Source organism: Clostridium sp. JNZ X4-2 (assembly GCF_054889485.1).
In genome coordinates, this window is sequence record NZ_CM142685.1 from 115344 (window position 1) to 171651 (window position 56308).

A 56308-nucleotide genomic window follows, 5' to 3' on the forward strand; every position below is an offset into this window, starting at 1 on the left:
TGTGAAGAGGAACATCCTATTGTACTGGAAAGTATGGAATTCCCAGATCCGGTTATAGATGTTGCAATAGAGCCTAAGACAAAGGCCGGTCAAGAAAAGATGGGTATAGCACTTGCAAAACTTGCAGAAGAAGATCCAACATTTAAGACTTATACAGATCAGGAAACAGGACAGACAATTATAGCTGGAATGGGAGAACTCCATTTGGAGATAATTGTGGATAGACTGCAGAGAGAATTTAAGGTGGATTGTAATGTAGGTAAACCACAAGTAGCTTATAAAGAAACTATTAGAAAAACAGTTAAAGCAGAAGGTAAATTTATTAGACAGTCCGGTGGACATGGTCAATATGGTCACTGCTGGATAGAAATGTCACCTTCACAAGAGGGTTATATCTTCGAAAATGCTATTGTGGGAGGAACCATTCCAAAAGAATATATTTCTCCAATTGACAATGGAATACAGGAAGCTGCAGAAAGTGGTGTAATTGCAGGATATCCTGTTATAAACTTTAAGGTTAAATTATATGATGGATCCTATCATGATGTGGATTCTTCAGAAATGGCATTTAAGATTGCTGCATCCATGGCATTTAAAAATGCTATGAATAAGGCGGACCCAGTTTTGCTTGAGCCAATGATGAGAGTTGAAGTTACAGTACCAGAGGAATATATGGGAGATGTAATGGGAGATATAAATTCCAGAAGAGGAAGAATTGATGGAATGACCCCTAGGTCAGGAGCTGAAATTATAAAATCTTTTGTTCCACTTTCTGAGATGTTTGGATATGCAACGGTGCTTAGATCTAGAACGCAGGGCAGAGGAGTTTATACTATGACATTTGATCATTATGAAGAAGTACCAAAAAGTATTCAAGAGAAAATTACAGGAGAAAGAAATAGCTAATTTTAATTAATATATTAGTTTGTTTGAGGAGGAAGAAGCAATGTCAAAAGAGAAATTTGAAAGAACAAAACCGCACGTAAATATAGGGACGATAGGACACGTAGACCATGGTAAGACTACATTGACAGCAGCAATAACGATGGTTTTATCAAAAGAAGGAAAGGCATCTGCAACAAAATATGATGAGATAGATAAAGCACCGGAAGAAAAAGAAAGAGGAATAACCATAAATACAGCACATGTTGAATATGAGACAGACAAGAGACATTATGCACATGTGGACTGTCCAGGGCATGCAGATTATGTAAAGAACATGATAACAGGTGCAGCACAGATGGATGGAGCAATATTGGTAGTAAGTGCAGCAGATGGGCCTATGCCGCAGACAAGAGAACATATACTACTGGCAAGCAGAGTAGGAGTACAATATATAGTAGTATTTTTAAATAAGGCAGATCAGGTAGATGATCCGGAATTATTGGAATTAGTAGAGATGGAAGTAAGGGAATTGTTAAGTGAATATGGTTTCCCGGGAGACGAAGTTCCAATAATAGTGGGAAGTGCATTAAAGGCACTGGAAAATCCGGATGATCCGGAAGCTACAAAATGCATACATGAATTAATGGATGCAGTAGACAATTATATACCTACACCAGACAGACCAACAGACAAACCATTTTTAATGCCGATAGAAGATGTATTTACGATTACAGGAAGAGGAACAGTAGCAACAGGAAGAGTAGAAAGTGGAGTATTAAAAATAGGAGACGAACTAGAGATAGTAGGATTAAAGGAAGAGAGCAAGAAGACAGTATGTACAGGGGTGGAAATGTTCAGAAAGCTTCTTGATCAGGCAATGGCAGGAGATAATATAGGAGCACTTTTAAGAGGCATACAGAGAGACGAAGTAGAGAGAGGCCAGGTACTTGCAAAACCGGGGACAGTACATCCTCACAAGAAATTTGTAGGTCAGGTTTATGTGCTTAAGAAAGAAGAAGGCGGAAGGCATACACCGTTTTTTAATGGATACAGGCCACAATTTTATTTTAGAACAACAGACGTAACAGGCTCCATTGCACTGCCAGAAGGTGTAGAGATGGTAATGCCGGGAGATCATATAGATATGAATGTAGAACTTATAACACCGGTAGCAATGCATGAGGGATTGAGATTTGCAATAAGAGAAGGCGGAAGAACAGTTGGTTCCGGTGTTGTAACTAAAATAGTTCAGTAATCAGCATAAAATGTTATAAATTCCGTATGAAGAAGGAAAGAGTATACTCTTCCCTTCTTCATAAATTTAATATAAATTTTATACTTGTCAGAAATAAAAATTTAGTGTATAATTAAGAGGTTGTGATGTTATAACAGCGATGAGGCAGGAGGTTGCCGGGCTTCCGGGTAATTCTTGACTGAGTATATCGTGGTCTTGAACCAGGTGACGGTGCTTTTGTAAAGGAGTGTTTTGTGCAATTATATGAAACGCCAGGAACAGTTTACAGAATGTATCCGCTGTTGTACGTAAGAAGCATAGCGTGCATGAAAAGGAGGGAATAATAATGGCAAAACAAAAAATAAGAATAAGATTGAAGGCTTTTGATCATACCATATTGGATCAATCATCTGAGAGGATAGTAGAAACTGCTAAATCCACAGGAGCAAAGGTAGCTGGGCCAGTACCACTGCCTACCGAAAAAGATGTAGTTACAATTTTAAGAGCTCCGCATAAATACAAGGATTCAAGAGAGCAATTTGAGATAAGAACCCATAAAAGACTTATAGATATAATAAGCCCATCGCCTAAGACTGTTGATGCATTGATGAGGCTAGATTTACCAGCAGGTGTTGATATTGAAATAAAGCTATAATTAAGATTTATTACTGACTATTATGACCGTTTATGCGATCCGCTAATATGTTTAGGAGGTGCATGTAAATGAAAAAAGCTATATTGGGTAGAAAATTAGGTATGACCCAAATATTTGATGAAAAAGGAAAAGTAATTCCAGTTACAGTTATTGAAGCAGGTCCTTGTGTAGTTATACAAAAGAAAGCAGTAGAAAAAGATGGATATGATGCTATACAGGTTGGATTTGGCGATATAAGAGAGAAACTTGTTAATAGGCCATTAAAAGGGCATTTCACCAAATCAGGTGTTTCTTTAAAAAGATTCATAAAAGAATTTAAATTTGAAAATGCAAGTGAATATGAAGCAGGACAAGAAATAAAGGCGGATATATTTGCTGAAGGTGATAAAGTTGATGTGTCAGGAGTTTCAAAAGGTAAGGGATTCCAGGGAACTATAAGAAGATGGAATGCTCAAAGAGGACCAATGTCTCATGGTTCAAAATTTCATAGAGCTGTTGGTTCCATGGGAGCTTCATCAGATCCATCCAGAACTTTTAAGAATATGAAAATGCCAGGACATATGGGTAATAAAAACACTACAGTATTGAATTTGCAAATTGCAAAGGTGATTCCTGAAAAAAATATTATTTTAATAAAAGGCGGAGTACCAGGACCTAACAAGAGTTTTGTAACAATACGAAACACTGTTAAGGCTTAATTTTAGTAGAAAGGAGGATGCAGAATGCCTAAAGTAGGATTATTTAATAAAGAAGGTATAAAAGTTGGAGATTTTGAGTTGTCAGATAATGTATTTGGAGCTAAAATAAATCAATATGCTGTTCATCAAGTAGTGGTAGCATTGCTTGCAAACAAGAGACAGGGAACACAATCAGCAAAGACTAGAGCTGAGGTTTCCGGAGGTGGAATTAAACCTTGGAGACAGAAGGGAACCGGCAGGGCAAGGCAGGGTTCTATAAGAGCACCACAGTGGATTCACGGTGGTATAGTTTTTGCAGTAAAACCAAGGAGTTATAGAATTTCAGTTCCTAAATCAGCTCGAAGGGTAGCTATGAAATCTGCTCTATCCAGCAAGGTTGAAGAAAATGAAATAATAATTCTGGATAATTTAGAGGTGGATGCTCCAAAAACAAAGGAAATAGTAAAATTGCTGAATGTTTTTGATGCAAAGAAAACATTAATTGTTACAGCTGAATCAAATCAGAATGTATACAGGTCAGCGAGAAACATACCAGGGGTATCAGTTATTCCTGCTAATAATTTGAATGTTTATGATTTACTGAAGTTTGAAAAACTTATAATAACCAAGGATGCTGTATCAAAGATTGAGGAGGTGTATGCATAATGAAATATACTAATTATGATATTATAAAAAGGCCTGTTATAACAGAAAAAAGTATGGGTTATATGAATAATAAAAAATACACCTTTATAGTTGATATACGTGCTAATAAATCAATGATAAAAAAGGCCGTAGAAGATGTATTTGGAGTAACTGTGCAAGTTGTAAATACAGCAAGATATGTGGGAAAACAAAAAAGAGTTGGAGTTCATATAGGAAAAAGACCTGATTATAAAAAAGCTATAGTTAAACTTACGGAAGACAGCAAAACTATAGAATTTTTTGAAGGAATGCAGCAATAAATAAAGCAGTTATTGGAGAAATCCAGATAAGCGAAAAAAGGAGGGAATACCGTTATGGCAATTAAAAAATTTAAACCTACTACACCTTCAAGAAGACATATGACAGTAAATGCATTTGAAGAAATAACTACAGATGTACCAGAAAAATCACTTCTCATAGCTTTAAAAAGAAGCGGTGGTAGAAATGCTCACGGTAAAATATCAGTTCGTCATATAGGTGGCGGAGCAAAACAAAAATATAGATTAATAGATTTTAAAAGAAATAAGGATGGAATACCAGCGAAGGTATCCACTATAGAATATGATCCTAATAGATCGGCTTTTATAGCTCTTGTAGTTTATGTAGATGGTGAAAAAAGATACATAATAGCTCCAGTGGGTTTAAAGGTTGGAGATGTAATAGTATCAGGACCGGATGCAGATATAAAGACAGGAAATTGCCTTCCACTTTCAAATATACCTGTTGGTACAATAATTCACAATGTAGAATTACAAATGGGAAAGGGAGCACAGCTTGTAAGATCAGCAGGAGCTTCTGCTCAACTTATGGCTAAAGAAGGTCAATATGCTACATTGAGACTTCCAAGCGGCGAGATGAGACATATAAGGATAGAATGTAGAGCTACTATTGGAACAGTTTCCAATCTGACTCATGAAATAGTTAATATAGGTAAGGCAGGAAGAAAGAGACACATGGGAATAAGACCAACGGTTAGAGGTTCCGTAATGAACCCTAATGATCATCCACATGGTGGTGGTGAAGGAAAAGCACCAGTAGGACACCCAGGACCACTTACTCCATGGGGGAAACCTGCTCTTGGATTCAAAACCAGAAAACATAATAAGTATTCAGATAAACTTATATTAAAAAGAAGAAATAGTAAATAGTCTGGAGAGAATGCATATTCTCTTCACTGGGTTAATTAGAAAAGTTAAAAGTATTATTGATTGAAATATAAAATAGTTTTATTCAGATAGATTTTATGAAGGGAGGCTAAAAAGTGAGTAGATCAGTTAAAAAAGGACCTTTTGTCCAGGAATCACTTTTAAAGAAAATAAATGAATTGAATAAAAATGGTGAGAAGAAAGTTATAAAGACATGGTCGAGAAGTTCAACCATATTTCCTCAAATGATAGGTCATACTATAGCAGTACATGATGGCAGAAAACATGTTCCTGTATATATATCGGAAGATATGGTAGGACATAAATTAGGGGAATTTGCATTAACCAGAACATACCGAGGACACTCCGCTGATAAAGCTGATAAGACTGAAAAGACAACTCGTGTTGCTCAATAGGTTAGGAAAGGAGGTAGTGTATAAATGGAAGCTAAGGCTATAGCTAAATATGTAAGAATGTCATCGATGAAAGTAGGAATCGTACTTGATTTGGTTAGAGGGAAAAAAGTAAATGAGGCTTTTGCCATATTAAAATATACTCCAAAAGACGGGGCTGTAGTGGTTAATAAACTTTTAAAATCAGCAGTTGCAAATGCAGAAAATAATTTGGACTTAGATAAAGATAATTTATATATTTCAGAGGCATATGCTTGTGAAGGACCAACATTAAAGAGATTTCAACCACATGCTCAGGGAAGAGCATTTAGAATAAATAAAAGAAGTAGTCACATAACTTTAATAGTTAAGGAAAGAGAGTAAAAAGGAGGGAAATAGATGGGACAGAAAGTACATCCACATGGCTTAAGAGTTGGTGTAATTAAAGACTGGGATGCTAAATGGTATGCAGATAAGAAAGATTTTGCAGATAATCTAGTTGAAGATAATAAAATTAGAACATTTGTAAAGAAAAAAACTGCTATAGCTGGAGTTTCGAAAATTCAGATTGAAAGAGCAGCTAAAAGAGTTAAATTAAATATATTTACAGCTAAGCCTGGTATGATAATAGGAAAAGGCGGTCAGGGAATTGACGCTTTAAAATCCCAGCTTCAAAAAATAGTTATAGGAAAAACTATATTAATAAATATAGTTGAAGTAAAGGTAGCAGAAGCGGATGCCCAGCTTATGGCAGAAAATATAGCCCTACAGCTTGTAAAGAGGATATCTTTTAGGAGAGCTATGAAACAAACTCTGCAAAGGGCGATGAAGTCTGGTGTCAAAGGAGTTAAAACTACATGCGCAGGAAGACTTGGAGGAGCTGAAATAGCAAGATCCGAATCTTATCATGAGGGGACAATTCCACTTCAGACATTAAGAGCCGATATAGACTATGGATTTGCAGAAGCAGATACAACATATGGAAAAATTGGTGTAAAGGTATGGGTATACAAAGGAGAAATACTCCCAGCTAAAAAACCTGTTGAAGATAAGGAAAAAGCTAAAGCATAGGGAAGGAGGAATAGGATATGTTAATGCCTAAAAGGGTTAAGCATCGTAAAGTACAGCGTGGCAGAATGAAAGGCAAAGCAACAAGAGGTAATTTCATAGCATATGGAGATTACGCTATACAGGCTACAGAGTGTGCATGGATAACCGCTAGCCAGATAGAAGCAGCCAGAATAGCTATAAATAGATATATAAAAAGGGGAGGAAAACTTTGGATAAAGATTTTCCCGGATAAGCCAGTTACGGAAAAACCTGCTGAAACACGTATGGGATCTGGTAAAGGAGCACCAGAATATTGGGTAGCAGTTGTTAAACCAGGTAGAATATTGTTTGAACTATCAGGTGTGTCTGAATCAATAGCAAGAGAAGCAATGAGACTTGCATCACACAAATTGCCTATAAAAACTAAATTCGTCACAAGAAAAGATTTTGAAGAAGTGGGTGGTGAAAGCAATGAAGGCTAGAGAATTGCAGGAATTGAGACAAAGCAGCCCTCAAGATTTACAAGCGAAAGTACAGGATCTTAAATCTGAATTATTTAATTTAAGATTTCAATTGGCTACAGGTCAGTTGGAAAATCCAATGAGAATAAAGGAAGTTAAAAAATCTATAGCCCAAATTAAAACCATTCTTAGAGAAGAAGAACTAAGGTCGTTTGAACAATAGGCTGAAAGGAGGTTTATTCTGTGGAAAGAGGATATAGAAAGACAAGAATCGGAAGAGTTGTTTCCGATAAGATGGATAAAACTATAGTGGTTGCAGTTGAAACGAAAGTTCGTCATCCACTGTATGGAAAGACGGTTAATAGAACCAGCAAATTTAAAGCTCATGATGAAAAAAATGAGGCAAAAAATGATGATAGAGTATTAATAATGGAAACAAGACCTTTATCTAAGGATAAGAGATGGAGACTTGTAGAAATAGTAGAAAAGGCTAAATAGTATAATAGCTGAAAGGAGGGTATTTTCGATGATTCAGCAACAAACATTGTTGAAAGTTGCAGATAATTCTGGTGCTAAAGAAATTATGTGTATAAGAGTTTTAGGTGGATCCAGTAGAAAATGGGGAAATATCGGTGATACGATAGTTGCTAGTGTTAAAAGTGCAACACCAGGCGGTGTTGTTAAAAAGGGAGAAGTTGTAAAAGCCGTTATTGTTAGAACCGTAAGAGGTCTTAGAAGAACAGACGGTTCATATATAAAATTTGATGAAAATGCTGCTGTTATAATAAAAGATGATAAGCAGCCAAGAGGAACTCGTATCTTCGGACCAGTTGCGAGAGAGCTAAGAGATAAGGATTTTAGTAGAATATTATCATTAGCGCCTGAAGTTCTATAGATAAGGAGGTGGCTATAATGGCAAAGATACATGTTAGGAAAAAGGATACAGTGATGGTGATATCAGGTAAGGACAAGGGGAAAACAGGTGAAGTTTTAGCGGTAATGCCTAAAGCAGGAAAAATTATTGTTAAAGATGTTAATATGATTTCAAAACACCAAAAACCCAATAAGCAGAATATGGAGGGCGGCATAATTCATAAGGAAGCTCCCATATATAGTTCGAAAGTAATGTTATATTGTGATAAGTGTAAAAATATAACCAGAATAAGTCATAAGATATTGGAAGATGGAACAAAGGTAAGAGTATGTAAAAAGTGCGGAGAAACATTCTAATCTTTGAAAGGAGGGCAAAAACATGAGTTCGAGATTACAGGAAAAGTATAGAAAAGAAGTAGTTCCTGCTTTAATGGAGAAGTTTAAATATACTAATATAATGCAAGCACCAAAGCTTGAAAAAATAGTTATAAATATGGGTGTAGGAGAAGCTAAAGACAATCCAAAGGTTTTGGAATCGGCAGTAAGTGATCTTACCATAATTACAGGACAAAAGCCAGTATTAACTAGGGCCAAGAAATCTATAGCAAATTTTAAGATAAGAGAGAATATGCCTATAGGATGTAAAGTCACTTTGAGAAAACAATATATGTACGAATTTGCAGATAAATTAATGAATGTTGCATTGCCAAGAGTTAGAGATTTTTCAGGAGTTCCGGATAAATCTTTTGATGGTAGAGGAAATTATTCAATGGGAATTAAAGAACAGTTAATATTCCCTGAGATAGAATATGATAAAATAGATAAGGTAAGAGGCATGGATATAATTTTTGTTACTACAGCTAATACCGATGAAGAAGCAAGAGAATTGCTTAAATTTCTTGGAATGCCATTTGCTCAAAAATAAGGAGGGAAAAACGTGGCACGTAAAGCTTTAATAGAAAAGTGGAAGAAAGAACCTAAGTATGCAACTAGAGCTTATACAAGATGCAGAATATGTGGTAGGCCTCATGCTGTACTTAAAAAATATGGTATATGTCGTATATGTTTTAGGCAGCTAGCATATAAAGGCGAAATACCTGGATGTAGAAAAGCAAGCTGGTAAAAAATGTTAGTTATTGATGAAAGGAGGCACAACAAATGGTAATGACTGATCCTATAGCAGATTTACTTACACGTATAAGAAATGCAAATATTGTTAGGCATGAGATGGTAGAAGTACCTTCTTCAACTATTAAAAAGGCAATATTGAATATAATGCTTCAAGAAGGATATATAAAGAATATAGAGGAATATGCAGATGGTTCCGTTAATATGATAAGATTTTCAATGAAATATGGTAAAGATAAAGAGAGAGTTATAACTGGACTTAAAAGGATATCCAAACCAGGATTGAGAGTTTATTGCAGAAAAGAAGAAATACCTAAGGTATTAAACGGTCTTGGAATCGCAGTAGTATCCACTTCCCAAGGTATTGTTACTGATAAGGAAGCAAGAAAATTAGGTGTGGGCGGAGAAGTACTTTGCTACATATGGTAGTAACTTTAAATGAAGGATAAAACTTATGCGGAATATAAAAGAGTAGCATTAATAGTTGTTACTAACCGATGAGTGATACAGGAGGTGTAATGATGTCGAGAATAGGAAGGCTTCCTATAGCTGTTCCAAGTGGTGTCACCGTTACAGTAACACCAGATAACGTTGTTACTGTAAAAGGACCTAAGGGCCAGCTTGTTAAAGCTATGAGAAAAGATATACATATTACTATTGAAGACAATACAGTAATATGTAAAAGAGATAATGATGAAAAACAGATAAAATCTCTGCATGGACTTACCAGGGCATTAATAAATAATATGGTTATTGGTGTAACTGAAGGATATGCAAAAACATTGGAATTAGTAGGTGTTGGATATAGGGCTCAATTACAGGGTAAAAAATTAGTCTTAAATTTAGGATATTCTCATCCGGTTGAAATACAATCAGTTGAAGGAATAACCTTTGAAACACCTGCTGCTACAAAAATTGTAGTAAAAGGTATTGACAAGGAATTAGTAGGATATGTTTCGGCAAATATAAGATCATGGAGAAAACCTGAACCTTATAAAGGTAAAGGAATTAAATATGACGATGAAATTATAAGACGCAAGGAAGGCAAAACTGGTAAGAAGTAGTAGAAAGGAGTGAACTTTATGTTTAAAAAAGATGATAGAAAAAAGCTAAGAACGAAACGTCATCTTAGAGTTCGTAAGAAGATTTTTGGAACAGCTGAAAAACCAAGGCTTTCGGTATATAGAAGTGATAAGAACATATATGCTCAAATAATAGATGATATAAAGGGAGCAACTCTGGTGTCTGCTTCAAGCTTGGATAAGGAATTTCAAGGCATAGGAAGCAACAGGGAAGCAGCAAAAACTGTGGGAGAAATTATAGCCAAGAAAGCTATTGAAAAGGGAATTAAAGAAGTGGTTTTTGATAGAGGTGGATATATATATCATGGAAGAGTACAAAATCTAGCTGAGGGAGCAAGAGAAGCTGGATTGGAATTTTAAAAGAGGAGGAAAGTAAATGAGAATCGATCCTAGCACTTTAAATCTTAAAGAAAAAGTTGTATTTATAAATAGAGTTGCTAAGGTTGTTAAAGGTGGTAGAAACTTTAGATTTAGTGCCCTAGTTGTAGTAGGCGATGAAAACGGCCATGTGGGAGTAGGAACAGGAAAATCTATAGAAATACCCGAAGCAATCAGAAAAGGAATAGAAGATGCAAAGAAAAATTTGATTGATGTTCCAATTTTCGGTACAACAGTACCACATGATATAACAGGTCAATTTGGAACAGGAAAAGTATTTATAATGACGGCACCTGAAGGTACTGGAATTATAGCAGGCGGACCTTCTAGAGCAGTACTTGAACTTGCAGGATTAAAGGATGTTAGAGCAAAATCAGTTGGTTCTAATAACCCAAGAAATATGGTAAATGCTACTATTGATGGTTTATCACGACTAAAGACAGCAGAACATATAGCTAGTCTTAGAGGTAAAACTGTCGAAGAGATTTTAGGTTAGGAGGGAATGACCTTGGCTAAACTTAAAATAACTTTAAAGAAAAGTTTAATAGGAAGAAAAAAAGATCACATTGCTACTGTTAATGCTCTTGGATTAAAGAAAATAGGCAAAGCTGTAGAGCAAGAGGATACTCCTCAGTTAAGAGGCATGATCAAAAAAGTTAGCTATCTTTTAGATGTAGAGGAAGCGTAATACAGAGGAGGTGTAAGTATAAATGAAACTTCATGAATTAAAGCCAGCAGAAGGATCAAGAAAATCACGTAAGAGGATTGGAAGAGGTACTGGTTCAGGTTTTGGGAGAAATTCTGGAAAAGGTGAAAACGGACAGAAGTCCAGATCTGGTGGTGGAGTAAGAATAGGATTTGAAGGCGGGCAAATGCCGCTTTATAGAAGAATTCCGAAAAGAGGATTCACTAATATATTTGCAAAAGAGTATTTTGAGTTAAATGTTGAGAAACTTAACATATTTGAAGACGGCACAGAAGTTACACCGGAATTGCTTTTAGAAAAAAGAATTATAAAAAAATCTAAAAACGGATTGAAGATACTTGGAAATGGCGAATTACAGAAGAAGCTCATAGTAAAAGCAGCCAAATTTACAAAAACTGCGGCAGCAAAAATAGAAACGGCTGGAGGAAAAGTAGAGGTGATATAAGGTGCTATCAACCTTACGTAATGCTTGGAAGGTTCCTGAATTAAGAAAAAGGTTGCTATTTACTATATTTATGGTAATAATATTTAGACTAGGTAACTTTATTCCCGTTCCGGGAATTAATACCGCTAAGTTAACTGAGTTAACTACCAATGGATCGTTGTTTGGGTTTTATGATCTCCTGGCAGGAGGTGCATTTAGCAGGTTTAGTATATTTGCTATGGGAGTTATCCCCTTTATCAATTCCTCTATTATATTTCAGCTGCTTACAGTGGCAATTCCTCGTTTAGAGCAATTATCTAAAGAAGGGGAAGAAGGAAGAAAGAAGATACAGGAATATACAAGGTATGCTTCAATACCACTGGGGGTAATTCAAAGTTTTAGTATATATGCTATAATAAGTAGAGCTGGTGCGCTTGTAGATCCATCTGATAAAATAAGCATATTTATGATAATATTTACTGTAACTGTAGCATCAACCTTTCTTATGTGGCTTGGTGATAAAATCACACAACATGGTATTGGAAATGGAATTTCACTTATAATATTTGTAAATATTATTTCAAGGTTCCCATCTGCTGTATCCAGCGTATTCAATCTTCAACAGGTTGGAACAGTTAATTTTGTGGAATTGATAGGACTTGGAGCAGTAATAATCGTACTGTTTATAGCAGTTGTACTGATGAGTTTATCTGAAAGAAGAATTCCCATACAATATGCAGGTAAGACTAATGGTGGCAGAATGTATAAGGGACAGTCAACTCATATTCCCATTAATGTAAACGGAGCAGCTGTTATTGGAATTATCTTTGCCATATCAGTTATGCAGTTTCCAGCTACAATAGGTCAGTTTTGGCCTGATTCGGCTTTTAATAAATTTATAACAATAAGCGCATTCAGTCCATTTAAAGAAAGTAATTGGGAATATTCAGTACTGTACTTCTTACTGACAATTTTTTTTACTTGGTTTTATACGGAAGTCACTCTTAAGCCTGAAGAAATGGCTGAGAATATGAATAAATCATCTGGATTTATACCAGGAATAAGACCAGGAGAGCCAACAACCATATTTATAGAAAGGGTCTTAGCTAGAGTATCAGTTTTAGGAGGAGCTTTTGCTGGTATAGTGGCAATATCACCTATAATAGCTGAAACTTATACTAATTTTAAAGGTATATATTTTGGCGGAACAGGATTGCTTATCATAGTAAATGTTGCTATTGAGACTATAAGACAGATAGAATCACAATTAGTAATGCGTCATTATCGCGGGTTTTTGAATTAGTAAATTGTTTTGGAGATGATGCAATTTGAAAATAATCTTATTAGGCCCTCCGGGAGCAGGAAAAGGAACTCAAGCTAAATTTATTAGTGAGAAATACCTTATACCACATATATCCACTGGAGATATATTTAGAAAAAATATTTCAGAAAGAACTTCTCTTGGAATTGAGGCTAAAAAGTATTTAGATGAAGGAAAATTAGTACCTGATGAAGTTACTATAAATATAATGAAAAATAGGTTAGGTATGGATGATTGTAAAGATGGATTTCTATTAGACGGATTTCCACGGACGGTAACTCAAGCTAAAGCTTTAGATTTATTTTTAGGCGGTATAGAACAAAAGATAGATAAAGTTCTTCTTATAGATGTTCCAAAAGAGTTGATCTTTGACAGGATGACAGGGAGAAGAGTTTGTCCATCTTGTGGTGCCAGTTATCACATAAAATTTAATCCACCTAAAATTGAGGGAAAATGTGATGTATGTAACAGCGATATTATGCAGAGAAAAGATGATACCCAATCTACTGTTAAAAATAGATTGGATATATATGATAAACAAACTGAACCCCTGATTGACTACTATAAGAATCAAGGTGTACTTTCAATAGTAAATGGTGCTGGTGAGATAAATGAGGTTTTTCAAAATGTGAAAAATATTTTGGGAGATAATCATAAGTGATATTGATTTAGAAATTTATATTATTTAGTTTATGGGATACCACGTTGGAACTTGATAAAATATAGAATAACTATTAAAGAGTTGGATAGAATTTCAAAAGTCAGGAATGAATTCTAAGATTATTAAAGGGAATAGTGTGTTAGTTATATAACCGGTTATGAGTATGGAAATCTGCGTTATGTAAAAGCAATATGGAATAATTGGATTATTGTTACTGCAGTTATGAGTCTGAAAGCTCATTATTAAATTTATATGTTATCTTAAATATGCTTTTAATAATTGATTTAAACATGATGTTGACTAATGTGAATTAAAAGAGTATAATACTGTGTTTATAATATATTAAGATTAGTATTAAATGATATTTTTGCAGTCAGCAATAACAAGGAGGTTTGATTACCTTATGTCAAAAGATGACGTTATTGAAATGCAGGGTACTGTTTTAGAAGCGCTACCTAATGCAATGTTTGAAGTAGAATTGGAAAGCGGACATAAAATATTGGCACATATATCGGGTAAATTGAGAATGAATTTTATAAGAATACTTCCAGGTGATAAAGTTACAGTGGAACTTTCTCCCTATGATTTAACTCGGGGAAGAATAACCTGGAGAGCAAAGTAATTAAGAGGAGGGTTAGCTATGAAAGTAAGGCCATCAGTTAAGCCTATGTGTGAAAAATGCAAGATCATAAAGCGAAAGGGAAGAGTAATGGTTATCTGTGAAAACCCTAAGCATAAACAAAAGCAAGGATAAATTAGCTAAAAGTGAGATTAAGTATAAAGTATATGTTATAGATAAAAATATATGTTAAGTTAATATTTTTATAATGTAAATTTTACGCTAATCATGTTTTAAGGTGCGGCTGCAACAGAATATACATATATTCTGTTGGCTTTAAAACTTTATATAATAAATATAAATAAATTAATCCTTATCCATTAGATACTCAGGAGGTGTAAATTTTAATGGCAAGAATAGCAGGTATTGACCTACCAAAAGAAAAAAGAGTTGAAATAGGTCTCACTTATATATATGGCATAGGTTTGCCAACTTCTCAAAAAATCCTAAAGGAAGTTAGTGTAAATCCAGATACTCGAGTTAAAGATCTAACAGAAGAAGAAGTTAATTCACTAAGAAATTATATTAAAAATTTAAGAATTGAAGGCGATTTAAGAAGAGAAGTTGCCCTTAATATAAAGAGATTAATAGAGATAGGTTCATATAGAGGAATAAGGCATAGAAAAGGTCTGCCAGTTAGAGGACAAAAAACCAAGACCAATGCAAGAACGAGAAAAGGTCCAAAGAAAATGGTAGGAGCTAAGAGAAAAATAGTGAAATAATAAGGAGGTAGGGAAATGGCAGCTGGAAAAGTTAAGAAGACAACTAGAAGAAAAAAAGAAAGAAAAAATATTGAACATGGCTGTGCACATATAAGATCAACTTTTAATAATTCAATAGTTACCATCACGGATGCTGTGGGGAATACTTTATCTTGGGCCAGTGCAGGTGGTTTAGGATTCAAGGGTTCCAGGAAAAGCACACCATTTGCCGCACAAATGGCAGCTGAGACATCTGCTAAGGCAGCTATGGAGCATGGATTAAGAAGCATTGAAGTGTATGTTAAGGGACCGGGCGCAGGTAGAGAAGCAGCAATAAGATCACTTCAAGCAGCTGGACTTGAAGTTACTTTGATTAAAGATGTTACTCCAATACCACATAATGGTTGCAGGCCACCAAAGAGAAGAAGAGTTTAGTAACGGGAGGTGTAAATTTTAATGGCAAGATATACTGGGTCAGTATGCAGACTTTGTAGAAGAGAAGGTTTAAAACTATTCCTCAAAGGGGATAGATGTTATACAGATAAATGTGCATTTTCAAGAAGAGGATATGCACCAGGACAGCACGGTCAGGGAAGAAAGAAAGTATCTAACTATGGCTTACAATTAAGAGAGAAACAAAAGGCTAAGAGAATATACGGAATATTAGAAGGACAATTTAGAAAGTACTATGAAAAGGCTGATAGAAAAAAGGGTATAACAGGTGAAAACCTATTGGTTTTACTTGAAACAAGGCTTGATAACATAGTTTACAAATTAGGATATGGTCAATCAAGAGCAGAGGCTAGACAATTAGTAACTCACGGTCATTTCTTAGTTAATGGTAAAAAGGTAGATATACCTTCTTTCAAAGTGTCAGTTAATGATACGATAACTGTGTGTGATAGAAGCAAAGCATCAGAAAAGTTTAAGACTTTTGCAGAAAATCCTAAAACTTTACCAGTTTGGTTAGAGGGAGATATAGAAAATTTTCAGGGAAAAGTTATCAGAGAACCATCAAGGGATGAGATAGATGTTCCTGTTAATGAGACACTAATAGTAGAGTTATACAGTAGGTAATTAATATAGAATCAGTTGCCCTCAAGGATACATTATTAGATAAATAGAAGGAGGGTTATATTCATGTTAGAAATAGAAAAACCCAAAATTGAATGTGTTGAAACCAGTGAAGATGGCAGCTATGGAAAGTTTGTAGTGGAACCATTGGAGAGGGGTTATGGTATTACTCTTGGGAATGCACTTAGAAGAATTCTTCTTTCTTCACTTCCAGGAGTGGCTGCTAATTATGTAAAGATAGATGGTGTGCTTCATGAATTTTCAACTGTACGTGGAGTAAAAGAAGACGTGACAGAGTTAATTCTAAATATAAAGGAATTGGCTTTAAAGATGAATGGAGAGGGCCCTAAAACTATATATATAGATGCCCAGGGACCAGGAGAAGTTGTAGCAGGAGACATAAAGACAGATGGCGATGTTGAAATAGTTAATGGAGATTTACATATAGCTACTCTGGATGAAGATGCTAAGCTCTATATGGAAATTACCGTAAATAATGGCAGGGGATATGTTTCACAGGCAAAAAATAAATCTGAAAATATGCCAATAGGTACAATCCCTGTGGATTCAATATATACACCTATTAAAAGGGTTAATTTTGCTGTAGAAAATACAAGGGTTGGCCAGATAACTGATTATGATAAATTATCATTAGAAGTGTGGACGAATGGAACCATATTGCCGGATGAGGCTGTAAGTTTATCGGCTAAAATTCTCATAGAACATTTTAAGCTATTTATGACTTTGACTGATCATGCTAATAATGTAGAAATAATGGTTGAAAAAGAAGAAGATAAGAAAGAAAAAGTTCTTGAAATGACAATAGAAGAACTGGAACTTTCCGTAAGAAGTTATAATTGTTTAAAGAGAGCTGGTATAAATACGGTACAGGAATTAACTGAGAGAACAATGGATGATATGATGAAAGTTAGAAATTTAGGTAAAAAGTCTTTAGAGGAAGTTGAACAAAAGCTTGATGCCTTGGGATTATCATTGAAACAAAATGAAGATTAAGAAGTATGGGAAAAAAGATCCAACAGGCTTATTTAATAACAACAGTAAGGAGGAATATAAATGGCACGATACCGTAAGTTAGGTCGACCATCTGATCAAAGAAGAGCTATGCTTAGAAATCTTGTTACTAGTTTTTTGAAGCACGGAAAGATACAGACAACGGATACAAGGGCAAAGGAAACAAGAAATATAGCAGAAAAGATGATAACTCTTGCCAAAAGAGGAGATCTTCATGCTAGGAGACAGGTACTTTCTTTTGTAACTGAAGAAGAAGTTGTAAAAAATTTATTTGCAGATATAGCTCCTAAGTATGCTGAAAGAAATGGTGGATACACTAGAATGTATAAAATAGGTCCAAGAAGAGGCGATGGAGCCGAAGTGGTTATACTAGAGTTAGTATAAGACAGAGGGATTAAGTAAGCTAGCTTAATCCCTGTTTTTCTATAAGATACTGGTTGAGTTTTATGGTTCATCCAATTAATGAGGTGTTTCTATGGAAAAAAAGATGATATTATGTGAAAATGTAAAATACAAGTATGAGGATAATGATAGAGAAAACTCCAAGTTTGCCATAGATGATGTTAACTTCCAAGTAGAAAAAGGTGAATTTCTTGTTATCTTAGGCAGAAATGGTTCAGGAAAGTCCACTATGGCAAAACATATGAATGCACTATTAAACCCAACTAGTGGCAAAGTATATGTAGAAGGTCTGGATACGTCAGATGAAAAAAATATTTGGAGTATTAGAAATAAGGCGGGAATGGTTTTTCAAAACCCGGATAATCAAATAGTTGCTACTATTGTAGAAGAAGATGTTGCTTTTGGACCGGAAAATTTAGGTGTACCTCCTGAGGAAATAAGATTAAGAGTTGATGAATGCTTAAAAAGAGTACATATGTATGAATATAGAAAACATGCACCTCATTTACTTTCAGGGGGTCAGAAACAAAGAGTGGCCATAGCGGGAGTACTTGCAATGAGACCAGATTGTATAATATTTGATGAATCTACTGCAATGTTGGATCCCTCGGGTAGACAGGAAGTATTAAAAACCATAAAAGATATAAATGGCAAATATGGTATGACTGTAATTTTAATCACCCATTATATGGAGGAAGCAGTGAATGCTGATAGGATAATTGTTATGGATAAAGGAAAAATTATTATGAAGGGTTCTCCTAGGAATATATTTAGTCAAGTAGCCAAAATGAAGGATATTGGACTGGATGTACCACAGATGACTGAATTAGCTTATGAACTTAGAAATAGTGGAGTAAATATTAGATCTGATATATTAACTATAGATGAGATGGTGAGTGAATTATGTCAATTAAAATAGAGAATTTGACTCATGTCTATATGAAGGGTTCACCTTTCGAAAAAAAGGCATTGGACAATGTAAGTATTGAAATCAAAGAGGGAGAATTTGTTGCCCTTATAGGACACACAGGTTCTGGGAAATCCACACTTATACAACATATAAATGGACTTTTAAAACCGAGTTCGGGGAAGATTATAATAGATGATGTAGATATTACTGAGAAGAAGATTAATTTGAACTTTATCAGAAAAAAAGTAGGACTTGTATTTCAATATCCAGAATATCAATTGTTTGAGGAAACTGTAGAAAAAGATATTGCCTTTGGTCCAAAAAATTTAGGCTTAAGCAATGGTGACATAAATAAAAGAGTAGAAAGAGCCATGAATATGGTAGGCCTGGAATATGAAGAATATAAGGATAAATCCCCTTTTGAATTAAGTGGTGGACAAAAGAGAAGAGTAGCCATAGCAGGGGTAGTTGCCATGGAGCCTAGGGTGCTTATATTGGATGAGCCTACTGCAGGACTTGATCCTAAAGGCAGAGATGATATCCTGGGAGAAATAAAGGATTTGCATAATGAATACAACATGACTATAATACTTGTATCCCATAGCATGGAAGATGTAGCTAAACTTGCAGATAGAATAATAGTAATGAATCGGGGAAAATGTATACTGGATGGATCACCAACAAAAGTTTTTAATGAGGTTGACACTTTAGAAAGTGTAGGACTTGCAGTGCCGCAAGTGACTTATATGGTAAAAAAACTCAGGCAAAAAGGAATAAATATATCAAAAGATGTATTTACCGTGGAGCAGGCAAAAGAGGAATTACTTAAAATACTCAATAAAGGTTAGGAGAGCTAGTAAATGATTAAAGATATTACAATAGGACAATATATACCCGGAGATTCTTTTGTTCATAAGTTGGATCCAAGAGTTAAGATATTGATATCTTTAATATACATTGTGGATTTGTTTATAGTAAACAGCTTTAAAGGGTATATAATTATAGTATTATTTACTATAATTTCAATACTTATATCTAAGGTACAGATTGTATATATATATAAGGGACTTAAGCCAATATTGATTTTAGTGCTTATAACTGCAGTATTAAATATGTTTATGACAGGCGGGGTTAATCCACCATTATTTAGGTGGAAGTTCCTGGCTATATATAAAGAAGGATTGATTATGGCTGCATTTATGACTCTTAGACTTGTATTTTTAATTATAGGGACATCACTTTTAACATTGACTACATCTCCCATTGAATTGACCGATGGCATAGAAAAACTTTTAAATCCAATGAAAAAAATAGGTGTACCTGCCCATGAGCTTGCTATGATGATGACTATTGCCCTTAGATTTATACCAACTTTAATGGATGAAACAGATAAGATAATGAAGGCCCAAATGGCAAGAGGGGCAGATTTCCAATCTGGAAATATTATTCAGAGAGCTAAAAGCCTTGTACCAATTTTAGTTCCACTTTTTATAAGTTCCTTTAGGAGGGCGGATGAATTGGCTATGGCCATGGAAGCTAGGTGCTATAGAGGAGGAGAAGGCAGGACTAGAATGAAACAGCTTAGATTAACTAATAGAGATTTTATAGCGTCGGCATGTACTTTAGCACTGGTATTTATTTCGGTGTTAGGTAGAGTGTGGTGGAGTTAATGAAGAATATTAAATTGATAATAGAATACGATGGTACCAGTTATTCCGGGTGGCAGAGGCAAAAAAATGCTGTTACAATTCAAGAAAAGATAGAAGATGCGATTAAAAGGATCACGGGCGACTTTTCAGAGGTTACAGGAGCCAGCAGAACTGATGCAGGAGTTCATGCCAGAGGATTTGTATGTAATTTTTTTACCAACAGTAAAATACCTGCACCAAACTTTAAAATGGCATTAAACGGGGTACTGCCAGAAGATATAGTTGTACTAAGCTCTGAAAGGGTGGATAATAGTTTTCATTCTAGATTTCATAGTATAGGTAAAAAATATATTTATACCATAATAACAGGTGATAATAGACCGGTTATAGGAAGACAGTATGTGTATTATTTTAGAATGAAACTGGATATAGAAAAAATCCGGACAGCATGTAAATATTTTGAGGGAATACATGACTTTTCTGCCTTTAAGAAAAAGGGAAGTTCGGCCAGATCTTCTATCAGAACCATAAGAGAGATGACAGTTACAGAGCAGGGAAAGTTGATTAAATTTAATGTAGTTGGAGATGGATTTTTGTATAATATGGTGAGGATAATGGTAGGTACCCTTTTGGAGGTAGGATTAGGGAAATTCAGACCGGAATATATAAAAGATATTTTAAAATCAAAGGATAGATCAAAGGCAGGCAAGCCTGTACCAGCAGTAGGTCTTTGTCTTGAAAAGGTATTTTATTGATTGACACGCCAGGATCATTGTATTATAATATAAATGTTTGTATTTTGATTATAAAGGATCCACTAGCCCCGGATCTTTCTATAGAGAATCGTTGTTAGGATTCGAAAAATTTTTAGTAGTGAAATTAGAAAATAGCCAATTAGGAGAGGAGTTGAAAACCGTTAGTTTTTAACGGGAAAGCCATGAAATCATATATAGCAAAACCTCAGGAAATTGAAAGAAAATGGTATGTTGTTGATGCTGCAGGAAAACCACTTGGAAGAGTGGCAAGTCAAGTTGCATCAATATTAAGAGGTAAGAACAAACCTATATTTACACCGAATGTAGATACAGGAGATTTTGTAATAATAATAAATGCTGAAAAGGTAGCTTTAACTGGAAAGAAATTAGATCAAAAAATGTTGAGACATCATTCATTATATCCGGGTGGACTGAAAGAAACCCCTTATAGGGATGCTTTGGCAAAGAAACCTGAATTTGTATTTCAGGAGGCTGTGAGAAGAATGCTTCCAAAAGGAGTGTTAGGGAAACAGATGCTGAGAAAACTAAAAGTATACAGAGGTTGTGAGCATAATCATCAGGCTCAAAAACCAGAAGTATTAGAATTAAGATATTAGGCGAAGACTGAAGGGAGGATAAAAAATGGCTAAAGTTCAATATTGTGGAACAGGCAGAAGAAAAAAATCAACAGCAAGAGTTAGGCTGGTACCTGGAGAAGGTAAAGTAATTGTAAATAAAAGAAATATAGAAGATTATTTTGGATTGGAAACTTTAAGAGTTATAGTTAATCAACCATTTGCACTGACTTCAACTGCTGGAAAGTTTGATGTACTGGTAAATGTTCATGGAGGAGGATTTACTGGTCAGGCTGGAGCTATACGACATGGTATATCAAGAGCCCTTTTAAAGGCAGATGAAAATCTGAGATTGGAACTTAAAAAAGCTGGATTATTAACTAGAGATCCTCGAATGAAGGAAAGAAAAAAGTATGGTCTTAAAAAAGCCAGAAGAGCTCCACAATTTTCAAAGAGATAATAAAATTGTATTTAAGCTTCTACGTATAAAGGTATTTTTACTTTTGTATGCAGAAGCTATTTTAGTTTTACATAAATTTTATTAATATTTTTTAAAGATATAGGTAAAAATATATAGTAAATCTCTAGAATATTATAGGGAGTGATATAAGTTATTATGAAGTGGAGAAAAATTAGATTTACTATATTATTAATATTATTGTTTACATTTGGTATAAATAACTTTTATCTAACCAGAGTACTGGGTGATAATGATGCTATTAAATATCAAAATAAAAATATAATATTGATAGATCCTGGACATGGAGGCATGGACAGTGGAGCTGTGTCAAAGGATGGAGTGATGGAAAAGGAAATAAATTTAAAGATAAGCAATAAGTTAAAGGATAAATTACTAAAAAGGGGATATAGGGTAGTTATGACCAGAGAACAGGATAAAGGACTTTATACTGAAAAGGGAAGAATAAGAAAGAAAAAAGTTGAGGATCTAAATAACAGATGTAAATTGAAAAAAGATACAGAATGTAATATGTTTATAAGCATACATTTAAACATGTTTCCCCAATCCAAATATTATGGAGCACAGGTGTGGTATTCAAAAAATGAAAACAGTAAAAAATTGGCTGGTATTCTTCAAGGTAATTTAATCAGTGATTTGGATAAGAATAATAATAGAAAGGAGAAAGCCGCATTAAATTCATATAAAGTGCTTAGATGCAATGACAGTATACCTTCTGTATTAGTAGAATGTGGTTTTTTATCTAATATAGAAGAGAAAAACAAATTGATAAAAGATGGATATCAAGATAAGATAGCAGAGTCCATAGCCAAATCTGTTGATGATTATTACATTCCTAATTAACATAAATTTAAATTAAAAAGAACAGATATTAATATCTGTTCTTTTTAATTTATCACTTGTTGAAATTCAATAAAGTTAAAGTAAATACCAACAATTTTCAGAAAATTTCAAATTGACATAAAGTGATCAATTGATTTTTATACTGTATTATGATATTCTTTAGATAAAAGTAATGGATTAATCCATTAATCCATTAATCTGACGATTTTGAGGTGATTACAATAGACATTAAAATAGATAAAGATAGTGGAGTGCCATTATATTTGCAAATCAAAAATAAAATAATGGATTTGGTAAATGGCAATAGGTTAAAAGTAGGAGAAAAAATGCCCACTGAGAGGGAGCTGTCTGAAGAGCTTAAGGTAAGCAGAAATACTATAAGTACAGCTTACAATGAATTAGAACAAGATGGGATTTTGAAATCCTATCAAGGAAGAGGAACTTTTGTAGCAGAAGAAGCTAATCCCTGGAAGGTTCAAAATATAAAGCAAAAGATAATGAAGTTTATAGATCTTGGATTTGAAGAAGCAGTAGAAGCGGGAATGGATGCTGATGAATTTCTGGAGGTTGTTATCCAAAGGGTAAGAGAAAAAAAAGAGTTAATGAGTAAAATAACAGCTGTATATGTGGAGTGTAATATTGAGCAGGCTAGAATGTTCAGCAAACAGATTATGGAAGGCACAAATATCAATGTAATTCCATTTACTATTGATGATATAAGAAATATAAGTGATGCCACCAAACAAATTATAGAAAAAAGTCAGGTTATAATAGCAACCTTTAATCATGTTAATGAAGTAGTTAAATTGACTAGAAGATTTCAAAAAGAAATAATAGGAGTGGCAATAAATGTGGATTTGGAAACTATAGTCAAGATTGCAAGATATCCTGAAGATACTAAGTTTGCGTTTATATGTATTTCAAATGAGTTTATGTTTAAAGCAAGAGGAGCATTAGAAAAAGCGGGACTTGGGAATATAAACATACAATTTACCAATTCTACAAATGAACATGAAGTTATAAAAATTATAAATAATGTAGATGTACTAATCGTATCACCGGGAAGATACAGAGATGTACAATTACATAATACGGATAATAAGTGTATAATGAAATTTTTGTATAATCTTGATGATAATTCAGTTAAAGCACTAAAGTCAAAAATAATTGATCTTAAATATCAAAAATGAGAATCATTTAGTATCCATATGTTTAAAAGGGAGCTTAAAAAATTAAATTTATTTATAATTTAGAACTTGTATAGATTCAAAGGAAAAAGTATAATAAAGAGTATGTGGAAATTTTAAATTCTAATAAGGGAAAGGAGATAATAAGAATTAATAATTCTTATTATTAAATTATGAGTAGTGATTTAACCGAAAATAATTTTATAACTGAATATGACATATTTAAAAAGCATAAGGATAGCAATGAGAGCATAGATAAATTAGACAGTAAAATGAAGGGCAGACTGATAAAATCCATTTATATGGAATGTATCTCTAAAAACTACAATGGTATAGATTCCATTATAAGTAAAGAATATACTATGGAGGATATTGCAAGGGATAGAGAAGAGAGAATGAGCAGACAGGAATGGCTTATAAGGGATTATTTATCACCTCTTATTTCAATAAGAGTAAATTATCCGGGACTGAATAAAAATAATTGTGTAAGTTTTATTATAATGAAAGTATTTTCTGCTTTAGTCATTGATAAATTTAAAGACAAGATAATGTATAAGGATCTTCAGGTTGCAGCCGAGGGACCTGTACTGACCTTGATTATAAATGAAGATGTTTATAAAATAAAGAAACTGGCCATTAATGTAGAAGATAATCATTTTCTGGGAAGATTTGTGGATATAGACGTGTTTGGCAATAATGGAGTTGAATTAAGCAGGAGAGAACTTGGATTGGAGTCAAGAAAGTGTTATATATGCGGACAGGAAGCATATAATTGTTCAGGCAGCGGTAAATATGATATTGATGAAATAAAAGAATATATAGAAAATAAATTAGAAGAGTACTTGAAAAATAAATTAAGTTAAGATATAAGTGATAAGCATTTCATATGGTAAAGCCATTTGAAATGCTTATTGTGGGTATTTTGGGAGGAAAGTTGAATGGCTTTAAAAAATAAAAAGAGCATAAGTTCAATGCTGTTTGGAAGATGTCCTTTAAAAGCTAAAATAGTGGTATTTTGTATTCTATGTATTTTTGCTGTAATTCTAGTGGCAAAAAATTCATATTGGAATAGGAAAAATAAAATTACTGTAGAAAATCCACATAAAAGTATAGCCCAAAACTCTGTAATAAGCAAAAATAATGCTCATATAACCCAAGATAAAAAAAATAATAAAAGATTTGAAGAGGAGTACAAAGAAGCACAAAAGTCTTTTAGTAATAAACAGTATTCTAAAGCTATAGATAAAGCTGATGAAATCATAAATCAAAATAATAAATTCTATAAAGCTTATAATATAAAGGGAATTGCATTATGTTATAGTAATAATTATGAAGAGGGAATGAAAAACATAGATAAGGCTCTTCAGCTTAATCCGAATTTTGGATATGCGCGATTTAACAAGGCACTTGCATATGAACTTTATGGAAGGTATGATGATGCACTGAATTGGTATGATAAAGATTTAGAGGTGGAAAAATATATTTGGAGCTATTATGGAAAGGCAAGTATATATGGAAGACGGGGAGATGTTTCAAATACAGTTAAATTTCTTAAGACAGCTATAGATATGTCTCCGGATATTAAGAGTATAGCTGGAGAGGAAAAGGATTTTGATCCGGTAAAGAACTCTAGGGAATTTCAAGACCTAATAAAATAAAATGATCTTAGGAGGGAAACAAATGAAAAAAGGTATATCGGCTTCTAAGGGTTATGCAATAGGTAATGTACTCATGAAAAGGGAAGGCAAGGTAAGTGTGGAAAAAAGGTGTATAGAAGATATACAAGAAGAAGAAAAAAGATTTCAGGAGGCTTTGGATTTATCCAAGAAACAGCTTCAGAAAATAAAGAGAAGATCTGAAAAAGAAATAGGAAAAGATAAAGCAGAGGTCTTTGAAAGCCACATTATGCTTTTAGATGATGAGGAATTTGCAGGTGCTGTAAAAGTAAAGATAAAAACAGAACATATAAATGCAGAAGCAGCCCTTCATGATATAGTAGATTCTTATGTAAAGATTTTTGATAATATGGAAGATGAATATATGAGAGAGAGAGGTGCTGATGTAAAAGATGTTGGGAATAGAATATTTTCTAATCTTACGGGGCAGGGATCTTTCTTAGACAAAATTGAAGATGATAAAGTGGTAATAGTGGCCCATGACTTGACACCGTCAGATACTGCACAATTGGATAAGAACAAGGTAGCAGCTTTTGTTACAGATATTGGCGGCAGGACTTCACATAGTGCTATTATGGCTAGAACTCTTGAAATACCGGCAGTAGTTGGAACCAATGACATAACAGAGTCTGTTAAAGATGGGGATTTTATAATTGTGGATGGAATTGAAGGAATGGTCATAATAAACCCGGATGAGAGTACCATAAAGCAATATGAAATTAAAATAAAAGCATATAATGAGGAAATGGAAAAACTTAAAGAACTAATAAATGTAGAAACTACTACGAAGTCAGGAAAAAGGGTGGAGGTCTTTGCCAATATAGGAAAACCTCAGGATGTGGAACAAGTCTTGAAAAATGGTGCTCAGGGTATAGGACTTTTCAGAACTGAATTCTTGTATATGGATAGAGAAGATATGCCGGGAGAAGAAGAGCAGTTTCAGGCCTATAGGAATGTAGTGGAGAAAATGGGAGGGAAACCTGTTGTTATAAGGACATTGGATATAGGTGGAGATAAAAAGTTATCCTATCTGCCTCTGCCAGAGGAAATGAATCCTTTCCTGGGATATAGAGCTATAAGACTTTGCCTTCATCGGGATGATATATTCAAACCTCAGTTAAGAGCAATGCTCAGGGCATCTGTCTTTGGAAATTTAAAAATAATGTTTCCAATGATAAGTTCTGTAGAGGAATTTTTACAGGCCAAGAAAGTATTAAAGCAGTGTATGAATGAGCTCGAAAAAGAGGAAAAGAAGTTTAACAAAAATTTGGAAACTGGAATCATGGTGGAAATACCAGCAGCTGCACTGGAGGCTGAAGAACTGGCTAAACATGTAGATTTCTTTAGTATAGGAACCAATGATTTAATACAGTACACACTTGCAGCGGACAGGATGAATGAAAAAGTATCATATTTATACAATCCAATGCATCCTGCTATATTAAAACTTATAAAAAATACTATAGATGCTGCCCATAAGAATGGGAAATTGTGTGCAATGTGCGGCGAAATGGCAGGAGATGAAAATTCCATTCCTATTCTGGTGGAGTATGGATTGGATGAATTTTCAATGAGTGCCTCCTCCATATTGAAAGCAAAGCAAATCATAATGAAAAATTAACATTGAGAAATTATATTAAAAACTACTGGTAGATTTACTATATCGGTAGTTTTTAGTGTATATTTATTATGGTATAATTTAATTAAATACCCAGTAAAGTTACGAGCTTCCACATTTACATAATTTGGCACATGATAAATTGCTTTGTATAAGGAGGAACTTTATATGAAAAGTAAAAAAATCAGCTATTTTTTAGTATGCATGGTATGGGTTATCCTAGCTTTAGGTATTACGGCGTGTTCCAGCAATAAGGAAAGTTCTGATTCTACAAAAAACAGTTCTCAGTATAATTCCACTGATACTAAGAAGATAAGCTCTAATAGTACAAGTAATAAAAAAGGAAAAGTTGAAAATCCAAAAGATAGTGCAGAAAAACATGTGCCCGCAGCTAAGGATTCAGGAGGATTAAGCTTCTTAAAAAAAGAATTAACCAGTGATACTCAGGTAAGCTTTAGTACTCCATGGAAAAGTTCTGAAGATGGAACCTATAGTGCTTGTATAGAGGGAAAAGGCAGTGAAGCTTTAGAAGAAGGACAGGGAAGGATAATAGTAAAAAGTGGACAAAAGGTATATAGTTTTGAAATTGAAAACAATACTGAAATATCTCCCAAATATTTAGAATGGGTTGACAATGAAAATATACTGGTGGTTATAGGAGGCTCTCAGGGTACAGTAGCAAAGGGAGGGGACTTGTATATGTTAAATGTCAATAAGGATGAAGCTGCACTTTTGATAAAGACACCAAGTAAGAAGCAGCAAATAATGTCTGCACAAAAAAATGAAAATGACATAAACTTGAAAGTAGATGTATATGATGATGATATGTACAATAAATCTCATGTGGAGGATTGGATTATCCACTCTTTTAATACAAATTTAAATGGTAAAATAGAAGTGAAAAATTCTGATGGGAAAGTGGTATATGAAATAAATGAATAGATCTCAAAAAATATATAATAAAGCTCTAAATAAATATAATGACGGATATATAAAAAAATCAATGGAGTTATGTGATGAAAGCATATCTATAAATATAAAGAACAGAGCGGCTATTAACTTGAAGGGTCTTTTACTATATTTAAAAGGCAATTTACAGGGTGCACGAGAACTTTGGAATATGAACCATGAAGTTAATAATGATGAGGTGGCCGAAAAGTATCTTGAAGGGTCAAAAAAAGATGATGTAAGATTTAATTTATATAAGGAAGCTTTGACATTAATCAGAGAATTGAAGATAAATGAAGCATTGGTATTGCTGGAAAGATGTGCTGAAAGTGATTTTAATTATATTGAAGTAAATAATTATAGTGCCTTGTGCTATATAAAGAAGGGTAATTATAATAAGGCATTGGAAAAGATAAATAATGTTTTTGAAGTGGATTTACATAATGCCAAAGCCAAAAAAAATATGAGATTTCTTAAAGATGTAAATGTAATAAAGAAAGGGTCGAATGTAAAAAGAGCCACATTTGTTTCTCTAGCTGTAATATTTGCCATAGCATTAATAATTGGAGTTTATAAGGGGATCATAAATCATAAAAATGATTTTGTTAATAAGAACCAGGCGGTAAAAGTAGTAAAGCATAAAAATAATGGTAATTTGGATAATAATAAGGATGTCTTTAATGAAAAGGATATGAAAAAGTACATACAAAATAAAGATTATGATTCTATGTATCTGCAGGTTAATAAATGGAAGGATAAAAAGTTGAATTCATATGATGGGGAAGTTTTATCAAGGGCTTCACAAGTCTTATATGGAGAAGGATGTTTGTATTTCTATAATTTAGGCAGTAAATATTTAAATAGTGGTGATTATAGTAATGCTATTTCTTATTTTAATAAAGCCTATGAATTTGGTTCTAAAAGCGATTTATATCCCCATATAATTTATTTTCTCGCAAATTCTATTGATTTGTCAGGAGATTTGAAAAGTGCCGCAAAATATTATTCTCAATATGATGAAAATTTTTCTGATGGAAATTATGAAGAAACGGTTTTATACAGGCTTGCTATTATATATAAGGGTATGGATGTGAGCACATCTAAAAATTATGCTGAAAAGCTAGTAAATAAATATCCTGTATCCATTTATAACAATTCTATAATAAATAGTATAATAAACAGCTAAATTTTAAAGACTAAAAAGTAGCTGCTAGACAAATAATAAAATTGTTATCTAAAGATGTAGCACTGCTATTTTCAGCATTAAAAGCAGGAATATTACAGTGACTAATCATCAGATAAAATATAATTAAGGGAAATACCCTTAAAAATTATTAAGGAGGGAAAGTAATGGTAGAAGAAATAAAGGATTCAGATTTTTCTAATTCAATTGAAAGCTCATCTACTCCTGTAGTTGTTGATTTTTGGGCTTCTTGGTGCGGACCTTGTAAAATGTTATCCCCTGTAATAGAAGAGGTTTCAGATGAATTACAGGGAAAGGCAAAATTCTTCAAGCTGAATGTAGATGAAAATCCGGTTACAGCAGCACAGTTTAAGATTGCAAGTATCCCAACTGTTATGGTATTTAAAGATGGAAATATGGTAGATAAATTTATTGGATTTAGACCAAAGGATACTATAAAGGATGTTTTGGAAAAACATATTTAATTGCGAACAGTTATTGGGAATTAAAGTATATTAAAATGACAAATTGACTTTGTTAATTTGTCATTTTAATTATATTGTTATATATGAAAATAAATTAGGAGGTGGATTCAAGTGAATTCCAGATATGATATTGCCATAGTAGGAAGTGGACCGGCAGGACTTTCCGCAGCAATCAATGCCAGGATAAGAAATAAAAGCATCCTTGTATTCGGAAAAACAGAGCTTAGTGCTAAATTAGTAAGGGCTCCCAAAATCAATAATTATCTTGGCCTGCCAGATATAACAGGATTGCAGCTAAAGGGAAGATTTGAAAATCATATAAAATCCATGGGTATAAATATAACTTTTGAGAAAATAAATGAAATATATGCTATGGGTGAATATTTTGGACTTATGGTGAATGAAAAGATGTATGAAGCAAAAACCATTGTATTAGCCACGGGTATTGAGTATACTAAAGCTCTGAAAGGTGAAGAGGAACTTTTGGGCAAGGGAGTAGGATATTGCGCCACCTGTGATGCCCCTTTGTATAAGGGAAAAGCTGTTGCTATCATAGGATACAATAAAGAAGCTGAAAGAGAAGCTAATTATGTAAATGAATTGGCTGAAAAGGTATATTATATACCTATGTACAGAGATGAGCTGGATTTGAATAAAAATGTAGAGGTAGTAAAAGATAGTATCCTTGAAATATACGGAAAAGAAAAAGTTGAAAAGGTTATTTTAAAGCATGGAGAAATAAGTACAGATGGAGTATTTGTATTAAAGGACAGTATCTCACCGGCTCAACTGGTACCGGGAATTGTAATGGAGGATAATCATGTAAAGGTTGATGTAAATATGAATACCAATATACCGGGATGCTTTGCAGCAGGAGATTGTGTTGGAAAGCCATATCAGTATATGAAGGCTGCAGGTCAGGGACAGGTAGCTGCATTAAATGCTGTTTTATACCTTGACAAACAACAAGTTAATTAAAAAGAGGCTGTTGCACTAATCTTTTTAGTGCAACAGCCCTTTTTTAGTTGACTACAAAAAACACATGGTTTCCTATAGATTTAACATTTTTTTTATCTATATTTTTCATCCATTGGGAAGTGGCTATTCTCGGGTTATAGAAGAAAATAGACTTACCTGTGGGATCTACTCCTTTTAATGCTTGAAGAACTGCGCTATAGCTTTCCTCATTTGGAGTTACATCTATAACTCCATTTTTCACACAGGAAAAAGCTCCTCTTTGTGTTACTACTCCTTTTACTGTTTTTGGGAATTCAGGATATTGCAATCTGTTCAATATTACAGAAGCTACTGCCACCTTACCTTCAAAGGGTTCACAATTACTTTCAGCATAAACTACTTTGGCCATTAAATCTACGTCATTTTGTGTTATGTATATTTTTTGGTTAGAGTAGTTAAATACCTGAACAACCTCTTCCTGTTCATTAAACAAAGTGGAATTGGTGCTGTTAAGAGTGTGTGAACTTACATTTTGAGAAGGTATAAATAGCATCAAAAAGAAAATAATAAAATAAATAATTTTTTTCAAATTGAATCATCTCCTTATTACCGACGGGGTTAGCTGACGGGTTCGGTAAAGGCATAACCTACGTATAAATACGATTCACCCCAATGTTACTGGTTTCCCCGTGTTTTTAGTAAAACTTAGGTCAATGATATTGTACCCATTTAACAAAATAAAATACATTCTATTAAAATTTTTTAAAATCATTTAAAGTACTGATATAAACAATGTTAAATAGTGTATAATTATTAGTAGATACTTTTTATAGGACGGTGAAACGGGTGGAATTATTGCAAATGATGGTTAATTCAGTGAGAAATATAAGCATATCATCTGTTATGGATATATTAGTGGTGTCGTATATACTTTACAAAGGATATATGCTTATAAAAGAAACCAGAGCTGAGCAGCTTTTAAAGGGAATTATACTTATAATATTTCTTATACCAATAAGCAGTTTTTTTCACTTGGTAATGCTTAATTGGATACTTACCAAGACCTTAACTATAGGTGTTCTCTCTTTTGTTATTATATTTCAGCCTGAAATTCGTCGGGCGCTTGAGCATCTGGGGAGAACTGCCTTTAATGATAAACACATATTACAGGATGAAGAAGTAATGGAAAAGGTGGTAACTGAAATTGTAAATTCCGTAGATAATTTATCTAAAAGTAAAACAGGAGCTCTTATTGTAATTGAACAGATTACAGGGCTTGGAGATATAATAAATACGGGTACTAAAGTAGACGCCATAGTATCAGCTGCCCTTTTAGAAAATATATTTGTAGTAAATACGCCGCTGCATGATGGGGCAACTATAATAAGGAATGACAGAATAGTGTCAGCAGGTTGTTTTTTACCTCTTACGAACAACAATGATTTAAATAAAAAGTTGGGTACAAGGCATAGAGCTGCAATTGGAATATCAGAAAATTCCGATGCCTTAATTGTAGTAGTCTCGGAAGAAACGGGGACTATTTCCTTTGCTGTAAATGGAAAACTTATAAGAAATTACACTAAGGATAGACTAAAAAAGATCCTTGTTACTATAATGAAAAAAAGATCCCAAAAAAAGTCTACATGGAGAGAGAGGGTGATTGAGTGGAAGGAAAAAATAAAAAAAGCCAAATCTTAATAAAGGTATGTTGTGTAATTGCAGCATTCATTTTATGGTTATATATATTTAATGTTCAAAATCCTATAACAGAGAGAAAGATTGTGGTGCCTGTAACTATAGTCAATAAAGATGTACTTGCTCAATCAAAACTTGTTCAGGTAGGCAGCGATCAATTTAATATATCTCTTCTTATAAAGGGAAATGCTTCTGATGTATACTCGGTAAAGCCAAGTGATTTTAAGCTGAACTCGGATTTAAGTTCTTATGTCATGAAAAAAGGGGAAAACAATATACCGGTGACTGTAAAAAAGAGTCCTGATAATATAAGCATAGAAAATAACGAGAACTTGTGGATAAAGATACAACTTGATGAATTGAAGAAAAAAAGTGTACCTATAAGGGTAACTATAATAGGAAAACCCAAGGCGGGATATTATGCCCTGGATCCAGTCTTGAAGGTGGAAAAGGCAGAAATAAGCGGTTCTCAGGATATGGTAAATGAAGTAAGATATGCTGCAGCCGTATATGATGTAAGATATGCTCAGAATGATATAAATACAACAGTGTCACTTCAGCCTCAGGATGTATCCGGGAATATAATAAAAAATGTTAAAATAAATCCTGCTGGTGTTAAGATTAAAGTGCCTGTTGGAAAAATAAAAACTGTTCCGGTGAATATTAAAATTCAAGGCAATTCTGCAGGTGAGGCTATAACTAGTTCAATAACTGCAGTGCCAGACAAGATAGACATATCAGGGGATGAAAGTGTAATAAAGAATATAAGTGGAATAGACACGGAACCTATTGAGCTAAGTAAAATGGGAGATGCAGGCAATGCCCAGGCGAAATTAATAGTTCCAAAGGGAGTAAAATTAATAAATAGTAATGGGATAGTACAATTAAAAATAAGTTCCGGTACAGTTAAAACTGATAGTGAATCTCAAAAACAGTTAAATCTTAATGTACAGATTAGAAATTTAAATAACAGTTATACGGCGAAATTGAGCAGCAGCAGTGTGTCAATAGTAGTTTCAGGATCTGACAGTATTGTAAATAATTTAAATGCGGATAGTATAGTATGCTTTGTAGATACCAGTTCAATGTCTGAGGGAGTTCAGTCAGCTAATGTGGTTGTATCCCTGCCTCAAGGCATATCATTAGTATCACAAAGCCCACAGAATATAAATGTAGATATAAGGCAGAAAACAGCGGAGGATCAAAATGGCAATTAGGATAAATAATTTGATTATAAATATAGATGAAGACTGTGCAGAATTAAAAAATAAAGCTGCCAAAAAACTTAGGATAAGTGAAGGCGACATTGAAAGATTTAGAATACTGAGGAAATCTATAGACGCTAGAAGAAAAAACAATATAAGATTTAACTGTTCTGTAGAAGTGAGCTGTCGTGGAGAAAAAAAAATGGCATTGAAGTTAAGTGACAAAGATGTAAAAATAGAAGAAAAAATTGCAGAAGAAGAGGCGGCAGTTCCGGGAAAAAAGAAGATGAGTTCCAGACCTGTAGTTGTTGGCATGGGTCCTGCAGGTATGTTTGCAGGACTTTTCCTGGCAGAAAGAGGATACAGACCCATCATAATAGAAAGAGGAGAAAGAATTGAAGACAGGACAAAAACTGTAAATCAATTTTGGAATACTGGAAAGTTGGATTTGGAGTCCAATGTACAATTTGGAGAAGGCGGTGCAGGAACCTTTTCCGACGGGAAATTAACCACTAGGATAAAGGATAAAAGGTGCGATTTTATTTTAGATACATTTTCAAAATATGGTGCTCCAGATGAAATTACATATGATGGCAAGCCTCATATAGGAACGGATAACTTGAAACTTGTAGTTAGGAATATAAGAAATAAAATATTAGAATCAGGTGGAGAAATATTATTTAAAAGTAAACTGGAGGATTTGGTAATAGAAAATAAAAGGCTAAAAGCGGTAATTGTAAATGGAAGTGAAATACACTGTGATAATTTAATACTGGCTATAGGGCACAGTTCCAGGGATACCTATGAAATGCTTTCTAGAAGAGAAGTATTCATGGAATCTAAGGCTTTTGCAATAGGGGTCAGGGTGGAACATTCACAACATATGATAGATGTGAACCAATATGGAAAATTTGCAGGACATCCTAAACTAGGACCTGCAGACTATAAGCTTACACATAAAAGTAAAAGTGGAAGAGGAATCTACAGCTTTTGTATGTGTCCCGGAGGAAAAGTTGTAGCAGCAGCCTCAGAGGAAAGGGCACTTGTGACTAATGGAATGAGTTATTATAACAGGGATCTGGACAATGCAAATTCTGCCGTAGTGGTAACTGTGGCAGAAAGGGATTTTCAAGGTAATTCCCCTTTAAAGGGTATGGAATTTCAAAGATATTATGAAAGGCTGGCATATAAGCTGGGTGGAGGAAATTATACTGCTCCAGTACAATTGATTAGGGATTTTTTAAGAGAAAGAGTATCCACTGCATTTGGAAAAGTAAGACCCACTTATATGCCGGGATGTGAATTTAGGGATTTAAGGCAGTGTCTTCCTGCAGAAGTGGTCAGTGCATTGCAGGAGGGATTTGTCCACTTTGAAAAGAAAATAGGAGGATATGCAGAAGGTGATGGGATAATAACAGGTATTGAAACCAGGACTTCTGCACCAGTTAGAATAATGAGAAATAGTAATTTGGAAAGTATATCTGTGGAGGGATTATATCCCTGTGGAGAAGGTGCAGGATATGCAGGAGGTATAATATCTGCGGCAGTAGACGGTTTAAAAACAGCAGAAAACATAATTAAAAATTACAGGCCCTTATAATTAATATTGTTAAAGGCTTTCTTTTTAAAATATATTTGGTAAAATATGATTATCGGGAAATATATTTTATGGAGGTATTTTATATGGATAATATTATACTGGCAATTAATCCTGGATCTACGTCAACGAAAATAGCATTATTTGAAAATGAAGAATGTAGAATTTCAGATAATATATTGCATGATGTGAATAAAATAAAAGGTTTTCAGAGCATATATGCTCAAAAAGAAATGCGTACGGAAGTTGTATTAAACTGGCTTAAATCCAATAACATAGCACTAAGCAGCTTATCTGCCGTAGTGGGCAGGGGGGGATTGTTAAGATCCATGCCTGGTGGAACTTATAGGGTTACACAAAAAATGCTGGAGGATTTAAAGATAGGTTATCAGGCACAACATGCCTCCAACTTAGGTGGAATCATTGCAAATATAATAGCCAAGAAAGCTGGGGTACAGGCATTCATAGTGGATCCGGTAGCAGTAGATGAAATAGATGATATTGCGAGAATATCTGGTATGCCTAAGATTGCAAGAAGATCTCTTGTTCATGCATTAAATACCAAGGCTGTTTGTAGAAAAATATGTGATAAATACAATAAGGATTTTAACAGCAGTTCCTTTGTAGTTGCTCATATAGGCGGTGGAATTTCTGTATCACCCATTGAAAATGGCAGAATAATTGATACAAATAATGCAAATGAAGAAGGGCCTTTTTCACCGGAGAGAACAGGAACTTTGCCCTGCGGAGATTTAATAGAATTAGCTTTTAGTGGGAATTACACTTATGAGGAACTGAGAAAAAAGATTGTAGGCGGAGGGGGACTTGTAGCGTACTTAGGGACAAATGATGGTAAAAAAGTAGCTGATAGAATTGAAAATGGAGATAAAAAAGCAAAATTTATACTTCAGGCAATGGCATATCAGATTGCTAAGGAAATAGGGGCCATGTCTGTAGAACTCAGTGGAAAGGCTGATGCGGTAATACTGACTGGAGGAATGGCTTATAGCAAGATTCTTACAGATGTTATAAAAAAAATGGTAGGTTTTATTGCTCCTGTTGAAATAATCCCGGGGGAACTTGAAATGCTGGCTTTAGTACAGGGAGCATTAAGAGTACTTCAAGGAAAGGAAAGGGTGAAAATTTACGATGAGGAGGCATCGTTTTCATAGTAAACTAAATATCATTGACAGTGCAAGCTGCTTATGCCAGCATGGTATTCCCTCTTTATGAAGCTTGGGGATAAGCAATGGCAGCCATGAGGGAATAAACTAATAGGATTTTAAGGAGGGTAAATATGCTTTGCAGAATTTTAGTAATTGCTCCTGGTTCCACATCCACTAAAATATGTGTTTATGAAAATAAAAAAGAAATAATGAGGGAAACTGTAATGTATTCGTCAACTCAAATAAGTAAATATGACAGGATTTATGATCAGTTTCAATTTAGGAATGAAGATATATTAAATACATTGAAGAAAAAAGCTGTGAATTTAAATACCTTAAATGCAGTAGTTGGAAGAGGAGGGCTTTTAAAACTTGAGGGAAGTGAAATTTATAGGGTGAATAAAGCAATGATAGAGGATTTAAAAGCTGGAATAGAGGGTGAACATGCTTCAAATTTAGGCGGCATAATAGCAGATAGTATAGCAGCACCCTTAAATATACCTGCATTTATAGTGAATTCAGTTACTATAGATGAATTGGAGGATATAGCAAGAATATCAGGTATGCCTGAGATAACCAGAAAGAGCAAATTTCATGGGTTGAATCAAAAAGTAGTGGCAAAAAAGTATGCCATGAGCATAGGTAAAAATTATATAGATTTGAATTTAATAGTTGCTCATATGGGAGGGGGAGTTTCAGTAGGTGCACATAAAAAAGGCAGAGTGATTGATGTAAATAATGCGCTGGACGGAGATGGACCATTTGCACCGGAGAGAGCAGGTGGAGTTCCTGTAGGTGATTTAGTTAAACTATGTTATAGCGGGCAGTACAGTTATAACAAGATAAAAAAGATGATAAGTGGAGAAGGTGGACTTGCAGGTTACTTGGGCACAAATGATTTTAGAGAATTAGAGATGAAAGCCAACACAGGTGATGAAAAAGCTAAGGTAATATTAGATGCTTTTATACTCCAGGTATCTAAAGAAATAGGAAAATGTGCAGCAGTTCTTTGTGGAAAAGTTGATGCTATAATTTTAACAGGCGGTATAGCCTGCAGCGGGGAAGCAGTAAAAAAGATAAAGAAAAAGGTGTCTTTTATTTCACCTGTAATCAGCTATCCCGGAGGATATGAGTTAATGGCTCTGGCACAAGCTGGCTTAAGAGCCTTAAAGGGAGAAAAAGTTTTGGAATATGAATAATTAGATATAATAAATTAATCATTAGAAATTTAAGACATTTGAGATATTTGTGATATAATATATATAGAAGATAGAAGTCATATAAATTCTAAAGTAATTGTAATTATGCATATTTAAAGTAATGATTAAATAAGTTAAGTATTTTATCATAAAAAATAACCCTTAAGTATTTTTTAGACAACATAGGTTAGGTAGTTGTGAACTGTATGTGAAATCGTTTACTAATAATATGAAATTAAATATCAGGTCTTTTTAAGATGAGGTGATAGTATGAGCAGAATTAGAATATTTACAGGCCATTTTGGAAGTGGCAAAACTGAAATAGCTATTAATTATGCAATAAATATTGCAGACAAAAATCAAAAAGCAGCAATAGTTGATTTAGATATAGTAAATCCTTATTTTTGTACAAGAAGTTTGAAAAGACAATTAGAAAAAAAAGGAGTAAAAGTCATATCCTCAGATCCAAATTTATTAAATGCGGAATTAATGGTGGTGCCTGCTGAAGTGCTTTCAGTGTTTAATGATAAAACTTATCAGGTGATTTTTGATGTAGGCGGAGATGCTCAGGGAGCTGTGGCTCTTGGACAATTCAATGAATATTTTAAAAGTGAGCCTTATGATATGTACTATGTAGTTAATAATGAAAGACCTTTAACATCAAATAATGAAGATACTGAAGAATATATAAAATTTATAGAAGCTTCTTCTAGATTAAAAGTAACTCATCTTATTTCAAATAGTAATTTATCTTATGAAACCACTGTTTCAGACGTGTTAAAAGGGGACAGGATGGTTAAAAAATTATCACAAAAGTTGAAAATACCCCATTCATATACTGTTTGCAGGGCAGATTTAGCAGATGAAATTCAAGCCAAAGCAAGTGGAAAAATATTTCCTATAGATATTTACATGAAGGCACCTTGGCAGTGAAATATGTTGGTTTGATATATTTTTAAGTAATTAATATGCTAGAAATAAAATTTATATAAAGTTAAAAGTATTAAGTTTATTGTCCAGAAATATTACGACTAAATACAATTATATCTAATAGCTAAATTTTTAGGAGGGGATTTCTCATGCCAAAAGTAACTTTTAGGGAAGAGAGATGCAAAGGTTGTGGACATTGTATAGAAGTCTGTCCCAAAAAGATTGTGTCGTTTTCCACCAAGTTAAATGTAAAAGGGTATCATCCAGCTACTGTTCCGGAAGATAAGATTGAAGAATGTGTAGCATGTGCATCTTGTGCCAGAATATGTCCAGACTGTGTAATAACTGTTGAAAAATAATAAGGAGGTAAGCTTTTTATGGGAAAAAAGGTATTAATGAAGGGTAATGAAGCCATTGGCGAGGCAGCCGTAAGGTCAAATTGTCAAGCTTTTTTCGGGTATCCTATTACCCCGCAGACAGAAGTTGCAGCCTATATGTCCAAGGTTATGCCAAAGAAAAATAGAGTTTTTATTCAGGCAGAAAGTGAAGTAGCCGCTATAAATATGGTTTATGGTGCGGCCGGTACCGGCGTTAGATGTATGACATCTTCAAGTTCACCTGGAATCAGCTTGAAGTCGGAAGGTATATCGTATATTGCAGCGGCAGAACTGCCATGCCTTATTATGAATATAGTAAGAGGAGGTCCGGGACTTGGAAGTATACAGCCGGCTCAGTCAGATTATTTTCAGGCAACAAAAGGCGGGGGACATGGAGATTACAATATGCCTGTATTTGCACCAGCCTCAATACAGGAAATGATAGATTTAATACAAGACGCTTTTGATGTGGCTGATATGTATAGAACTCCTTGTATGGTAATGGGAGACGGAATGCTTGGGCAAATGATGGAACCTGTTGAATTTAAAGACAGGCCTCAGAAAAAACTACCGGAGAAGACTTGGGCAGCCAATGGACTTAAAGGAAGAAAAAAGCATAATATTATAAATTCACTGTATTTGGCACCAGAGGAATTGGAAGCTCATAATGAAAAACTTCAGAATAAGTTTAAAAAGATAAAGGAAAATGAAGTCAGATATGAATTATTCAACTGTGATGAAAAATGTGATTTGATATTAGTGGCATACGGAACCACATCCAGGATATGCAAGAACGTAATTAAAATGGCTAAAAAGGAAGGAATAAATATAGGATTAATCAGGCCGATAACATTGTGGCCGTTTCCAATGGAAGCTTTTGAAAAAACTATAAACAATACAAAATATGGATATCTGTCTGTGGAAATGAGCTGCGGACAAATGGTTTATGATGTGAAACTGGCAGCTAGCGGCAGAAAGCCAGTAGGTTTTTATGGAAGATCTGGAGGTATGGTTCCAGAACCTTCAGATATTCTTGAAAAGGTTAAGGCCATGATGGGAGGGGAGAAATAATGACTGTAGTATATGAACCACCAAAATCACTGCTGGATGTACCAACACACTATTGCCCAGGGTGTACTCACGGAGTAATTCACAAATTAGTTGGAGAAGTAATAGATGAGTTTGGAATATTGGACAAAACTATTGCCGTTGTACCAGTAGGATGCTCAGTTTTAGCCTATAATTATTTTGCCTGTGATGTATTTGAAGCAGCTCATGGCAGGGCACCGGCAGTTGCTACAGGTGTAAAAAGAACTAATCCAGATAATGTGGTGTTTACTTATCAGGGAGATGGGGATTTGGCGGCTATAGGTACTGCAGAAATAATTCATGCAGCTACAAGAGGAGAAAATTTAACTACTATATTTGTGAATAACTGCATTTATGGTATGACCGGAGGACAAATGGCTCCAACTACTCTGCCAGGGCAGGTCACTGAAACCACTCCTTATGGAAGAGATGTAAAAATAGCCGGATATCCAGTAAGAGTTTCAGAAATGATATCTACTCTTACAGGCGCATGTTATGTAGAGAGAGTTTCTGTAGATACCATACCTCATCTTTTAAAAGCTAAAAAGGCCATAAAGAAGGCATTTCAAAATCAACTGGAGGGAAAAGGATTTTCACTGGTTGAGGTTCTTTCAATATGTCCTACCAACTGGGGATTATCGCCTAAGGAATCAATGCAGTGGCTAAGAGATAATATGATACCATATTATCCTTTAGGAGTAAAAAAAGACAATACTGGTACTGGGGAGGTGAAGTAAGGTGACATCACAACAGATTATTTTTGCAGGATTTGGTGGACAGGGTATTTTGTCCATGGGTAAATTTTTGGCTTATGCAGGAATGGATGCCAACTTAAATGTTTCCTGGCTTCCTTCTTATGGACCTGAAATGAGAGGTGGTACGGCCAACTGTTCTGTTATATTGACAGATGAAGATATAGGTTCCCCCATAGTTTTGAGGGCAGACAGCATAGTTGTAATGAACAGACCTTCTCTAGAAAAATTTGAAAATTCAGTAGAACCTAATGGCATAATAGTAATGGATTCAGATTTAATAGATATCATGCCCAAGAGAAATGATATAAAAATCATAGCAATTCCAGCTCAAACTATAGCAGAAGAAATAGGAAGTAAAAAAATAGCTAATATGATTTTGCTGGGAGCTTTGGTAAAGGAAACTGGAATAGTTTCTGTAGAGCAATTACTTGAATCTTTAAGAGCCCATGGAAAAGAAAGGTTTTTTGAATCCAATAAACTGGCAGTGGAAAAAGGTATTGAATTTGTAAAGTAAATTTTAATTAAGGCGCACTTTATAAATGTTCGTAATGGCATTTATAAAGTGCTTTTTAAATTCTCATGAGAAAAGTACATTGTAGAAATATTTTTAATGTAATATAATATAAAATGAATATTTTAATTTAAACGGAAAATTTAAATTGCGACCGGAATAAAATTAACTTTTAATAAGTGAGGTATTAATATGCAAAGAATATTTGGAACTGATGGTGTAAGAGGAATTGCAAATAAGGAATTAACTCCAGAATTGGCATATAAATTAGGAAAAGCAGGAGCATATGTATTGACGGAAACAGCGCATAAACCTAAGATACTTGTAGGAATGGATACTAGAATATCTGGAGATATGCTGGAAAGTGCATTGGTTTCAGGTATACTCTCCATAGGGGCGGAAGCCATTTGCATTGGAGTAATACCAACGCCTGCAGTAGCCTATTTAACAAGAAAATACAAAGCGGATGCGGGAGTGGTTATATCAGCTTCTCATAATCCGGTAGAATATAATGGCATAAAGTTTTTTAACGGCTCAGGATATAAATTGTCTGATGCATTGGAAGATAAAATACAGTACATAATTGAAAGTGATTTTAAAGGTATATCTGTTCCACTAGGTGAACAAATAGGAAGAAAAATAGTTGTGACGGAGGATGCATTAAAAAACTATGTTGATTTTGCAAAATCAACTATTGATATTGACCTTAAGGGATTGAAGGTAGTTTTGGATTGTGCAAATGGTGCATCTTATATAACTTCTGTAAGGGCTTTTGAAGAATTAGGAGCAGAGGTAAAAATTATAAATAATAACCCAGATGGAATAAACATAAATAATAATTGCGGTTCTACCCATCCTGAAGAACTTATGAGGACTGTAGTAGAAGAGGGATACGATTTGGGACTTGCTTTTGACGGGGATGCCGACAGGTGTCTTGCAGTAGATGAAAATGGAAGCCTGATAAATGGAGATTTTATAATGGCCATAATAGGTAAAAATTTAAAAGATGAGGGCAAGCTATACAAAAATACAGTGGTAGTTACTGTTATGAGCAACATGGGCCTTGATATAGCACTTAAGAAAGAGAAGATGAGTACAGTAAAAACTAAAGTTGGAGATAGATATGTACTTGAAAAGATGAAGGAAGAAGGATATAAGTTAGGAGGGGAACAGTCCGGCCATATAATTATGCTTGATTATAATACCACAGGAGATGGGCTCATTACCGCCCTTCAAATATCTTCTATAGTTAAGAAGAGCGGTAAAAAATTATCACAGCTTGCTTCCATGATGAAAAATCTTCCCCAGGTATTGGCAAATGCAAAGGTGTCTAATGACAAAAAAGGTATATATGAGGAGGATAAAGAAATAGTAGAAAAAATAAAGGAAATAAGAGAAAGGCTGGATGGCTGCGGAAGAGTACTTATAAGGCCTTCTGGGACAGAGCCACTGGTAAGGGTCATGCTGGAAGGAGAGGCTCAGGATGAAATAGATAAGATTGCCCGCAATTTGGCTGAACTAATTCAAAGAAAGGCCAACTTATCAAGTAATTCTTAGGTCCGGTAAAAATATTTAGAATATATGAATTTAAATACACTGTTGTGAAAAACTAAACAGTGTATTTTTAATTTTATTATATTGTAAATGGGAAAATATAGTATAGTAAGGATACTAAATGATTTTTGCCTATGGTTTCTTTATAGTTATAAAATGTTAAAAGGAGTGTATGAATAATGACATGGCAATATAAAGTACTTACAATGGAAAATTTTCTAGGCGCAGATGATGATTTGACTGTAGAAGAAACATTGAATAAATGTGGTAAGGATGGTTGGGAATTTGCAGGAGTTTTACAAAAGCCATATACTACACTGGGTAAGGATCCCAAAGTTGATGGCGATTGCATAATATTCAAAAAACGTACTGAAGACTAGATTATAAAAAATCAAGGCAAAAATTATTTAGTTAAATACCCGATTACCACCGCAGTTCTGCATATCTGACTTGCCTGGAGATTATAGAGCCGGATCCATTCATTTAATAATATGTTAATATAAAATTAATAATTGGATTTAGTGCATATTTATATATGTAAGCCTTAGAAAATGCCTGGATTTCAAGATAATTCAGAGTAAATTCCATATTCAGGATTTATGCTTTTCATGATTATAATAGTTGACAAAAAATTAGATTAAATAATATAATGTATTGATGATAATTTTATGTTATCAATTATATTGAAAGCAGGTGATGATTAGCAGTAGGATGAGTAATTAAAAGCGCCAGAACTTAAGTAAGATTACAAATCTTTAGTTTGATTTAGCCGAACTTACTCAGACATCAGTCTGAGTTTCATTGAAAAATAATTTTCGATTTTTTTAGTCGGACTTGAGTTGACGAGGATGGGGAGTATCGAATCTTCGGCGGGTGCCCCACGGTATCGCACTACCGTTAACAGCTGATAAAACCAGGAAGCAATTTCTGATACAACATCAGTTTGGTGTAAAAACCTTTAATGGGAATGAAATATATGATCCCAAAAGCACAATTGCCTGAAATTATAGCAGCAGTTCAGGTTTTCTTTGATTACAATTTTTTGTTTTCATAGTGAAACTGCATTGCTATTAAGGAAAATTGTGTTGTATTTAGTATATTAAAATTGAAAGGAAGATTAGTATGTGCGGAATAGTTGGATTTGTTGGGAAAAAACAGGCTTCACCTATTTTAATTGAAGGACTCAGTAAACTTGAATACAGGGGATATGATTCAGCAGGTGTTGCCATAATAGATAAAGACCATATTAATGTGATAAAGTGCAAAGGAAGGCTTGAAAACCTAGAAAATAAATTGTCAAAACATCCGTTAAAGGGTATAGTTGGAATTGGGCATACAAGGTGGGCTACTCATGGAAAGCCGTCTGATTTAAATGCACATCCCCATAACAGTCAGGATGGAACTATAAGCGTAGTTCATAATGGTATAATAGAAAATTATGTACAGCTTAGAGAATGGCTTATTTCAAAGGGATATAAATTTGTATCTGAAACTGATACAGAAGTTATTCCCCAGTTAATAGAATACTTTTATCAGGGAGATATAGTTGAAGCAGTTATGAGAGCAATATCCAAAATAAAAGGCAGTTATGCCATAGGGGTTATCTGCTCAAAAGAACCCGGGAAATTAGTTGCAGTAAGAAAGGACAGTCCTCTTATAGTGGGGCTTGGCAAAGATGAATATTATATAGCATCGGATATTCCTGCTGTACTCAATCATACCAGAGATATATATCTTCTAAATGACAATGAATTTGTTGTTATAACTGAAGATGGTGTAAAACTTTTATCTGAAGATAAAAAAGAGATAAAAAGGGATGTATATCATGTTACATGGAGTGCCAATGCTGCCGAAAAAGGTGGATTTGACCATTTTATGATGAAGGAAATACATGAGCAGCCAAAGGCAATTAAAGATACCATGACATCCAGGATTATGCTGGGTAAGCCGGTAACCTTGGATGATATAAAGATAACAAAAGAGCAAATTAAAAATATAGATAAAATATATATAGTAGCCTGCGGAACTGCATATCATGCAGGAATAGTAGGAAAATATGTAATAGAAAAATTGGTTAGAATGCCGGTAGAGGTGGACATTGCTTCCGAGTTTAGATACAGAGATCCTATAATAGATGAAAGAACCTTGATGATAATTATAAGTCAGTCAGGAGAGACAGCGGATACTCTTGCGGCTTTAAGGGAAGCAAAGGCACAGGGAGCCAGGGTGATAGCCATAACAAATGTGGTGGGAAGTTCTGTTTCGAGGGAAGCAGATGATGTTCTTTACACCTGGGCAGGGCCTGAAATAGCAGTTGCTTCTACAAAAGCATATGTAACCCAGCTCATAGCACTTTATATAATAGCACTTTTCTTCGCACAGCATAAAGAAACCATAAGCGTGGAAAAGATAGAACAGTTAAAGAAGGAAATGCTTTCTTTACCAGTAAAAGCGGAAAAGGTACTTGCCAATAAAGAAATTGTTCAAGAATTTGCAGAGAAGACTTATAAGGAGAACGATGTATTTTATCTTGGAAGAGGCCTTGACTATGCAGTTGCCCTTGAGGGATCCTTAAAATTAAAGGAAATATCCTATATCCACTCGGAAGCTTATGCAGGCGGAGAGCTAAAACATGGGCCTATAGCTTTAATTGAGGATGGAACTGTGGTAATTGCAGGGGCTACTCAAGAAAATCTGGTTGAAAAAATGGTAAGTAATATTAAAGAAGTAACTACAAGAGGTGCTAAAGTTTTGGCATTTACTTTTGAGGGAAACAAGGATGTTGAAAAAGCAGTTGATTCCGTAATATACCTGCCAAGGACAATGAATATATTTGCACCGGTGCTTGCGGTGATTCCACTGCAGCTTCTGGCATATTATATTTCCATAAAGAAAGGCTGCGATGTGGATAAGCCTAGGAATCTGGCAAAGTCAGTTACTGTAGAGTAATTTGAATTTAGAAATGCTGTAATTGTGCAGCTGTCTAAAGAAGTCTTAAACTAAATATTATGCTATTCAAGTATTGGATATTGAACATCAAAATATAAAACTCCATATGCTCAGAAATTTGAGTATATGGAGTTTTTGTTTTATAAGATAAAAGTATGAGAAGGAACGGAAAATTAATTGTTTATGAATATAAAAATTATGAAGGCCTATAAAAGAATTCCCATTTGTATATTATCTTATATAATTTACTACATTTAAGTTTCTTTTAGGGGCAATCATTTTTTTGTTTAGTGACATGTATCCTAAAGCTACACCATAATAAGGTTCATATCCGTCCGGGATACCAAGTTTTTTGACCTCATCTTTTAGGTTTAAGAAAAATTTTATCAATCCAATCCAAACAGAACCAATGTTTAAGCTTTCTGCTGCTAGGAGCATATTTTGTATTGCTGCGCAGCAATCAACTTTTGGAGAAAGTGCATTTTTATTACCGGATACAATAATTAATGTTGGAGCATTATATGTTAGATTTATTTTGGAATTTGACCCCATATTTTTGATCCAATCAATTTGTGATTTTATCATCAACTCTTTAGATTTATCACTAATGTACTGTATTATTTCTTTATTTTGAATAACAGTAAAATGCCACGGTTGGTCATTGTGACCAGAAGGTGCGTAAATACCAGATTGAATAATTAAATCTAAATCCTCTTGTTTTATTTGTGTAGGTAAGTAAGCTCTTACACTCCTCCTATTTTTTATTGCATTTAAAACTTCGTTCATATAATTTCCTCCTTACTCGTTAATTTTATAAAATAATAACATTAAAAGTATTATAATGTAAGTACGCACAAATTTGATATGTAATATCAAAAAGGATACTATTAAGATAATTAGATACAAGATATATTGTTATAAAAATGTATTAGGAGAAGAAACTAATGTCAAAATCAATTAATTTAGAATCAGATTGTCCTATGAATTTAGCTATAAATATACTTAGTGGAAAGTGGAAATTAGCAATTCTTTGGCATTTGTCAAGAGGAACTATTAGATTTAATGAATTACAAAGAACATTAGCTAATATTACTCAAAAAACATTGACAATGCAATTAAGAGAGTTAGAAAAGGATGGAATAATTTATAGAGAAGTTTATCCGGAATCCCCACCAAGAGCAGAATATGGCCTCACTAATATGGGGAAAAGTATGCAGCCCATCTTAAGTGCCATGTGTGAATGGGGAAAAGATTATAAAAAAATAATAAATGAAAACAGTAATTAATATAAATAGTAAATTTATAGAGGAGATTTTAATGAGAACTAAATATGTAATAGTAGAAGATTATAATCCAGAATGGAAAAATGAATTTGAACGTATAAAAGATGAATTATTAATAGTTTTTTCTGGAAAAATAAATTCTATTGAGCATGTAGAAAGTACATCTGTTGAGGGATTGGCGGCAAAACCAATTATTGACATAGATGTTGTGATTGACAAAAATTTTGAAGAAGTAAAAAAAGCATTGGAATCTATTGGATATATATACGAAGGACATTTGGGCATACCTGGTAGAGAGGCATTTGATTATGAAAATAAATTTTATTGTTTTTTATAGTTATAAAGTAGATAATTATATATGGAAGGAGATATAAAAATGAATTATTTAAGCACAGAGCTCAGAAAATGTCTTATTGGAAAAGGCGCTTCAATTGTCGGTTTTGCAGACTTGAAAGATATTCCAGAAGATCAGAGAGAAAACTACAGATATGGAATTTCAATTGCGGTAGCAATGAATCCGTATATAATTGCTGGAATAAAAAATGGACCGACAAAAGATTATTATGCTGAATATGCAAGAGTAAATGAGCTTCTAGATAATCTTGATGAATACGCAGCAAAGATCATAAGACAGTATGGATTTAAGGCATTACCAAAAGTAAAAAGAATCATTCAAACGGATAAAACAACATTGAAGACAACTTTGCCCCATAAAACTGTAGCAACCAGGTCAGGAATTGGCTGGATTGGAAAATGTGCATTACTTGTTACCAAGGAATTCGGTTCAGCTGTAAGATTATCAACTATATTAACTGATGCGGAATTAAACATTGGTTTGCCTATAAATGAATCAAAATGTGGAAAATGCTCTACATGTACAAGTTTTTGCCCTAGTAATGCAGTGCTAGGAATTAACTGGAGTATAAATACAGATAGGAGTAATTATTTTGATGCTTTTAAGTGTAGGGATGAGGCACAAAAAAGAAGCAATGAACTTGGCGTAGAGGAAAGAATTTGTGGAAAATGTATATTTGTCTGTCCTTGGACACAAAAATATTTAAAATCACAGAATTCAATTTGAAAATATTTTTGGAGCTGATTCTTTCCTTTCTATAATAATTTCCATGATTTTATTAAATATACTAATTTAATAATAAAAAATAAAGCCTCATTTCTGACACAATAATTATTCCTGTACTCAAATTCAAAGTACATATAGATATAAGTTGGAAAAATTTCTCTTAAAAAACAGACAGTAATTTTCAACAAGATTAGTTAGAAACTATAAATTTCTAATTTGGCAATTTTAAAAAATAAGTTGAAATATATTTTAAAGCATTATATGATGAATTCAGACATCGATGTACTTTATTTAAAAAGAAGGTAAGTTATGAATACTAATATTGAGATGATACCATCATATAAAGTTGCCTATATACGAAGGACAGGATCTTATGGCTCAGACAATGTACAAATAATGGAACAATTAAAAAATTGGGCTAGAGAAAAAAACTTATTAAATGAAAGTTCAATCATATTAGGAATAACCCAAGATAACCCTCAATTCACAGAACCTAAAGATTGTCGTTATGATGTATGTTTAGTTATTTCAGATGAATTTAAGGATGATAATAAATATATTAATTTTGGAAAAACTATTAGTGGAAAATATTTTGTATTTAAAATAAGTCATACGGTAGATGCCATGCAAAAAGCATGGATGGAGATATTCCAAGAGTTATCAAAAAGAAATTATAAATTTGATGATAGAAGACCCATTGTTGAACGCTATGCAATGCAGATGATAAATAAACACTACTGTGAAATTTGTGTTCCAATATTATAAAAAATATTAAGACAAGTAGTAATTTATAGAGGTGTTGAAATGTTAAGATTAAGATCTTATAAAAAGTGTGATGCAAAATATATTGTAAATTGGATAAAGGACGAAGTTTCTTTTCGAAAATGGTGTGCTGATAGATACGATAAATATCCTATTACATCAGAAGATATGAATAGATATTATGATGATGTTGCTAATGCAGATAATTTTTATGAAATGACGGCATTTGATGAAACAGGAATAGTAGGTCATCTGATAATGAGGTTTATAGATGAAGATAAATCTATACTACGATTTGGATTTGTTATTGTTGATGATACCAAACGAGGTCAAGGCTGCGGAAAAGAAATGCTGCAACTAGCTTTAAAATATGCATTTGAAATTTTAAAAGTTAATAAAGTAAGATTGGGAGTATTTGAAAATAATCAACCTGCTTATTATTGCTATAAAGCAGTTGGATTTAAAGATGTTCCAATAAATGAAGTAGAATACTATCATGTTTTGAATGAAGACTGGAAATGTCTTGAATTAGAAATGGTAAGCAATTTATAAGTTCCAATTTGGCGTTGAGTATTATAAATAGTAATTCATAGGGATTAAACCTGCCTCTAATTAACTGTGGGAAAAAAGGCATTTTTTGATATTGTTTAAAATTCTTACGCCTTTTAGAGAGTTTATCCAGCATTTCAATGTCACCCTGCAAAAATTTTGGGACTTCAAAGCAATACATCATAAATATATCATCACCGATCCCTGTTACCGATCCAATTTTAAGCAATAAATGTCGCATTACTCTAAAAACTTTTACAAACTCATTTCTCAGGGACTCCCGGGTATTTGCATCCTTAGAAATTATTTCAAGCTTTTTCTCTATCCATTTTTGTTTTGCAGGAAATTTTTGTATAAAAAGTTTTTTACCCTTTATAAATTCACTTTGCTGTTTTTTTAATAGCTCAGTTGGCTTCAGATTAGTATTTTTATATTCTTTAACTTGATTGTTAATAAATGATGGGTGATCTGCAGGGTATTCATAATAAACCTCAAACTCGTGAGGACTTCTATGACCATAAAGCTCCAAATACTTTTCGCGGGTTAAACTTCCATCAATCACTTGTTCTATTGCCAGCAGTGGTTTCATGCTTGTAAAGGTTTGTTCACTGCTGAAATTAGAACATAGCAAATTCACCAGTTCCTCCCCCGCCATCTTAGCCAGCTTTTTTCTAAGTGTTGCTAATGTTGCACTCACTGCACCACCAAACCATATATTCCATAAAGCTGATAAAAACATAGTATTCCTTTATTACAAATTTGCGACTGAGTAAAGAAACCCTAATGGAAAATGGGAATGAAGACCTTAAATAATGTTATAATAAAATAAATGGTAAGTATGACCTAAAGACAAGTTGTATTAGTATATTTGGGCGGCAAAGATGACTTGATAGATCATATTTCAAATAAGAATAGCGTAAAATAAACATAAAATATTAAAGCAAGGTGATTATTATGGGAAAAATATACGGCTTTTATGCAATGCCCCACCCTCCCATTGCAATTCCAGAAGTAGCGCACGGTCAGGAGACAGAAATAAAAAATACCCTGGATGCCTGCGGTAAAATTGGTGAAGATATAGCGGCTATAAAACCAGACACAATAATAATAATTACACCCCATGGCCCGGTGTTTAGTGACGCAATTGCCCTGTCCTGTCAGCACAGTATACAGGGGGATTTGGCCAAATTCGGGGCACCGCAGGTAAGTCAGAGCTGCAATATAAATTTGACATTAACAGAAAAGATAATAGAATATTCAAAAGAACAAAATATCTTGACGGGAAAGATAACCACAAGATCTGCAGAGCAGTATGGAATTAAATATGAATTGGATCATGGAGCTTTAGTGCCCCTGTATTTTGTAAATGAGAAATACAAAGATTACAAATTGGTTCATATAACTTATGGGATGCTTTCAAAGATGCAGCTTTATAAATTTGGAATGTGTATTAAAGAAGCTGCAGGCCAGGTGGATACCAGAGCAGTATTTATTGCAAGCGGGGATTTATCTCACAGGCTTACTGCAGATGGACCCTATGAATACAGCCCCTATGGGAAAAAATTTGATAGAGAAATTACTTCACTGCTTGAAAAAGGGGATGTTTCAGGAATATTCAATATTGACAGCAAGACCATAAATGAAGCAGGGCAATGTGCATTGAGATCCTACTACATAATGCTGGGAGCAATGAATGGATGTCATATTAAAGGCAGCATCTTATCTTATGAAGGTCCTTTTGGAGTGGGATACGGGGTGATGAGTTTTTCTCTCAAAGATGATAACAAGGATACCTATGGAAGATTAGTTGAAGAAAAACAAGAAATAACTGCGGAAAAGAAGAAAATTGAAGATACTTATGTAAGGCTTGCACGTGAAAGCTTAACTTATTATCTGGATCATGGAAAATATTTAAAAACTCCGGCATATGTAACCACTGAAATGAAAAACAGTAAAAGAGGAGTTTTTGTGTCCATGAAAAAGGAAGGCCGGCTCCGGGGATGTATTGGAACTATTTTCCCAGCTGCGGAAAATACAGCTGAAGAAATTATAAAAAATGCTGTTTCGGCAGGAATGCATGATCCGAGATTTATGCCGGTGAGAAAGGAAGAACTTGAAGATATAGATTTTTCTGTAGATGTGCTTACCAGGCCAGAAAAAGCTTTAAGAGAAGAACTGGCCCCCGAAAAATATGGGGTAATAGTTACAAAAGGATCTAGATGTGGTTTGCTGCTTCCAGATTTGGAAGGTGTGGATACAGTGGATAAACAGCTTCAAATTGCACTTGAGAAGGGAAACATATCCCCAGATGAAGAATATGCTATTAAAAGGTTTCAGGTTATAAGGCACGAGTAAAAGTTTTTTGAGTATTGGAGGAAGATAATTTTTGTTACATGAAGCATTGTTTTATGAAAAGCAGGGTAATAGTGTAAAATGCAGGTTGTGTCCCCATAATTGCATTATAGGTGATAAAATGCAGGGAAGGTGTTCTGTTAGGGTGAATAGAGGCGGAGTGCTGCAATCTGTGAATTATGGAGAAATAACATCCATGGCGGTTGATCCTATAGAGAAAAAACCTCTGTATCATTTTAAACCTGGCAGCAGTATTTTGTCTGTAGGAAGTTTCGGGTGTAACTTTTCCTGCAGATTTTGCCAGAATTATACAATAGCTCAGTATAGACCTGAAAGTCATTATATATCTTCTGACGAATTAATAGAAAGGTGTTTGAATATAAGGGATAATGTTGGTATAGCTTTTACTTATAATGAGCCTGTAATATGGTATGAATATGTGTATGAAACATCAAAAAAGCTTAAGGAAAGCCATCCGGAATTTAGTGTAGTGCTTGTTACAAATGGATATATTGAAGAAAAACCGCTTCAAAAACTTTTACCTTATGTGGATGCTGTGAATATAGATTTAAAGTCATTTAACCCCAAATACTATGAAAAAGTATGCGGAGGAGATGTTGAGACTGTACTGGAAATCATAAGCAAAGCCTCTCAAAAGACTCATGTAGAAGTGACCACGCTGCTGGTAAGGGATTTAAATGATTCCCTTTCAGAAGTGGAGAGCATAGCTTCTTATCTTGAAGATTTAGACAAAGACATTCCACTTCATTTATCCAGGTATTTTCCAACCTACAAGATGGATCGCCCGGCTACGGACACAGGCATAATGACAGAGGCTAGAAAAATTGCCAGGAAGCATTTGAATTATGTCTATCTTGGAAATGTTCAAGGTGTTGACAACTCTACATATTGTCCTAATTGTGGAGAACTTCTGTTAGAGAGAAATGAATTTTTTACTAAGGTTCACATGGAGGATCACAGCAAATGTCCTAAGTGCGGGCACCATATAAATATATTATTTTGACTGACTTTATTTTAACTCCTGCCAAGAGCTGCAGTATGGGATTTACTCTAGCCTTTATGCCAATCAACAATAATAGGTGGTAAAGGATACATTTGGAGATAGATTTGCCTTAGGATTAAAATAAATGAAGGTACCTAGGTTTCAGTAAATGGATCCAGGCACCTTCACTTATTTTTTATTTTGTTTTAACTGTAATACTCTTATCCTTCATAATCATTAAATCTGAACCATCATATGTTCCTATACTGATATCTCTTGCCTTCCCAATTTTATATACACGTATTTTCTGATTATCATTATCATGTTTTTCGGAAAGTCCAATAGCCTTGTCATCTGCAGTACATTCATTTATTTCAGTACCATCAGCAATCAAATATATTGGAGGAATTATATTTTCAAAACCTTCCCTGCCATTGTATTGCTGAGTATACTTTACAACCAGGTAATCACCTGTAATAAAGTAATCTTTTATCTTTATACTTCTATCAGTATCTATATTTAATATTAATGGCTTAGCAGCTGTAGTAACATCTATCTTTACAGCAGGAAGCTTATTTGATCCCTGTTTAGTTCTATATGCGGGTATGATTGTTATGCTTTTTGAGTTTCCTCTATTAATAAAGTTTGTTGTCCATTTGCCTGGATTTCTTGAATCTTCATACTCGCTTCCATTCCACAGTAAGCTATACCCCCTGTCATTTAAAACTATAAAATCCCCGAATTTTCGTTCTTCCCCACGTTTATTAATATCTTTAAATTCACTAAAATCTTCTGTACCTTTTATTGACACTGTCAGGGGTGAAACTGTAACAGTATCTATTTTACCTTCTCCGCCATTAGTTTCAATTTTTTTATTAACCTTATATTCAACTGTCTTTTGTACTAGATTTCTTTTATCAATGAAGAAGCTAACTCCCCAATTTCCTTTCCTGCCATAAAGTTCATCTATATCTATATCTATATTCATCTTATCCTTTTTATTATCTTGAGACCAGTCAATCTTCTTAAGTACTCTAATAGTGTTATTGTCAATAAATTCCCATGAAGCTCCAGCTCCAGTATCTAATCTTTCTCCGTTTACCTTCAATGAGGTAGGTATACTAAGAGCTTCCATATAGTCATGTTTAATTTCTTTATTGTTATTTCTCACAATGAAATTTAGGAAAAGCTCATTATCATCTGCTATTGCACTTTCAAATGTTACATCTATACCTTTATCAGATTTTGTCTTGCCAATAATATCAATGTAGTCTTTATACTGTTTGTTTATACTAACTAAGTCCTTATTCAAGAGATTCCCAATTATAGGTATGCCCTTTGCTAGAGCTGGTTTAACCGCTATTATAGAAAAGCTAATAAGAAAAATTATACTAGCTGCAACTACGGCTTTCTTTTTACCACTTAATTTCTTTTTAGTTATAGACTTTTTTAAATTAAGTTTAATTCTAGCTTTATCTTCTTCATTTGTATAAACCTCTTCAAACTCCTTCTCATCTATATCAATATCATTTAGGATTTTGTAGATGTCCTTCATACTAAATCACCTCCAAATTTGAGCCTGACGATCTTTTCCTAAGCTTTAGTTTCCCTCTGTATATTCGGTTATCTACAGCTGCTTTGGTTATATTTAACTTTGCAGCTATTTCTGCGGCTTTGTATCCTAGAAGAAATTTTAAAACAAAAATTTTTCTATCCATTGGCTCCAAAGCATCTATTAACCTCATTGTTTCATTTTTATTTTCCAAAATAATCAACTCATTCTCAGCAGAGATATCATCTAAACTCTCAATGGTTTCTAAGAGCACCTCAGCTTTCTTATGCCTAATCTTTGTCCTATAGTAGTCAATAGCTTTATACTTTGATATAGCAAAAATCCATTTCTTAAAGTCTTCCGTTTCCCCGTTAAATTTATCTGCATTGTTCCACACTGAAAGAAAGACATCATTAATACATTCTTCTATAAACCCTGAATCATTAAATTGCCCCAAAATTTTAAGTATAGTCCCCTTAGCCAGTGAAAGATACTGGTCAACAATATAATCCAAGGCATCTTCATGCCTTCTTTTAAGTCTTTTAATATAGTTTCTCTCGTTTGATTTCATATCATTCTCCCTATAAAACAGGTATTTTGTAAAAGCTCTTACACTCTATATAACGTTAATAATAGAAAATATTCTCATGTTTTTTTCCTTTATTAAAATTTTTATAATGTTATCATAATTTGTCAATATCTTTTACTGATTATACAATAAAATCAGTCACCTATGAAGGAACATTGTCCCTAGTTGCATCAATATAAAGCTAAAGCTATTGAAAAGAAAAGACAAACGGGATTAAGAACTGAGAAACTGCTCCTTTTTAATGTAGAAAATAGGTGTAGAAAAATAGAAATTTTACTTAAAGGTGTTATAATAAAGTAAGTATAGAATATTTAAGTCGATTTTAATATCACATCCCTTTTGGTGTTATTTAACTTAATAAAATAGTAGACCAGCTGTAGTTGTTTAAACACTAATAATCTATAAAACCATATATGTAACATATTGCAACCTTTAATCATAATTATGATTAAAGGAGGAATTTTATTTTTTAAATAAAAATAATAAGATGGATGGGGGGACCATATGAAACGAGCTTTATTAATAGGAATTGTGGGTATAATAATTTTTAGTTTTTCTGCATGCAGCAGCTTATCTGATATGTATAATAAAAAGGATGCCCAAAAGATAAATGTTGTCAGTAACATAAATCCACATCCAAAAGGAAAAAAACCAGCATCGCCTGCGCCCAGAAATATTCTTAAGGCAGGAGACAAAGGAGATGATGTAAAAGATATTCAAAAAAGACTTAATAAATTTGGTTATACTGTAAGTGAAGATGGAGATTTTGGGGAACGGACAGTGTATGCTGTAATGGATTTTCAACACAGGCATGGTCTTACTACGGATGGAATAGTAAAAGGGTCTACATTGGATGATTTAAAAAAGAAGCCTACTCCAGATGTAATGTACAAGCCCACAGCAGAAATAGTGTCTAATTTTAATCCGTCTTATGCCGAAGGCATAGTGAATAAATTGAATACTCAAAGTTATACTGACTACTATGTTATGGTTAATATACCGGAGCAGATGGTATACATTTTTAATGGCAGCAGCGGAAAATGGAAATTGATAAATTCCTTTCAGTGTGCATCAGGAACAGGTGGTACACCTACGGTGAAAGGTCATTTTTTTGTAGGAATCAAAGGACCTCAATTTGAATCACAAAATGGAGTCATACTTAAATATTTTACGCAGATTCAGGGAAACTATTTATTTCATAGTGTCTTATTTGATAAAAGGGGAAATTTAGTAGATGGTAC

Annotated in this window: 72 protein-coding genes, 1 pseudogene and 1 riboswitch (2 of these 74 only partly in view); of the genes and pseudogenes, 68 read left to right on the top strand and 5 right to left on the bottom strand. The window is 33.8% G+C overall.

Annotated elements, in window-relative coordinates; genetic code table 11:
* From fusA to ACYUJ6_RS00895, 47 genes are all read left to right on the top strand, one after another.
* Positions 1–906, top strand: partial view of an elongation factor G gene (gene fusA, locus ACYUJ6_RS00665; RefSeq protein ID WP_461843990.1) — the final stretch only. It extends 1164 nt beyond the left edge of the window; 906 of the gene's 2070 nt are visible here — the last part of the coding sequence; its start codon lies off the left edge, out of view; the stop codon is at positions 904–906.
* Positions 907–946: 40 nt separating this feature from the next.
* Positions 947–2140 carry an elongation factor Tu gene (tuf, locus tag ACYUJ6_RS00670; RefSeq protein WP_369705927.1) on the top strand — a complete coding sequence of 398 codons (1194 nt, stop codon included), beginning with the start codon at positions 947–949 and terminating at the stop codon, positions 2138–2140.
* A gap of 325 nt (positions 2141–2465) precedes the next feature.
* Positions 2466–2774, top strand: coding sequence for a 30S ribosomal protein S10 (rpsJ, locus tag ACYUJ6_RS00675; protein WP_106007705.1), 309 nt, complete (start codon positions 2466–2468; stop codon positions 2772–2774).
* Between the two features lie 68 nt (positions 2775–2842).
* Complete coding sequence (rplC, locus tag ACYUJ6_RS00680; protein ID WP_461843991.1) at positions 2843–3472, top strand: 50S ribosomal protein L3; 630 nt, start codon at positions 2843–2845, stop codon at positions 3470–3472.
* A 24-nt stretch (positions 3473–3496) separates the two neighbouring features.
* Positions 3497–4117 carry a 50S ribosomal protein L4 gene (rplD, locus tag ACYUJ6_RS00685; RefSeq protein WP_461843992.1) on the top strand — a complete coding sequence of 207 codons (621 nt, stop codon included), beginning with the start codon at positions 3497–3499 and terminating at the stop codon, positions 4115–4117.
* Positions 4117–4416: a 50S ribosomal protein L23 gene (gene rplW, locus ACYUJ6_RS00690; RefSeq protein WP_461843993.1), complete on the top strand. Its 300-nt coding sequence runs from the start codon at positions 4117–4119 to the stop codon at positions 4414–4416. The genes rplD and rplW overlap by 1 nt, the downstream gene beginning before the upstream one ends.
* A 54-nt stretch (positions 4417–4470) precedes the next feature.
* Positions 4471–5304, top strand: coding sequence for a 50S ribosomal protein L2 (rplB, locus tag ACYUJ6_RS00695; protein WP_461843994.1), 834 nt, complete (start codon positions 4471–4473; stop codon positions 5302–5304).
* Between the two features lie 113 nt (positions 5305–5417).
* Positions 5418–5717 (top strand): 30S ribosomal protein S19, encoded by a 300-nt coding sequence (gene rpsS / locus ACYUJ6_RS00700; RefSeq protein WP_369705584.1) that lies wholly within the window; start codon positions 5418–5420, stop codon positions 5715–5717.
* 24 nt (positions 5718–5741) lie between these two features.
* Complete coding sequence (rplV, locus tag ACYUJ6_RS00705; protein WP_461843995.1) at positions 5742–6077, top strand: 50S ribosomal protein L22; 336 nt, start codon at positions 5742–5744, stop codon at positions 6075–6077.
* Positions 6078–6092: 15 nt separating this feature from the next.
* Positions 6093–6764 carry a 30S ribosomal protein S3 gene (rpsC, locus tag ACYUJ6_RS00710; protein WP_461843996.1) on the top strand — a complete coding sequence of 224 codons (672 nt, stop codon included), beginning with the start codon at positions 6093–6095 and terminating at the stop codon, positions 6762–6764.
* A 17-nt stretch (positions 6765–6781) separates the two neighbouring features.
* Complete coding sequence (gene rplP / locus ACYUJ6_RS00715) at positions 6782–7225, top strand: 50S ribosomal protein L16 (protein WP_461843997.1); 444 nt, start codon at positions 6782–6784, stop codon at positions 7223–7225.
* The gene (rpmC, locus tag ACYUJ6_RS00720; protein ID WP_369705580.1) at positions 7215–7427 is read left to right on the top strand and encodes a 50S ribosomal protein L29; all 213 of its coding nucleotides are present in this window, start codon (positions 7215–7217) and stop codon (positions 7425–7427) included. Before rplP ends, rpmC begins: the two co-directional genes overlap by 11 nt.
* A gap of 20 nt (positions 7428–7447) precedes the next feature.
* Positions 7448–7702 (top strand): 30S ribosomal protein S17, encoded by a 255-nt coding sequence (gene rpsQ / locus ACYUJ6_RS00725; protein WP_461843998.1) that lies wholly within the window; start codon positions 7448–7450, stop codon positions 7700–7702.
* Positions 7703–7730: 28 nt separating this feature from the next.
* On the top strand, positions 7731–8099 hold the full coding sequence (gene rplN / locus ACYUJ6_RS00730; RefSeq protein ID WP_461843999.1) for a 50S ribosomal protein L14: 369 nt from the start codon (positions 7731–7733) through the stop codon (positions 8097–8099).
* A gap of 17 nt (positions 8100–8116) precedes the next feature.
* Positions 8117–8434, top strand: a complete 318-nt coding sequence (gene rplX, locus ACYUJ6_RS00735; RefSeq protein WP_461844000.1) for a 50S ribosomal protein L24 — start codon at positions 8117–8119, stop codon at positions 8432–8434.
* A gap of 22 nt (positions 8435–8456) precedes the next feature.
* On the top strand, positions 8457–9002 hold the full coding sequence (rplE, locus tag ACYUJ6_RS00740) for a 50S ribosomal protein L5 (RefSeq protein WP_461844001.1): 546 nt from the start codon (positions 8457–8459) through the stop codon (positions 9000–9002).
* A gap of 12 nt (positions 9003–9014) precedes the next feature.
* The gene (locus ACYUJ6_RS00745; RefSeq protein ID WP_369705575.1) at positions 9015–9200 is read left to right on the top strand and encodes a type Z 30S ribosomal protein S14; all 186 of its coding nucleotides are present in this window, start codon (positions 9015–9017) and stop codon (positions 9198–9200) included.
* Positions 9201–9235: 35 nt separating this feature from the next.
* Positions 9236–9634: a 30S ribosomal protein S8 gene (rpsH, locus tag ACYUJ6_RS00750; protein WP_369705574.1), complete on the top strand. Its 399-nt coding sequence runs from the start codon at positions 9236–9238 to the stop codon at positions 9632–9634.
* Between the two features lie 92 nt (positions 9635–9726).
* Positions 9727–10269, top strand: a complete 543-nt coding sequence (gene rplF, locus ACYUJ6_RS00755; RefSeq protein ID WP_461844002.1) for a 50S ribosomal protein L6 — start codon at positions 9727–9729, stop codon at positions 10267–10269.
* A gap of 18 nt (positions 10270–10287) precedes the next feature.
* Positions 10288–10647, top strand: a complete 360-nt coding sequence (rplR, locus tag ACYUJ6_RS00760; protein ID WP_461844003.1) for a 50S ribosomal protein L18 — start codon at positions 10288–10290, stop codon at positions 10645–10647.
* A 16-nt stretch (positions 10648–10663) separates the two neighbouring features.
* A complete protein-coding gene (gene rpsE, locus ACYUJ6_RS00765) occupies positions 10664–11161 on the top strand; it encodes a 30S ribosomal protein S5 (protein WP_369705572.1) in 498 nt (165 codons plus the stop codon).
* 12 nt (positions 11162–11173) lie between these two features.
* The gene (gene rpmD, locus ACYUJ6_RS00770) at positions 11174–11353 is read left to right on the top strand and encodes a 50S ribosomal protein L30 (RefSeq protein WP_369705571.1); all 180 of its coding nucleotides are present in this window, start codon (positions 11174–11176) and stop codon (positions 11351–11353) included.
* Positions 11354–11375: 22 nt separating this feature from the next.
* Positions 11376–11816 (top strand): 50S ribosomal protein L15, encoded by a 441-nt coding sequence (rplO, locus tag ACYUJ6_RS00775; RefSeq protein WP_461844004.1) that lies wholly within the window; start codon positions 11376–11378, stop codon positions 11814–11816.
* Between the two features lies 1 nt (position 11817).
* Positions 11818–13098, top strand: coding sequence for a preprotein translocase subunit SecY (gene secY, locus ACYUJ6_RS00780; RefSeq protein WP_461844005.1), 1281 nt, complete (start codon positions 11818–11820; stop codon positions 13096–13098).
* A gap of 25 nt (positions 13099–13123) precedes the next feature.
* Positions 13124–13777, top strand: a complete 654-nt coding sequence (locus ACYUJ6_RS00785) for an adenylate kinase (RefSeq protein WP_461844006.1) — start codon at positions 13124–13126, stop codon at positions 13775–13777.
* 403 nt (positions 13778–14180) lie between these two features.
* Positions 14181–14399 (top strand): translation initiation factor IF-1, encoded by a 219-nt coding sequence (gene infA / locus ACYUJ6_RS00790; RefSeq protein ID WP_011988826.1) that lies wholly within the window; start codon positions 14181–14183, stop codon positions 14397–14399.
* An 18-nt stretch (positions 14400–14417) separates the two neighbouring features.
* Positions 14418–14531: a 50S ribosomal protein L36 gene (gene rpmJ, locus ACYUJ6_RS00795; protein WP_007062395.1), complete on the top strand. Its 114-nt coding sequence runs from the start codon at positions 14418–14420 to the stop codon at positions 14529–14531.
* Between the two features lie 212 nt (positions 14532–14743).
* Positions 14744–15118, top strand: a complete 375-nt coding sequence (gene rpsM / locus ACYUJ6_RS00800) for a 30S ribosomal protein S13 (RefSeq protein ID WP_369705567.1) — start codon at positions 14744–14746, stop codon at positions 15116–15118.
* A 15-nt stretch (positions 15119–15133) separates the two neighbouring features.
* Positions 15134–15532: a 30S ribosomal protein S11 gene (gene rpsK, locus ACYUJ6_RS00805; protein WP_461844007.1), complete on the top strand. Its 399-nt coding sequence runs from the start codon at positions 15134–15136 to the stop codon at positions 15530–15532.
* 21 nt (positions 15533–15553) lie between these two features.
* Entirely contained in the window at positions 15554–16174 is a 621-nt protein-coding gene (gene rpsD / locus ACYUJ6_RS00810; RefSeq protein ID WP_461844008.1) for a 30S ribosomal protein S4, read from the top strand.
* 63 nt (positions 16175–16237) lie between these two features.
* Positions 16238–17185 carry a DNA-directed RNA polymerase subunit alpha gene (locus ACYUJ6_RS00815; RefSeq protein ID WP_461844009.1) on the top strand — a complete coding sequence of 316 codons (948 nt, stop codon included), beginning with the start codon at positions 16238–16240 and terminating at the stop codon, positions 17183–17185.
* 60 nt (positions 17186–17245) lie between these two features.
* Positions 17246–17587 carry a 50S ribosomal protein L17 gene (gene rplQ / locus ACYUJ6_RS00820; RefSeq protein WP_461844010.1) on the top strand — a complete coding sequence of 114 codons (342 nt, stop codon included), beginning with the start codon at positions 17246–17248 and terminating at the stop codon, positions 17585–17587.
* 91 nt (positions 17588–17678) lie between these two features.
* Complete coding sequence (locus ACYUJ6_RS00825; protein ID WP_461844011.1) at positions 17679–18524, top strand: energy-coupling factor transporter ATPase; 846 nt, start codon at positions 17679–17681, stop codon at positions 18522–18524.
* Positions 18509–19363: an energy-coupling factor transporter ATPase gene (locus ACYUJ6_RS00830; RefSeq protein ID WP_461844012.1), complete on the top strand. Its 855-nt coding sequence runs from the start codon at positions 18509–18511 to the stop codon at positions 19361–19363. Before ACYUJ6_RS00825 ends, ACYUJ6_RS00830 begins: the two co-directional genes overlap by 16 nt.
* 12 nt (positions 19364–19375) lie before the next feature.
* The gene (locus ACYUJ6_RS00835; RefSeq protein ID WP_461844013.1) at positions 19376–20185 is read left to right on the top strand and encodes an energy-coupling factor transporter transmembrane component T family protein; all 810 of its coding nucleotides are present in this window, start codon (positions 19376–19378) and stop codon (positions 20183–20185) included.
* Positions 20185–20919, top strand: a complete 735-nt coding sequence (gene truA / locus ACYUJ6_RS00840; protein WP_461844014.1) for a tRNA pseudouridine(38-40) synthase TruA — start codon at positions 20185–20187, stop codon at positions 20917–20919. The genes ACYUJ6_RS00835 and truA overlap by 1 nt, the downstream gene beginning before the upstream one ends.
* A 182-nt stretch (positions 20920–21101) precedes the next feature.
* Positions 21102–21536: a 50S ribosomal protein L13 gene (gene rplM / locus ACYUJ6_RS00845; RefSeq protein ID WP_461844015.1), complete on the top strand. Its 435-nt coding sequence runs from the start codon at positions 21102–21104 to the stop codon at positions 21534–21536.
* Positions 21537–21561: 25 nt separating this feature from the next.
* Positions 21562–21954, top strand: a complete 393-nt coding sequence (gene rpsI, locus ACYUJ6_RS00850) for a 30S ribosomal protein S9 (RefSeq protein WP_461844016.1) — start codon at positions 21562–21564, stop codon at positions 21952–21954.
* A 156-nt stretch (positions 21955–22110) separates the two neighbouring features.
* Positions 22111–22815, top strand: a complete 705-nt coding sequence (cwlD, locus tag ACYUJ6_RS00855; protein ID WP_461844017.1) for an N-acetylmuramoyl-L-alanine amidase CwlD — start codon at positions 22111–22113, stop codon at positions 22813–22815.
* A gap of 212 nt (positions 22816–23027) precedes the next feature.
* Positions 23028–24005, top strand: coding sequence for a GntR family transcriptional regulator (locus tag ACYUJ6_RS00860; protein WP_461844018.1), 978 nt, complete (start codon positions 23028–23030; stop codon positions 24003–24005).
* A gap of 170 nt (positions 24006–24175) precedes the next feature.
* Positions 24176–24865, top strand: a complete 690-nt coding sequence (gene citX / locus ACYUJ6_RS00865; protein ID WP_461844019.1) for a citrate lyase holo-[acyl-carrier protein] synthase — start codon at positions 24176–24178, stop codon at positions 24863–24865.
* Positions 24866–24940: 75 nt separating this feature from the next.
* Positions 24941–25660 (top strand): tetratricopeptide repeat protein, encoded by a 720-nt coding sequence (locus ACYUJ6_RS00870; protein ID WP_461844020.1) that lies wholly within the window; start codon positions 24941–24943, stop codon positions 25658–25660.
* A gap of 22 nt (positions 25661–25682) precedes the next feature.
* On the top strand, positions 25683–27299 hold the full coding sequence (ptsP, locus tag ACYUJ6_RS00875; protein ID WP_461844021.1) for a phosphoenolpyruvate--protein phosphotransferase: 1617 nt from the start codon (positions 25683–25685) through the stop codon (positions 27297–27299).
* 165 nt (positions 27300–27464) lie between these two features.
* Positions 27465–28238, top strand: coding sequence for a DUF4652 domain-containing protein (locus ACYUJ6_RS00880; protein WP_461844022.1), 774 nt, complete (start codon positions 27465–27467; stop codon positions 28236–28238).
* Entirely contained in the window at positions 28231–29430 is a 1200-nt protein-coding gene (locus ACYUJ6_RS00885) for a tetratricopeptide repeat protein (RefSeq protein ID WP_461844023.1), read from the top strand. Before ACYUJ6_RS00880 ends, ACYUJ6_RS00885 begins: the two co-directional genes overlap by 8 nt.
* A gap of 164 nt (positions 29431–29594) precedes the next feature.
* Entirely contained in the window at positions 29595–29912 is a 318-nt protein-coding gene (gene trxA, locus ACYUJ6_RS00890; protein ID WP_461844024.1) for a thioredoxin, read from the top strand.
* Between the two features lie 111 nt (positions 29913–30023).
* The gene (locus ACYUJ6_RS00895; RefSeq protein WP_461844025.1) at positions 30024–30890 is read left to right on the top strand and encodes an NAD(P)/FAD-dependent oxidoreductase; all 867 of its coding nucleotides are present in this window, start codon (positions 30024–30026) and stop codon (positions 30888–30890) included.
* A gap of 43 nt (positions 30891–30933) precedes the next feature.
* Here the strand turns inward: ACYUJ6_RS00895 and ACYUJ6_RS00900 are convergent, their stop codons facing one another.
* Positions 30934–31458 carry a cell wall hydrolase gene (locus ACYUJ6_RS00900; RefSeq protein WP_461844026.1) on the bottom strand — a complete coding sequence of 175 codons (525 nt, stop codon included), beginning with the start codon at positions 31456–31458 and terminating at the stop codon, positions 30934–30936.
* 3 nt (positions 31459–31461) lie between these two features.
* Positions 31462–31591: riboswitch (cyclic di-AMP (ydaO/yuaA leader) on the bottom strand.
* Positions 31592–31715: 124 nt separating this feature from the next.
* Here ACYUJ6_RS00900 and cdaA point away from each other — a divergent pair.
* The 13 genes from cdaA to glmS all read left to right on the top strand — a co-directional run bounded on the left by cdaA (position 31716) and on the right by glmS (position 45896).
* Positions 31716–32567, top strand: coding sequence for a diadenylate cyclase CdaA (cdaA, locus tag ACYUJ6_RS00905; protein WP_461844027.1), 852 nt, complete (start codon positions 31716–31718; stop codon positions 32565–32567).
* Complete coding sequence (locus ACYUJ6_RS00910) at positions 32534–33781, top strand: CdaR family protein (protein WP_461844028.1); 1248 nt, start codon at positions 32534–32536, stop codon at positions 33779–33781. Before cdaA ends, ACYUJ6_RS00910 begins: the two co-directional genes overlap by 34 nt.
* Positions 33771–35369, top strand: a complete 1599-nt coding sequence (locus tag ACYUJ6_RS00915; protein WP_461844029.1) for an NAD(P)/FAD-dependent oxidoreductase — start codon at positions 33771–33773, stop codon at positions 35367–35369. The genes ACYUJ6_RS00910 and ACYUJ6_RS00915 overlap by 11 nt, the downstream gene beginning before the upstream one ends.
* 83 nt (positions 35370–35452) lie before the next feature.
* Positions 35453–36538: a butyrate kinase gene (gene buk, locus ACYUJ6_RS00920; RefSeq protein ID WP_461844030.1), complete on the top strand. Its 1086-nt coding sequence runs from the start codon at positions 35453–35455 to the stop codon at positions 36536–36538.
* Positions 36539–36663: 125 nt separating this feature from the next.
* Positions 36664–37731: a butyrate kinase gene (buk, locus tag ACYUJ6_RS00925; RefSeq protein ID WP_461844031.1), complete on the top strand. Its 1068-nt coding sequence runs from the start codon at positions 36664–36666 to the stop codon at positions 37729–37731.
* 270 nt (positions 37732–38001) lie between these two features.
* Positions 38002–38664, top strand: coding sequence for an ATP-binding protein (locus ACYUJ6_RS00930; protein WP_461844032.1), 663 nt, complete (start codon positions 38002–38004; stop codon positions 38662–38664).
* Positions 38665–38810: 146 nt separating this feature from the next.
* On the top strand, positions 38811–39020 hold the full coding sequence (locus tag ACYUJ6_RS00935) for a 4Fe-4S dicluster domain-containing protein (protein WP_369705540.1): 210 nt from the start codon (positions 38811–38813) through the stop codon (positions 39018–39020).
* Between the two features lie 18 nt (positions 39021–39038).
* Positions 39039–40109: a 3-methyl-2-oxobutanoate dehydrogenase subunit VorB gene (locus tag ACYUJ6_RS00940; protein ID WP_461844033.1), complete on the top strand. Its 1071-nt coding sequence runs from the start codon at positions 39039–39041 to the stop codon at positions 40107–40109.
* A complete protein-coding gene (locus ACYUJ6_RS00945; protein WP_461844034.1) occupies positions 40109–40864 on the top strand; it encodes a thiamine pyrophosphate-dependent enzyme in 756 nt (251 codons plus the stop codon). Before ACYUJ6_RS00940 ends, ACYUJ6_RS00945 begins: the two co-directional genes overlap by 1 nt.
* 1 nt (position 40865) lies before the next feature.
* A complete protein-coding gene (locus ACYUJ6_RS00950; RefSeq protein WP_461844035.1) occupies positions 40866–41396 on the top strand; it encodes a 2-oxoacid:acceptor oxidoreductase family protein in 531 nt (176 codons plus the stop codon).
* Positions 41397–41585: 189 nt separating this feature from the next.
* Positions 41586–42950: a phosphoglucosamine mutase gene (gene glmM / locus ACYUJ6_RS00955; protein ID WP_461844036.1), complete on the top strand. Its 1365-nt coding sequence runs from the start codon at positions 41586–41588 to the stop codon at positions 42948–42950.
* A gap of 176 nt (positions 42951–43126) precedes the next feature.
* Complete coding sequence (locus ACYUJ6_RS00960; protein ID WP_461844037.1) at positions 43127–43327, top strand: DUF4177 domain-containing protein; 201 nt, start codon at positions 43127–43129, stop codon at positions 43325–43327.
* 742 nt (positions 43328–44069) lie between these two features.
* On the top strand, positions 44070–45896 hold the full coding sequence (gene glmS, locus ACYUJ6_RS00965) for a glutamine--fructose-6-phosphate transaminase (isomerizing) (protein ID WP_461844038.1): 1827 nt from the start codon (positions 44070–44072) through the stop codon (positions 45894–45896).
* A 231-nt stretch (positions 45897–46127) separates the two neighbouring features.
* On the opposite strand, the gene ACYUJ6_RS00970 is transcribed toward glmS, so the two are convergent.
* Positions 46128–46682, bottom strand: a complete 555-nt coding sequence (locus tag ACYUJ6_RS00970) for a nitroreductase family protein (RefSeq protein ID WP_461844039.1) — start codon at positions 46680–46682, stop codon at positions 46128–46130.
* 158 nt (positions 46683–46840) lie between these two features.
* On the opposite strand from ACYUJ6_RS00970, the gene ACYUJ6_RS00975 reads away from it, so the two are divergent.
* From ACYUJ6_RS00975 to ACYUJ6_RS00995, 5 genes and pseudogenes are all read left to right on the top strand, one after another.
* On the top strand, positions 46841–47182 hold the full coding sequence (locus tag ACYUJ6_RS00975) for a winged helix-turn-helix transcriptional regulator (protein WP_461844040.1): 342 nt from the start codon (positions 46841–46843) through the stop codon (positions 47180–47182).
* Positions 47183–47213: 31 nt separating this feature from the next.
* A pseudogene (locus tag ACYUJ6_RS00980) lies at positions 47214–47498 on the top strand (GrpB family protein); the annotation flags it as partial.
* Positions 47499–47555: 57 nt separating this feature from the next.
* Entirely contained in the window at positions 47556–48260 is a 705-nt protein-coding gene (locus ACYUJ6_RS00985; protein ID WP_461844041.1) for a 4Fe-4S double cluster binding domain-containing protein, read from the top strand.
* Positions 48261–48569: 309 nt separating this feature from the next.
* A complete protein-coding gene (locus tag ACYUJ6_RS00990; protein WP_461844042.1) occupies positions 48570–49025 on the top strand; it encodes an AraC family transcriptional regulator in 456 nt (151 codons plus the stop codon).
* A 39-nt stretch (positions 49026–49064) separates the two neighbouring features.
* The gene (locus tag ACYUJ6_RS00995) at positions 49065–49574 is read left to right on the top strand and encodes a GNAT family N-acetyltransferase (RefSeq protein WP_461844043.1); all 510 of its coding nucleotides are present in this window, start codon (positions 49065–49067) and stop codon (positions 49572–49574) included.
* Here ACYUJ6_RS00995 and ACYUJ6_RS01000 read toward each other — a convergent pair.
* Complete coding sequence (locus ACYUJ6_RS01000; RefSeq protein ID WP_461844044.1) at positions 49483–50268, bottom strand: hypothetical protein; 786 nt, start codon at positions 50266–50268, stop codon at positions 49483–49485. The two genes, ACYUJ6_RS00995 and ACYUJ6_RS01000, sit on opposite strands and share 92 nt — an antisense overlap.
* Before the next feature lie 257 nt (positions 50269–50525).
* On the opposite strand from ACYUJ6_RS01000, the gene amrA reads away from it, so the two are divergent.
* A complete protein-coding gene (gene amrA / locus ACYUJ6_RS01005) occupies positions 50526–51926 on the top strand; it encodes an AmmeMemoRadiSam system protein A (RefSeq protein WP_461844045.1) in 1401 nt (466 codons plus the stop codon).
* A gap of 31 nt (positions 51927–51957) precedes the next feature.
* The gene (amrS, locus tag ACYUJ6_RS01010) at positions 51958–52947 is read left to right on the top strand and encodes an AmmeMemoRadiSam system radical SAM enzyme (protein WP_461844046.1); all 990 of its coding nucleotides are present in this window, start codon (positions 51958–51960) and stop codon (positions 52945–52947) included.
* Between the two features lie 175 nt (positions 52948–53122).
* On the opposite strand, the gene ACYUJ6_RS01015 is transcribed toward amrS, so the two are convergent.
* Together ACYUJ6_RS01015 and ACYUJ6_RS01020 are read right to left on the bottom strand one after the other, a co-directional pair.
* Positions 53123–54481 carry a DUF4179 domain-containing protein gene (locus ACYUJ6_RS01015; protein WP_461844047.1) on the bottom strand — a complete coding sequence of 453 codons (1359 nt, stop codon included), beginning with the start codon at positions 54479–54481 and terminating at the stop codon, positions 53123–53125.
* Between the two features lies 1 nt (position 54482).
* Positions 54483–55049: a sigma-70 family RNA polymerase sigma factor gene (locus tag ACYUJ6_RS01020; protein WP_461844048.1), complete on the bottom strand. Its 567-nt coding sequence runs from the start codon at positions 55047–55049 to the stop codon at positions 54483–54485.
* A 522-nt stretch (positions 55050–55571) separates the two neighbouring features.
* Here ACYUJ6_RS01020 and ACYUJ6_RS01025 point away from each other — a divergent pair.
* Positions 55572–56308, top strand: partial view of a L,D-transpeptidase family protein gene (locus tag ACYUJ6_RS01025; protein WP_461844049.1) — the 5' portion only. The gene runs 103 nt beyond the window's last position; the window shows 737 of its 840 coding nt (coding positions 1–737); the start codon lies at positions 55572–55574; the stop codon falls past the right edge of the window.

Coding starts and splice junctions, on each gene's coding strand:
- glmM (WP_461844036.1), top strand. CDS start 41,586: ATGCAAAGAATATTTGGAACTGATGGTGTAAGAGGAATTGCAAATAAG.
- ACYUJ6_RS01015 (WP_461844047.1), bottom strand. CDS start 54,481: ATGAAGGACATCTACAAAATCCTAAATGATATTGATATAGATGAGAAG.
- rpsH (WP_369705574.1), top strand. CDS start 9,236: ATGGTAATGACTGATCCTATAGCAGATTTACTTACACGTATAAGAAAT.
- ACYUJ6_RS00995 (WP_461844043.1), top strand. CDS start 49,065: ATGTTAAGATTAAGATCTTATAAAAAGTGTGATGCAAAATATATTGTA.
- rpsM (WP_369705567.1), top strand. CDS start 14,744: ATGGCAAGAATAGCAGGTATTGACCTACCAAAAGAAAAAAGAGTTGAA.
- ACYUJ6_RS00945 (WP_461844034.1), top strand. CDS start 40,109: ATGACTGTAGTATATGAACCACCAAAATCACTGCTGGATGTACCAACA.
- rpsC (WP_461843996.1), top strand. CDS start 6,093: ATGGGACAGAAAGTACATCCACATGGCTTAAGAGTTGGTGTAATTAAA.
- rplX (WP_461844000.1), top strand. CDS start 8,117: ATGGCAAAGATACATGTTAGGAAAAAGGATACAGTGATGGTGATATCA.
- ACYUJ6_RS00885 (WP_461844023.1), top strand. CDS start 28,231: ATGAATAGATCTCAAAAAATATATAATAAAGCTCTAAATAAATATAAT.
- rpmJ (WP_007062395.1), top strand. CDS start 14,418: ATGAAAGTAAGGCCATCAGTTAAGCCTATGTGTGAAAAATGCAAGATC.
- ACYUJ6_RS00815 (WP_461844009.1), top strand. CDS start 16,238: ATGTTAGAAATAGAAAAACCCAAAATTGAATGTGTTGAAACCAGTGAA.
- rplV (WP_461843995.1), top strand. CDS start 5,742: ATGGAAGCTAAGGCTATAGCTAAATATGTAAGAATGTCATCGATGAAA.
- rplW (WP_461843993.1), top strand. CDS start 4,117: ATGAAATATACTAATTATGATATTATAAAAAGGCCTGTTATAACAGAA.
- rpsE (WP_369705572.1), top strand. CDS start 10,664: ATGAGAATCGATCCTAGCACTTTAAATCTTAAAGAAAAAGTTGTATTT.
- amrA (WP_461844045.1), top strand. CDS start 50,526: ATGGGAAAAATATACGGCTTTTATGCAATGCCCCACCCTCCCATTGCA.
- ACYUJ6_RS00985 (WP_461844041.1), top strand. CDS start 47,556: ATGAATTATTTAAGCACAGAGCTCAGAAAATGTCTTATTGGAAAAGGC.
- buk (WP_461844031.1), top strand. CDS start 36,664: ATGCTTTGCAGAATTTTAGTAATTGCTCCTGGTTCCACATCCACTAAA.
- ACYUJ6_RS00825 (WP_461844011.1), top strand. CDS start 17,679: ATGGAAAAAAAGATGATATTATGTGAAAATGTAAAATACAAGTATGAG.
- rplN (WP_461843999.1), top strand. CDS start 7,731: ATGATTCAGCAACAAACATTGTTGAAAGTTGCAGATAATTCTGGTGCT.
- ACYUJ6_RS00935 (WP_369705540.1), top strand. CDS start 38,811: ATGCCAAAAGTAACTTTTAGGGAAGAGAGATGCAAAGGTTGTGGACAT.
- buk (WP_461844030.1), top strand. CDS start 35,453: ATGGATAATATTATACTGGCAATTAATCCTGGATCTACGTCAACGAAA.
- rpsK (WP_461844007.1), top strand. CDS start 15,134: ATGGCAGCTGGAAAAGTTAAGAAGACAACTAGAAGAAAAAAAGAAAGA.
- ACYUJ6_RS01020 (WP_461844048.1), bottom strand. CDS start 55,049: ATGAAATCAAACGAGAGAAACTATATTAAAAGACTTAAAAGAAGGCAT.
- glmS (WP_461844038.1), top strand. CDS start 44,070: ATGTGCGGAATAGTTGGATTTGTTGGGAAAAAACAGGCTTCACCTATT.
- truA (WP_461844014.1), top strand. CDS start 20,185: ATGAAGAATATTAAATTGATAATAGAATACGATGGTACCAGTTATTCC.
- trxA (WP_461844024.1), top strand. CDS start 29,595: ATGGTAGAAGAAATAAAGGATTCAGATTTTTCTAATTCAATTGAAAGC.
- ptsP (WP_461844021.1), top strand. CDS start 25,683: ATGAAAAAAGGTATATCGGCTTCTAAGGGTTATGCAATAGGTAATGTA.
- ACYUJ6_RS00880 (WP_461844022.1), top strand. CDS start 27,465: ATGAAAAGTAAAAAAATCAGCTATTTTTTAGTATGCATGGTATGGGTT.
- rplB (WP_461843994.1), top strand. CDS start 4,471: ATGGCAATTAAAAAATTTAAACCTACTACACCTTCAAGAAGACATATG.
- ACYUJ6_RS00940 (WP_461844033.1), top strand. CDS start 39,039: ATGGGAAAAAAGGTATTAATGAAGGGTAATGAAGCCATTGGCGAGGCA.
- infA (WP_011988826.1), top strand. CDS start 14,181: ATGTCAAAAGATGACGTTATTGAAATGCAGGGTACTGTTTTAGAAGCG.
- rplR (WP_461844003.1), top strand. CDS start 10,288: ATGTTTAAAAAAGATGATAGAAAAAAGCTAAGAACGAAACGTCATCTT.
- rpmC (WP_369705580.1), top strand. CDS start 7,215: ATGAAGGCTAGAGAATTGCAGGAATTGAGACAAAGCAGCCCTCAAGAT.
- ACYUJ6_RS00835 (WP_461844013.1), top strand. CDS start 19,376: ATGATTAAAGATATTACAATAGGACAATATATACCCGGAGATTCTTTT.
- rplO (WP_461844004.1), top strand. CDS start 11,376: ATGAAACTTCATGAATTAAAGCCAGCAGAAGGATCAAGAAAATCACGT.
- citX (WP_461844019.1), top strand. CDS start 24,176: ATGAGTAGTGATTTAACCGAAAATAATTTTATAACTGAATATGACATA.
- ACYUJ6_RS00830 (WP_461844012.1), top strand. CDS start 18,509: ATGTCAATTAAAATAGAGAATTTGACTCATGTCTATATGAAGGGTTCA.
- rpsI (WP_461844016.1), top strand. CDS start 21,562: ATGGCTAAAGTTCAATATTGTGGAACAGGCAGAAGAAAAAAATCAACA.
- rplC (WP_461843991.1), top strand. CDS start 2,843: ATGAAAAAAGCTATATTGGGTAGAAAATTAGGTATGACCCAAATATTT.
- rpsD (WP_461844008.1), top strand. CDS start 15,554: ATGGCAAGATATACTGGGTCAGTATGCAGACTTTGTAGAAGAGAAGGT.
- ACYUJ6_RS00915 (WP_461844029.1), top strand. CDS start 33,771: ATGGCAATTAGGATAAATAATTTGATTATAAATATAGATGAAGACTGT.
- tuf (WP_369705927.1), top strand. CDS start 947: ATGTCAAAAGAGAAATTTGAAAGAACAAAACCGCACGTAAATATAGGG.
- cwlD (WP_461844017.1), top strand. CDS start 22,111: ATGAAGTGGAGAAAAATTAGATTTACTATATTATTAATATTATTGTTT.
- ACYUJ6_RS00970 (WP_461844039.1), bottom strand. CDS start 46,682: ATGAACGAAGTTTTAAATGCAATAAAAAATAGGAGGAGTGTAAGAGCT.
- rplE (WP_461844001.1), top strand. CDS start 8,457: ATGAGTTCGAGATTACAGGAAAAGTATAGAAAAGAAGTAGTTCCTGCT.
- ACYUJ6_RS00975 (WP_461844040.1), top strand. CDS start 46,841: ATGTCAAAATCAATTAATTTAGAATCAGATTGTCCTATGAATTTAGCT.
- rplP (WP_461843997.1), top strand. CDS start 6,782: ATGTTAATGCCTAAAAGGGTTAAGCATCGTAAAGTACAGCGTGGCAGA.
- ACYUJ6_RS00870 (WP_461844020.1), top strand. CDS start 24,941: ATGGCTTTAAAAAATAAAAAGAGCATAAGTTCAATGCTGTTTGGAAGA.
- ACYUJ6_RS00930 (WP_461844032.1), top strand. CDS start 38,002: ATGAGCAGAATTAGAATATTTACAGGCCATTTTGGAAGTGGCAAAACT.
- rplF (WP_461844002.1), top strand. CDS start 9,727: ATGTCGAGAATAGGAAGGCTTCCTATAGCTGTTCCAAGTGGTGTCACC.
- ACYUJ6_RS00990 (WP_461844042.1), top strand. CDS start 48,570: ATGAATACTAATATTGAGATGATACCATCATATAAAGTTGCCTATATA.
- rplM (WP_461844015.1), top strand. CDS start 21,102: ATGAAATCATATATAGCAAAACCTCAGGAAATTGAAAGAAAATGGTAT.
- rpsJ (WP_106007705.1), top strand. CDS start 2,466: ATGGCAAAACAAAAAATAAGAATAAGATTGAAGGCTTTTGATCATACC.
- rplQ (WP_461844010.1), top strand. CDS start 17,246: ATGGCACGATACCGTAAGTTAGGTCGACCATCTGATCAAAGAAGAGCT.
- rplD (WP_461843992.1), top strand. CDS start 3,497: ATGCCTAAAGTAGGATTATTTAATAAAGAAGGTATAAAAGTTGGAGAT.
- ACYUJ6_RS00960 (WP_461844037.1), top strand. CDS start 43,127: ATGACATGGCAATATAAAGTACTTACAATGGAAAATTTTCTAGGCGCA.